General features: G+C 69.7%; 49 protein-coding genes. 21 read left to right on the top strand and 28 right to left on the bottom strand.

The window, feature by feature from the left end; translation table 11 throughout:
* The first annotated feature begins 279 nt into the window (after window positions 1-279).
* From A9977_RS34030 to A9977_RS34000, 7 genes are all read left to right on the top strand, one after another.
* Window positions 280-1374, top strand: coding sequence for an AraC family transcriptional regulator (locus tag A9977_RS34030; RefSeq protein ID WP_183029334.1), 1095 nt, complete (start codon window positions 280-282; stop codon window positions 1372-1374).
* Between the two features lie 52 nt (window positions 1375-1426).
* A complete protein-coding gene (locus A9977_RS34025; protein WP_183029333.1) occupies window positions 1427-2908 on the top strand; it encodes a YdiU family protein in 1482 nt (493 codons plus the stop codon).
* Complete coding sequence (msrB, locus tag A9977_RS34020; RefSeq protein ID WP_183029332.1) at window positions 2905-3333, top strand: peptide-methionine (R)-S-oxide reductase MsrB; 429 nt, start codon at window positions 2905-2907, stop codon at window positions 3331-3333. Before A9977_RS34025 ends, msrB begins: the two co-directional genes overlap by 4 nt.
* Before the next feature lie 16 nt (window positions 3334-3349).
* Entirely contained in the window at window positions 3350-3892 is a 543-nt protein-coding gene (locus tag A9977_RS34015) for a septation protein A (protein ID WP_183029331.1), read from the top strand.
* Window positions 3889-4152 (top strand): BolA family protein, encoded by a 264-nt coding sequence (locus tag A9977_RS34010; RefSeq protein ID WP_183029330.1) that lies wholly within the window; start codon window positions 3889-3891, stop codon window positions 4150-4152. The genes A9977_RS34015 and A9977_RS34010 overlap by 4 nt, the downstream gene beginning before the upstream one ends.
* A 111-nt stretch (window positions 4153-4263) precedes the next feature.
* A complete protein-coding gene (locus A9977_RS34005) occupies window positions 4264-5049 on the top strand; it encodes a peptidylprolyl isomerase (RefSeq protein ID WP_183029329.1) in 786 nt (261 codons plus the stop codon).
* Window positions 5050-5117: 68 nt separating this feature from the next.
* Window positions 5118-5570, top strand: coding sequence for a hypothetical protein (locus A9977_RS34000; protein ID WP_183029328.1), 453 nt, complete (start codon window positions 5118-5120; stop codon window positions 5568-5570).
* A 9-nt stretch (window positions 5571-5579) separates the two neighbouring features.
* On the opposite strand, the gene ygiD is transcribed toward A9977_RS34000, so the two are convergent.
* Entirely contained in the window at window positions 5580-6482 is a 903-nt protein-coding gene (ygiD, locus tag A9977_RS33995) for a 4,5-DOPA dioxygenase extradiol (protein ID WP_183029327.1), read from the bottom strand.
* A 75-nt stretch (window positions 6483-6557) separates the two neighbouring features.
* Window positions 6558-10568 (bottom strand): phosphoribosylformylglycinamidine synthase, encoded by a 4011-nt coding sequence (gene purL / locus A9977_RS33990; RefSeq protein WP_183029326.1) that lies wholly within the window; start codon window positions 10566-10568, stop codon window positions 6558-6560.
* A gap of 176 nt (window positions 10569-10744) precedes the next feature.
* Between purL and map the strand changes: the two genes are divergently transcribed.
* Together map and A9977_RS33980 are read left to right on the top strand one after the other, a co-directional pair.
* On the top strand, window positions 10745-11569 hold the full coding sequence (gene map / locus A9977_RS33985; RefSeq protein WP_183029325.1) for a type I methionyl aminopeptidase: 825 nt from the start codon (window positions 10745-10747) through the stop codon (window positions 11567-11569).
* A 19-nt stretch (window positions 11570-11588) separates the two neighbouring features.
* On the top strand, window positions 11589-14195 hold the full coding sequence (locus A9977_RS33980; RefSeq protein WP_183029324.1) for a [protein-PII] uridylyltransferase: 2607 nt from the start codon (window positions 11589-11591) through the stop codon (window positions 14193-14195).
* Here A9977_RS33980 and A9977_RS33975 read toward each other — a convergent pair.
* The 3 genes from A9977_RS33975 to A9977_RS33965 are packed head-to-tail and all read right to left on the bottom strand — an operon-like array spanning window position 14192 to window position 17343.
* Window positions 14192-15265 (bottom strand): amino acid ABC transporter permease, encoded by a 1074-nt coding sequence (locus A9977_RS33975; protein WP_183029323.1) that lies wholly within the window; start codon window positions 15263-15265, stop codon window positions 14192-14194. The two genes, A9977_RS33980 and A9977_RS33975, sit on opposite strands and share 4 nt — an antisense overlap.
* A complete protein-coding gene (locus A9977_RS33970; protein ID WP_183029322.1) occupies window positions 15262-16266 on the bottom strand; it encodes an amino acid ABC transporter permease in 1005 nt (334 codons plus the stop codon). The genes A9977_RS33975 and A9977_RS33970 overlap by 4 nt, the downstream gene beginning before the upstream one ends.
* Before the next feature lie 42 nt (window positions 16267-16308).
* Complete coding sequence (locus tag A9977_RS33965) at window positions 16309-17343, bottom strand: amino acid ABC transporter substrate-binding protein (RefSeq protein ID WP_183029321.1); 1035 nt, start codon at window positions 17341-17343, stop codon at window positions 16309-16311.
* A gap of 148 nt (window positions 17344-17491) precedes the next feature.
* On the opposite strand from A9977_RS33965, the gene A9977_RS33960 reads away from it, so the two are divergent.
* Window positions 17492-17896, top strand: coding sequence for a DoxX family protein (locus A9977_RS33960; protein ID WP_183029320.1), 405 nt, complete (start codon window positions 17492-17494; stop codon window positions 17894-17896).
* 20 nt (window positions 17897-17916) lie between these two features.
* Here A9977_RS33960 and def read toward each other — a convergent pair whose 3' ends face one another.
* The 5 genes from def to smc form a co-directional block, all read right to left on the bottom strand.
* On the bottom strand, window positions 17917-18456 hold the full coding sequence (def, locus tag A9977_RS33955) for a peptide deformylase (RefSeq protein ID WP_183029319.1): 540 nt from the start codon (window positions 18454-18456) through the stop codon (window positions 17917-17919).
* Between the two features lie 28 nt (window positions 18457-18484).
* Complete coding sequence (locus A9977_RS33950; RefSeq protein ID WP_183029318.1) at window positions 18485-18943, bottom strand: hypothetical protein; 459 nt, start codon at window positions 18941-18943, stop codon at window positions 18485-18487.
* Between the two features lie 121 nt (window positions 18944-19064).
* Complete coding sequence (ligA, locus tag A9977_RS33945) at window positions 19065-21158, bottom strand: NAD-dependent DNA ligase LigA (RefSeq protein ID WP_183029317.1); 2094 nt, start codon at window positions 21156-21158, stop codon at window positions 19065-19067.
* Between the two features lie 116 nt (window positions 21159-21274).
* A complete protein-coding gene (locus A9977_RS33940; protein ID WP_183029316.1) occupies window positions 21275-22372 on the bottom strand; it encodes a cell division protein ZipA C-terminal FtsZ-binding domain-containing protein in 1098 nt (365 codons plus the stop codon).
* 16 nt (window positions 22373-22388) lie between these two features.
* Window positions 22389-25901, bottom strand: a complete 3513-nt coding sequence (gene smc, locus A9977_RS33935) for a chromosome segregation protein SMC (RefSeq protein WP_183029315.1) — start codon at window positions 25899-25901, stop codon at window positions 22389-22391.
* A gap of 104 nt (window positions 25902-26005) precedes the next feature.
* On the opposite strand from smc, the gene A9977_RS33930 reads away from it, so the two are divergent.
* The 4 genes from A9977_RS33930 (at window position 26006) to A9977_RS33915 (ending at window position 29188) form a co-directional block, all read left to right on the top strand.
* Window positions 26006-26782, top strand: coding sequence for a hypothetical protein (locus A9977_RS33930; RefSeq protein ID WP_259652267.1), 777 nt, complete (start codon window positions 26006-26008; stop codon window positions 26780-26782).
* Window positions 26783-26824: 42 nt separating this feature from the next.
* A complete protein-coding gene (locus A9977_RS33925) occupies window positions 26825-27133 on the top strand; it encodes a helix-turn-helix domain-containing protein (RefSeq protein WP_183029314.1) in 309 nt (102 codons plus the stop codon).
* Window positions 27130-28431: a type II toxin-antitoxin system HipA family toxin gene (locus A9977_RS33920; RefSeq protein WP_183029313.1), complete on the top strand. Its 1302-nt coding sequence runs from the start codon at window positions 27130-27132 to the stop codon at window positions 28429-28431. Before A9977_RS33925 ends, A9977_RS33920 begins: the two co-directional genes overlap by 4 nt.
* 64 nt (window positions 28432-28495) lie before the next feature.
* A complete protein-coding gene (locus A9977_RS33915) occupies window positions 28496-29188 on the top strand; it encodes a mobilization protein (RefSeq protein ID WP_183029312.1) in 693 nt (230 codons plus the stop codon).
* Here the strand turns inward: A9977_RS33915 and A9977_RS33910 are convergent.
* Window positions 29158-30042 (bottom strand): LysR family transcriptional regulator, encoded by an 885-nt coding sequence (locus tag A9977_RS33910; protein WP_183029311.1) that lies wholly within the window; start codon window positions 30040-30042, stop codon window positions 29158-29160. The two genes, A9977_RS33915 and A9977_RS33910, sit on opposite strands and share 31 nt — an antisense overlap.
* 97 nt (window positions 30043-30139) lie before the next feature.
* On the opposite strand from A9977_RS33910, the gene bla reads away from it, so the two are divergent.
* Window positions 30140-31012, top strand: a complete 873-nt coding sequence (gene bla / locus A9977_RS33905) for a class A beta-lactamase (protein ID WP_405054727.1) — start codon at window positions 30140-30142, stop codon at window positions 31010-31012.
* 9 nt (window positions 31013-31021) lie between these two features.
* Here the strand turns inward: bla and A9977_RS33900 are convergent, their stop codons facing one another.
* The 8 genes from A9977_RS33900 to A9977_RS33865 form a co-directional block, all read right to left on the bottom strand.
* Complete coding sequence (locus tag A9977_RS33900; protein ID WP_183029309.1) at window positions 31022-31519, bottom strand: disulfide bond formation protein B; 498 nt, start codon at window positions 31517-31519, stop codon at window positions 31022-31024.
* Window positions 31516-32616, bottom strand: a complete 1101-nt coding sequence (locus A9977_RS33895) for a sulfate/molybdate ABC transporter ATP-binding protein (protein ID WP_183029308.1) — start codon at window positions 32614-32616, stop codon at window positions 31516-31518. The genes A9977_RS33900 and A9977_RS33895 overlap by 4 nt, the downstream gene beginning before the upstream one ends.
* Window positions 32617-32634: 18 nt before the next feature.
* Complete coding sequence (gene cysW / locus A9977_RS33890; RefSeq protein ID WP_183029307.1) at window positions 32635-33537, bottom strand: sulfate ABC transporter permease subunit CysW; 903 nt, start codon at window positions 33535-33537, stop codon at window positions 32635-32637.
* Window positions 33538-33644: 107 nt separating this feature from the next.
* Window positions 33645-34526, bottom strand: coding sequence for a sulfate ABC transporter permease subunit CysT (cysT, locus tag A9977_RS33885; protein WP_183029306.1), 882 nt, complete (start codon window positions 34524-34526; stop codon window positions 33645-33647).
* 122 nt (window positions 34527-34648) lie between these two features.
* The gene (locus tag A9977_RS33880; protein ID WP_183029305.1) at window positions 34649-35653 is read right to left on the bottom strand and encodes a sulfate ABC transporter substrate-binding protein; all 1005 of its coding nucleotides are present in this window, start codon (window positions 35651-35653) and stop codon (window positions 34649-34651) included.
* Entirely contained in the window at window positions 35650-36225 is a 576-nt protein-coding gene (locus A9977_RS33875) for an alpha/beta hydrolase (RefSeq protein WP_183029304.1), read from the bottom strand. The genes A9977_RS33880 and A9977_RS33875 overlap by 4 nt, the downstream gene beginning before the upstream one ends.
* Before the next feature lie 59 nt (window positions 36226-36284).
* The gene (locus A9977_RS33870; protein ID WP_183029303.1) at window positions 36285-36926 is read right to left on the bottom strand and encodes a peroxiredoxin; all 642 of its coding nucleotides are present in this window, start codon (window positions 36924-36926) and stop codon (window positions 36285-36287) included.
* A 73-nt stretch (window positions 36927-36999) separates the two neighbouring features.
* Window positions 37000-37974, bottom strand: coding sequence for a LysR family transcriptional regulator (locus A9977_RS33865; protein WP_183029302.1), 975 nt, complete (start codon window positions 37972-37974; stop codon window positions 37000-37002).
* A 133-nt stretch (window positions 37975-38107) separates the two neighbouring features.
* Here A9977_RS33865 and A9977_RS33860 point away from each other — a divergent pair, with 133 nt between their 5' ends.
* Window positions 38108-38755 carry an FMN-dependent NADH-azoreductase gene (locus tag A9977_RS33860; RefSeq protein WP_183029301.1) on the top strand — a complete coding sequence of 216 codons (648 nt, stop codon included), beginning with the start codon at window positions 38108-38110 and terminating at the stop codon, window positions 38753-38755.
* A 31-nt stretch (window positions 38756-38786) separates the two neighbouring features.
* Here the strand turns inward: A9977_RS33860 and A9977_RS33855 are convergent, their stop codons facing one another.
* The 3 genes from A9977_RS33855 to epsC form a co-directional block, all read right to left on the bottom strand.
* The gene (locus A9977_RS33855) at window positions 38787-39341 is read right to left on the bottom strand and encodes an NADPH-dependent FMN reductase (RefSeq protein ID WP_183029300.1); all 555 of its coding nucleotides are present in this window, start codon (window positions 39339-39341) and stop codon (window positions 38787-38789) included.
* Window positions 39342-39378: 37 nt separating this feature from the next.
* A complete protein-coding gene (locus A9977_RS33850; RefSeq protein WP_183029299.1) occupies window positions 39379-39927 on the bottom strand; it encodes a thioredoxin domain-containing protein in 549 nt (182 codons plus the stop codon).
* Window positions 39928-39991: 64 nt separating this feature from the next.
* Entirely contained in the window at window positions 39992-40897 is a 906-nt protein-coding gene (gene epsC / locus A9977_RS33845) for a serine O-acetyltransferase EpsC (RefSeq protein ID WP_183029298.1), read from the bottom strand.
* A 173-nt stretch (window positions 40898-41070) separates the two neighbouring features.
* On the opposite strand from epsC, the gene A9977_RS33840 reads away from it, so the two are divergent.
* The 3 genes from A9977_RS33840 to A9977_RS33830 all read left to right on the top strand — a co-directional run bounded on the left by A9977_RS33840 (window position 41071) and on the right by A9977_RS33830 (window position 45131).
* Window positions 41071-41601: a sigma-70 family RNA polymerase sigma factor gene (locus A9977_RS33840; protein WP_183029297.1), complete on the top strand. Its 531-nt coding sequence runs from the start codon at window positions 41071-41073 to the stop codon at window positions 41599-41601.
* On the top strand, window positions 41571-42587 hold the full coding sequence (locus A9977_RS33835) for a FecR domain-containing protein (RefSeq protein WP_310936245.1): 1017 nt from the start codon (window positions 41571-41573) through the stop codon (window positions 42585-42587). Before A9977_RS33840 ends, A9977_RS33835 begins: the two co-directional genes overlap by 31 nt.
* Window positions 42588-42701: 114 nt before the next feature.
* The gene (locus A9977_RS33830) at window positions 42702-45131 is read left to right on the top strand and encodes a TonB-dependent receptor (protein ID WP_183029296.1); all 2430 of its coding nucleotides are present in this window, start codon (window positions 42702-42704) and stop codon (window positions 45129-45131) included.
* 45 nt (window positions 45132-45176) lie between these two features.
* Here the strand turns inward: A9977_RS33830 and A9977_RS33825 are convergent, their stop codons facing one another.
* On the bottom strand, window positions 45177-46505 hold the full coding sequence (locus A9977_RS33825) for an NAD(P)/FAD-dependent oxidoreductase (RefSeq protein ID WP_183029295.1): 1329 nt from the start codon (window positions 46503-46505) through the stop codon (window positions 45177-45179).
* Between the two features lie 44 nt (window positions 46506-46549).
* Window positions 46550-47797, bottom strand: a complete 1248-nt coding sequence (locus tag A9977_RS33820) for a cation:proton antiporter (protein WP_183029294.1) — start codon at window positions 47795-47797, stop codon at window positions 46550-46552.
* Window positions 47798-47984: 187 nt separating this feature from the next.
* Here A9977_RS33820 and A9977_RS33815 point away from each other — a divergent pair, with 187 nt between their 5' ends.
* Window positions 47985-49448: a S9 family peptidase gene (locus tag A9977_RS33815; RefSeq protein WP_183029293.1), complete on the top strand. Its 1464-nt coding sequence runs from the start codon at window positions 47985-47987 to the stop codon at window positions 49446-49448.
* Window positions 49449-49581: 133 nt separating this feature from the next.
* Window positions 49582-50976 carry an LLM class flavin-dependent oxidoreductase gene (locus A9977_RS33810; protein WP_183029292.1) on the top strand — a complete coding sequence of 465 codons (1395 nt, stop codon included), beginning with the start codon at window positions 49582-49584 and terminating at the stop codon, window positions 50974-50976.
* A 7-nt stretch (window positions 50977-50983) separates the two neighbouring features.
* Here A9977_RS33810 and nikE read toward each other — a convergent pair whose 3' ends face one another.
* Genes nikE through A9977_RS33790 form a run of 4 tightly spaced genes read right to left on the bottom strand, consistent with a single transcriptional unit; the run spans window position 50984 to window position 56140 of the window.
* Window positions 50984-52696, bottom strand: coding sequence for an ABC transporter ATP-binding protein (nikE, locus tag A9977_RS33805; RefSeq protein WP_183029291.1), 1713 nt, complete (start codon window positions 52694-52696; stop codon window positions 50984-50986).
* Entirely contained in the window at window positions 52693-53571 is an 879-nt protein-coding gene (locus A9977_RS33800; protein WP_183029290.1) for an ABC transporter permease, read from the bottom strand. Before A9977_RS33800 ends, nikE begins: the two co-directional genes overlap by 4 nt.
* Entirely contained in the window at window positions 53568-54494 is a 927-nt protein-coding gene (locus A9977_RS33795; protein WP_259652266.1) for an ABC transporter permease, read from the bottom strand. The genes A9977_RS33800 and A9977_RS33795 overlap by 4 nt, the downstream gene beginning before the upstream one ends.
* Window positions 54494-56140 carry an ABC transporter substrate-binding protein gene (locus A9977_RS33790; RefSeq protein ID WP_183029289.1) on the bottom strand — a complete coding sequence of 549 codons (1647 nt, stop codon included), beginning with the start codon at window positions 56138-56140 and terminating at the stop codon, window positions 54494-54496. Before A9977_RS33790 ends, A9977_RS33795 begins: the two co-directional genes overlap by 1 nt.
* Between the last annotated feature and the right edge of the window lie 387 nt (window positions 56141-56527).

The following is a 56527-nucleotide window of genomic DNA, read 5'->3' as shown; positions in this document are numbered from 1 at the left end:
CCGGACTCCCCCTTGCGTCGGGTGGGAGGGAGGCCTGCGACGAGCCGCCAGAACCGCCGCAGGCGGCCAGGACCAGGCAGGCCGTCGCCGCCAGGCTCGAAGCGAGCGCGCGTGCGCCCGCCGTTGTCTTTTTTGTCTCGTTCATTCTTGTTGTATCCACACCGGGTTAATCGGAATTTCTGGATTGGTGTCCGGTGACCCATACTGCGAAGCCATCGAACCCGTGAAAATTCTAGGAACGGTCGCCGTTTTCCCCGCTATCGCAAGCGAGCCAAAGCAATGACTTCAGGAGCCCAAATCTCTCGCCATCCGCGTCGGCCGCCGCGCCGGCCCGGCTGCGCGCAACAGCCGGAACTGCGCACCAGCTCGGCCGCCTGGCTCGAGGGCGTGCTGTCGATGTTCGAAGCCGAGGGGCTGGACGTGCCCTCGCTGCTGCGCGATGCGGGTTTCGAGCCCGACTCGCTGCTGCGCCAGAACGCCCGCATCCCGGTCGACGAGATCACCGTGCTGTGGCAGCTCGCGCTGGCGCGCGCCGGCAAGACCACGCTGGGCCTGCACCGCGACCTCGCCGCCACCCACAGCAAGCTGGGCACGGTCGGCCATGCGATGGCCTGCAGCCCCGACCTGGGCGCGGCGCTGGCGCGGCTGGCCCGCTACATGGCGGTGATCTCCGACGCCACCGCCTTCTCGCTGCAGTCCGACACGCGCGGCTGCTGGCTGGTGATGTCGCACAACGGCGGCAGCCTGCCCATCCCGCGCCAGCGGGTCGAGTACGCGCTGCTGACCACGCTGATGCAGTGCCAGTGGCTCACGCGGCGCGAATTGCAGCCGCTGGCCATGGAATTCGTCTACCCCACACCGCCCAGCGACCGGCTGCACCGCGAGGCCTTCGGCTGCGAGGTCGGCTTCAACGCGGTCGCCAACCGCATGCTGCTGTCGGAATCCGACATGACCATGCCGCTGCCCACCCACCATCCGGCGCTGGGCCAGATGCAGGAAAACCTGCTCGACGACCAGCTGAGCCTGCTGGGCCAGACCACCACCAGCACCCTGGTGTGCGCCGAGATCGCGCGCCGGCTGCAGCAGGGCGAGCCGCGCCGCCAGGACGTGGCCGCCGGCCTGGGGCTGGCCGAGCGCACGCTGCAGCGCCGGCTGCAGGAGGAATCGGTGTCCTACCAGTCGCTGCTCGACCGCACGCGCCGCGAACTCGCGCAGCAGTACCTGGCCGAAGACCGCCACACGCTGACCGACGTGGCCGACCTGCTGGGCTTCGTCGACAGCAGCAACTTCTTCCGAGCCTGCAAGCGCTGGTTCGGCCTGCCGCCCGCCCAGTACCGGGCGCGGATCTGGCACACGCCTTCGCTGAGCCATTGAGCCGCTGACCGGTCGGCGCCTGGGGTTTCACGCTCTGCCGGACAATCCGGGCATGAGCCTGCTTGCCGAAGACCTCGACCTTGCCGACCTGGGATTGCGCTGGAAACCCGGCTTCACCACCCTGGGCCCCGCCTTTTTCACCGCCCTGCGCCCCACCCCGCTGCCCGCGCCCTACTGGGTCGGCCACAGCGATGCGGTGGCGCGCATGCTCGGCCTGCCCGCCGACTGGCGGCAGTCGGACAGCACCCTCGCGGCCCTGACCGGCAGCCTGCCGATCGCCGGCACCCAGCCCTATGCCACGGTCTACAGCGGCCACCAGTTCGGCGTCTGGGCCGGCCAGCTGGGCGACGGCCGCGCGATCGCGATCGGCGAGACCGAGGGCGGCCTGGAGATCCAGCTCAAGGGCGCCGGGCGCACGCCCTACTCGCGCGGCGGCGACGGCCGCGCCGTGCTGCGCTCGAGCATCCGCGAATTCCTCTGCAGCGAAGCCATGCACGGCCTGGGCATCCCGACCACCCGCGCGCTCAGCGTGACCGGCTCCGACCAACCCGTGCGCCGCGAAACGCTGGAGACCGCCGCGGTGGTGGCGCGGGTCGCGCCCAGCTTCATCCGCTTCGGCCATTTCGAGCATTTCGCGGCCGCCGATCGCATCGACGAGCTGCGCGCGCTGGCCGACCACGTGATCGACCGCCACTACCCGGCCTGCCGCCACACCGAGCGTTTCGGCGGCAACGCCTACGCAGCCTTCCTCGAAGCCGTGAGCGAGCGCACCGCCGCGCTGCTGGCCCGTTGGCAGGCGGTGGGCTTCTGCCACGGCGTGATGAACACCGACAACATGAGCATCCTCGGGCTCACCATCGACTACGGCCCGTTCCAGTTCCTCGACGGCTTCGACCCGGCCCACATCTGCAACCACAGCGACACCCAGGGCCGCTACGCCTTCAACCAGCAGCCCAACGTGGCCTACTGGAACCTGTTCTGCCTGGCCCAGGCGCTGCTGCCGCTGATCGGCGACCAGGAACTGGCGATCGCCGCGCTCGCGTCGTACAAGACGGTCTTTCCGCGCGAATTCGACGCCCGCATGGGCGCCAAGCTGGGTCTTTCCGATGCCGGCGAGGCCGACCGGCCGCTGGTCGACGGCGTGCTGCGCGTGCTGGCGGCCGAGCGGACCGACTGGACGATCTTCTGGCGCCGGCTGTCCGAGGCCGTGGCCACGGGCGACCTGCAGCCGGTGCGCGACCTGTTCATCGACCCCGCGGGCATCGACGCCTGGCTGGCCACCTTCACGCCACGGCATGGCGGCCTGCCCTCGGCCGCGGCCGGCGCGGCGATGCGCGCGGTCAACCCGAAGTTCGTGCTGCGGAACCACCTGGGCCAGCAGGCGATCGAAGCGGCCGCATCCAAGGACTTCTCGGGCGTCGCCACCTTGCTGAAACTGCTCGAAACCCCATTTGAAGAACACGCCGGCCACGACGCCCATGCCGGTTTCCCGCCCGACTGGGCCTCCACGATCGAAATCAGCTGCTCCTCATGACCTCCTCTTCCACCCCCAAGATCCAGAAGACCGATGCCGAATGGAAGGCGCTGCTGGCCGAGAAGGGCGCCGAGCGCGCCGCCTTCGAGGTCACGCGCCATGCCGCGACCGAGCGCCCCTTCACCGGCAAGTACGAAGCCCACTGGGAGGACGGCACCTACCACTGCGTGTGCTGCGGCGCCAAGCTGTTCGAGGCCGCGACCAAGTTCGACGCCGGCTGCGGCTGGCCCAGCTTCTCGGAAGAAGCCGTGCCCGGCGCCATCACCAACATCGTCGATCGCTCGCACGGCATGGTGCGCACCGAGAACGTCTGCACCCAGTGCGGCGCCCACCTCGGCCACGTGTTCCCGGACGGCCCCACGCCGACCGGGTTACGCTACTGCATGAATTCGGCGTCGCTGGATTTCGAACCCCGCAAGGACTGACGCCTCCCCGCCCCGCATGAAACTGATCCTCGACTTCTTCCCCATCCTGCTGTTCTTCGGCGCCTACAAGCTGGCCGACATCTATGTCGCGACCGCGGTGCTGATGGGCGCCACCGTGCTGCAGATGCTCATCACCTACGCCATCGAACGCAAGCTGCAGACCATGCAGAAGGCCACGCTGGTGCTGATCCTGCTGTTCGGCACGCTCACGTTGGTGCTGCACGACGACCGCTTCATCAAGTGGAAGCCGACCGTGCTGTACGGCGCGATGGCGATCGCGCTGGCCGTGGCGCTGTGGGGCTTCCGCAAGAACGTCCTGCAGGCCATGCTGGGCGCGCAGCTGCAGCTGCCGCACCGCATCTGGACCCACCTCAACGTCGCGTGGATCGCCTACTGCCTGTTCATGGCCGTCATCAACGGCTACGTCGCGCTCTACTTCAGCACCGAGGCCTGGGTCAACTTCAAGCTCTGGGGCTATGCCTTCCCGGTGGTGTTCCTGATCGCGCAGGGCCTCTACATCGCGCCCCACCTGAAGTCCGAAGACACGCCCGCCGCATGACGCTCTACACCGCCGCCCAACTGGACGCGGTGCTGCGCGAAAAGCTGCAGCCCACGACGCTCGAAGTGATCGATGAAAGCGCCGCGCACGCGGGCCATGCAGGCGCCGGCGCCGAGGGCTACGGCACCCATTTCAGGGTCCGCATCGCCAGCCCCGAATTCGCCGGAAAGCCCCGCGTGGCGCGGCATCGGCTTGTGTATGATGCGCTGCACTTTTTCATCGCCGAAGGCGTTCACGCCATCGCCATCGAAACGCTCTGAGCCGCACGATTTCCTTCTTCGCGGACCGCCCTCTCCTACGGCGGCACGAGACACCCCCTTTCACCACTGCGCTCTGCGCGATCTCACCCTGCGAGTCCTAAGGACCATCCCATGAAACAACCTACCCTGAAGACCCTGGCAGCAGCCCTCGTGCTGAGCGCAGCTTCCGTTGGCGCGTTTGCGCAAAACGTGGCGATCGTCAACGGCAAAGCCGTGCCCAAGGCCCGCATGGAAGTGCTCGCCCAGCAGCTGGCCGCCGCCGGCCGCCCGGTGACGCCGGAAATGGAACCGCAGCTGCGCGAGGAAGTCATCGCGCGTGAAGTGTTCATGCAGGAAGCCCAGAAGCAGAGCCTGGACGCCAGCGACGACTACCGCGCCCAGCTCGAACTCGCCCGCCAGGCCATCCTGATCCGTGCGCTGTTCGACAACTACCGCAAGACCCATCCGGTGACCGACGCCGACGTGCAGGCCGAGTACGACAAGTTCGTGGCGGCCAACGGCGGCAAGGAATACAAGGCGCGCCACATCCTGGTGGAAACCGAGGACGAAGCCAAGAAGATCATCGCCGACCTGAAGAAGGGCGCGAAGTTCGAGGACATCGCCAAGAAGCAGAGCAAGGACCCGGGATCGGGTGCCAACGGCGGCGACCTCGACTGGGCCAACCCCGCGAGCTTCGTGCCCGAGTTCTCGGAAGCCATGATCAAGCTGGGCAAGGGCGAGACCACGCCGGCCCCGATCAAGTCGCAGTTCGGCTACCACATCATCCGCGTCGACGACATCCGCCAGGCCGAGCTGCCCAAGATCGACGAAGTCAAGCCGCAGATCACGCAGCAGCTGCAGCAGCAACGCCTGCAGAAGTACCAGGAAGAACTGCGCGCCAAAGCCAAGATCGAGTGATCGACGGCTGAGCTCGTGTAAAAGGCGGCCTCGTGCCGCCTTTTCTTTTTTTCGATCCGCGGGGCCCCATGAGAACTTCCATTTTCCGCCTGGCCGGCGTGGCGCTTTGGGCGCTGCTGAACGCTTCCGCCGGCGCCCAGCCCGCACCGGAGCGCTGGCAAGCGCTCGAAGGCATGCAGTTCGGCAACGAGGTGCGCGGCATCTATGTCGATCGCCGCGGGCTGGTGGAAGTCCAGAACCACAACACCGACGACGACCGCGCCTACCCGGCCGTGCTGGTGCTGGTCGACATGGAGAAGGAACGCGACGCCGGCCTGCTGGGCAGCTACCGCTCGCTGGCCTACCTGGTGGCCATCGACTGCCGCGGCCGCCGCGCCCAGAACGTGCAGAGCCGGCTCTATGCGCAGAACGGCGGCGTCGAGCGCACCGCGATCATGGGCACGCTGTCGATGTGGTCCTGGGACCCGAAACAGGCCACCGATCCCCGCATGGCCCGCCCGCTGCTGCAGCGCTATTGCTGAGCGCCGCGCTCAGCCCCAGACGACCGAACGCATCGAGATGGAGGCCGACTGGAAGTCGGCGTTGAAGAAGCGCGGTGCTTCCTTGCCGGCATCGACGGCACCGGCCGCATAGAGCAGCGGCAGGTAGTGCTCGTGCGTCGGATGCGCCTGCTGCGCCACGGCGCCCAGCGACTGGAAGCGCGGCAGCGCGGCGAGCTCGCCCTTCTCCAGCTGGTCGGCCACGATGCGGTCGAAGGCATGGGCCCAGTCGTACGCCTGGTCCGGTGCCGTGCCGCGGCGCGTCACGCGCAGGTTGTGCACCAGGTTGCCGCTGCCCACGATCAGCACGCCGCGCTCGCGCAAGGCCTTGAGCTGCCGGCCCAGCATCGCGTGCTCGGCCGGCGGGCGGCCGTAGTCCATGCTCAGTTGCACCACCGGGATCTGCGCCTGCGGGAACATCGGCTTGAGCACCGACCAGGTGCCGTGGTCGAAGCCCCATTCCTCGCGATCCAGCCCCAGCGCCGCGCCGCTCAGCGGCTGGCGCACGGCCTGCGCGATCTCCGCGGCGGCGGCCGGCGCACCGGGCGCCGGGAACTGCTGGTCGAACAGCTCCTGCGGGAAGCCGCCGAAGTCGTGGAGGGTCTTGGGCTTCGCCATCGCGGTGAGGAACCAGCCGCCCTGCGTGAGCCAGTGGGCCGAGACGCAGAGGATCAGTTGCGGCGTCGGGTACTTGCGGCCGAACTCGGCCCCCAGCGCCTGCCAGCTGCGCCGGTAGGCGTTGTCGCCGATCGCGTTCATCGGGCTGCCATGGCCGAGGAACAGCACCGGCATGCGCGGCGATTTCTTCAGCGCCCGCAGGGGCTCGGCCGCCAGCGCGTCGGCCAGCGGAAGGACGGCGCCCAGGGCACCCACGAAGTCACGGCGATTCAGCATCGCGCGATCATCGGAGGGGCCGTGGGAGGACGCTGTGCGCCAGCGCACACGAATCGACGGAAGCCTGGCGCGGGGTCAGCCCACCCACTTGCGCGCATTGCGCCAGATCTGCATCCACGGGCTGAGCCCGCTCTTGTCTTCCGAGGTCCAGCTCATCTGGATGTTGCGGAACACGCGCTCCGGATGCGGCATGACCGCGGTGAAGCGGCCGTCCGCCGTCGTGACCGAGGTCAGGCCGCCCGCGCTGCCGTTCGGGTTGAACGGGTACTGCTCGGTGGGCTGGCCGTGGTTGTCGACGTAGCGCATGGCCGCGATGGCCTTCGTGGCGTCGCCGCGGTGCTTGAAGTTGGCATAGCCCTCGCCGTGCGCCACCGCGATCGGCAGGCGGCTGCCGGCCAGGCCACCGAAGAAGATGCTGGGCGATTCCAGCACCTCGACCATCGCCAGGCGGGCCTCGAAACGCTCGCTCTGGTTGGTGGTGAAGCGCGGCCAGGCTTCGGCGCCGGGGATGATGTCGGCCAGTTCGGCAAACATCTGGCAACCGTTGCAAACGCCCAGGCCGAAGGTGTCGGCGCGGCCGAAGAAGGCCTGGAACTGGTCGGACAGGCGCGGGTTGAAGGTGATGCTGCGTGCCCAGCCGATGCCCGCGCCCAGCGTGTCGCCGTAGCTGAAGCCGCCGCAGGCGACCACGCCCTTGAAGTCGGCGAGGTCGGCGCGGCCGGTCTGCAGGTCGGTCATGTGGACGTCGAAGGATTCGAAGCCGGCCTCGTTGAAGGCATAGGCCATCTCCACATGCGAGTTGACGCCCTGCTCGCGCAGGATCGCGACCTTCGGGCGCGACTGCAGGATGGCCGGCGCGGCCGGCTGTGCGTTCGGCAGGAACACGTGCAGGCCCGGGTTCGAGGGCTCGCCGGCTGCGGCATGCTCGGCGTCGGCGCAGGCCGGGTTGTCGCGCTCGCGCGCGATCTTCCAGCTGACCGAGTCCCAGACCTGGTGCAGGTCGTGCAGGGTGGCGCTGAACACCGATTTGGCATCGCGCCAGACTTCGATCTTGCCCTTGCCCACGTCCAGCGCCGAGGCCTCGGGACGGGTCTTGCCGACGAAGTGGCTGTGGGTGCTCAGGCCGTGGGCGCGCAGCAGCTGCATCACCGCGTTGCGCTCTTCGGTGCGCACCTGCAGCACCATGCCCAGCTCCTCGCTGAACAGCGCCTTGAGCGTGAGCTCCTCGCGCCACGCGCTGACCTGCTGGGCCCAGTTCTTGGCATCGCCGGTTTCCATGCGGCTGTCGGAGATGCCGTCGCCTTCGGTGACCAGCATGTCGACGTTGAGCGCCACGCCGACCTGGCCCGCGAAGGCCATCTCGCAGGCGGCGGCGAACAAGCCGCCGTCGCTGCGGTCGTGCAGCGCGAGGATCCTGCCCTCGGCGCGCAGTGCGTTCACCGCCTTGACCAGGTTCACCAGGTCTTCGGGATGGTCGAGGTCGGGCACGGTGTCGCCGCTCTGGCCCAGGGTCTGCGCCAGGATGCTGCCGGCCATGCGATGCTGGCCGCGGCCCAGGTCGATCAGCACCAGCGTGGTGTCGGCCTCGTCGCGGTTCAATTGCGGCGTGAGCGTGCCCCGCACGTCGGCCAGCGTGGCGAAGGCGGTCACGATCAGGCTCACCGGCGAGCTGACCTTCTTCTTCTCGGCGCCGTCCGACCACTGGGTGCGCATCGACAGCGAATCCTTGCCCACCGGGATCGAGATGCCCAGCGCCGGGCACAGCTCGAGGCCGACCGCCTTCACGGTCTCGTAGAGCGCGGCGTCCTCGCCGGCTTCGCCGCAGGCAGCCATCCAGTTGGCCGAGAGCTTGACGCGCGAGAGTTCGATCGGCGCGGCCAGCAGGTTGGTGATGGCCTCGGCCACCGCCATGCGGCCCGAGGCCGGCGCGTCGAGCGCGGCCAGCGGCGTGCGCTCGCCCATGCTCATGGCCTCGCCCGCGAAGCCGCTGTAGTCGGCCAGCGTGACCGCGCAATCGGCCACCGGCACCTGCCAGGGGCCGACCATCTGGTCGCGGTGGCTCAGGCCGCCCACGGTGCGGTCGCCGATGGTGATCAGGAAGCGCTTGGAGGCCACGGTCGGGTGCGAGAGCACGTCGATGGCCGCCTTCTGCAGCGACACGCCGGTCAGGTCGAGCGGCTTGAACTTGCGCGCGACGGTCTTCACGTCGCGCAGCATCTTGGGCGGCTTGCCCAGCAGCACGTCCATCGGCATGTCGACCGGTTGCGCATCCGCGCCTTCATCGGCCACCAGCAGTTGGCGCTCTTCGGTCGCCACGCCCACCACCGAGAAGGGGCAGCGCTCGCGCTCGCAGAAGGCCTTGAACTGTTCGAGCGACTCGGGCGCGATGGCCAGCACGTAGCGCTCCTGGCTCTCGTTGCACCAGATTTCCTTGGGCGCCATGCCCGACTCCTCGAGCGGCACCGCGCGCAAGTCGAAGCGCGCGCCACGGCCGGCGTCGTTGGTGAGCTCGGGGAAGGCATTGCTCAGGCCGCCCGCGCCCACGTCGTGGATCGCCAGGATCGGGTTGGCCGCGCCCTGCTGCCAGCAGTGGTTGATGACCTCCTGCGCACGGCGTTCGATCTCGGGGTTGCCGCGCTGCACCGAGTCGAAGTCGAGCTCGGCCGCGTTGGCGCCGGTGGCCATCGAGCTGGCGGCGCTGCCGCCCATGCCGATGCGCATGCCGGGGCCGCCCAGCTGGATCAGCAGCGAGCCTGCGGGGAACAGGATCTTCTTCGTCTGCGTGGCGTCGATGCTGCCCAGGCCGCCCGCGATCATGATGGGCTTGTGGTAGCCGCGCTGCACGGTGTCGGCATCGCTCTCGATGGCCTGCTCGTACTCGCGGAAGTAGCCCAGCAGGTTGGGCCGGCCGAATTCGTTGTTGAAGGCGGCGCCGCCCAGCGGGCCCTCGGTCATGATCTGCAGCGGGCTCGCGATGTGCGCGGGCTTGCCGTAGTGGCCCGCTTCGGGCCAGAGCTTGGAGACGGTGAAACCGGTCAGGCCGGCCTTGGGCTTGGAGCCGCGGCCGGTCGCGCCCTCGTCGCGGATCTCGCCGCCGGCGCCGGTCGAGGCACCGGGGAAGGGCGAGATGGCGGTCGGGTGGTTGTGGGTCTCGACCTTCATCAGCACGTGGCTCAACGCGCTTTCCTTGTCGTAGCGCGCGCCGTTCGCGTCGGCACGGGCCACGAAGCGCTCGATCTGCTGGCCTTCCATGATCGACGCGTTGTCGGCATAGGCCACCACGGTGTGCTGCGGGTTCTGCTTCTCGGTGTGGCGGATCATGCCGAACAGGCTGATCGGCTGCGGCTGGCCGTCGATCACGAAGTCGGCGTTGAAGATCTTGTGGCGGCAGTGCTCGCTGTTGGCCTGCGCGAACATCATCAGTTCGACGTCGCTGGGGTTGCGGCCCAGCTTGGTGAAGGCCGCGACCAGGTAGTCGATCTCGTCCTCGGCCAGCGCCAGGCCGAAGGTGGTGTTGGCCGAGACCAATGCCGAGCGGCCGCCGCCCAGCACGTCGACCTGCACCATCGGCTGTGCATCGAGCTCTGCAAACAGCGCCGCGGCGCCGTCGAGCGCGGGCAGCACCGATTCGGTCATGCGGTCGTGCAGCAGGCCAGCCACGGCCAGCAGCTTCTCGCCTTCGAGCACCGGCGCCTTGCCGATCAGCGGCGACTTCAGGCCCAGGTGGTACTGCACCACGCGCTCGACGCGGCGCAGCGCCAGGCCGCAGTTGTGGGCGATGTCGGTGGCCTTGGAGGCCCAGGGCGACACGGTGCCCAGGCGGGGCGTGACCACCAGCTCGGTGGCGTTCTTCAGCGCCGCGAAGGGTTCGCCGTAGCTCAACAGGGCCGCGAAGCGCTCGCGCGCGGCGGTGTCGGGGGCGGCGTCGGTCACGACCAGGTGGACGAAGCGGGCCGCGATGGCCTCGATCTTCGGCTCGATGGCCTGCAGCCGGGGCAGCAGCTGGCGCGCGCGGAAGTCACTGAGCGCGCTGCCGCCCTCGAACACGGTCACGGCGGGTGGGGCGGTGTGGGATGGCTGCGTCACGGTCGGAAGGGCTGGCGGGGGCCGGCTGGGCTGGTTGTGATGGAAGAAAAAGAAGAAAACGCGCTGGAGGGCCGCTGACTGGGGCCCTCCGTGGAAACCCGGGATTTTAGGGCACCGGCGAGAGGGCATCCGCCCAAGCGCCCGCCTGCCACGATGGCGGATGGGATAATTGGTTGATGAGCATTACCTATCACGACGCGGCAGGCATTGCGGCCATGCGCGCAGTCGGCCGCCTGACCTCGGAGGTGCTGGACTACCTCACCCCGTTCATCAAGCCCGGCATCACCACGAACGACATCGACCGGCTCGCCTCGGAGTACATGGTCAAGCAGGGCACCACCTCGGCCACGGTGGGCTACCTGGGCGCCAGTTCGGTGCCCTTCCCCAAGTCGCTGTGCACCTCGGTCAACCATGTGGTGTGCCACGGCATCCCGAACGACAAGCCTTTGAAGAAGGGCGACATCATGAACATCGATGTCACTGTCATCAAGGACGGCTGGTTCGGCGACAACAGCCGGATGTTCGTGGTCGGCGAGGCTTCGATCGCGGCCAAGCGGCTGTGTTCGGTGACCTACGAGGCGATGTGGCACGGCATCCTGCAGGTGCGCCCCGGCGCGCACCTGGGCGACGTGGGCCACGCGATCCAGAAATACGCCGAAGCCCAGGGCTACTCGGTGGTGCGCGAGTTCTGCGGCCACGGCGTGGGCCAGAAGTTCCACGAGGAGCCGCAGGTGCTGCACTACGGGCGCCCGGGCACCATGGAAGAGCTCAAGCCCGGCATGATCTTCACCATCGAGCCGATGATCAACGCCGGCAAGCGCGACATCAAGGAAGACGCCAAGGGCGGCCAGTACGACGGCTGGACCATCGTCACGCGCGACCATTCGCTGTCGGCCCAGTGGGAGCACAGCGTGCTGGTCACCGAAACCGGCTACGAGGTGCTGACGCTGTCGGCGGGCAGCCCGCCGCTGCCGTCCTTCGTCACCGCGACGGCCACCTGATCCACGGGGAGACGCGCACGTGATCGAAGTCGCCAACACGGTCGACGTGGCGTCCTTGCGCGAGGCCCATCGCGCGCAGAAGCTCGCGCTGTTCGACACGCTGCGCCACGGCCACGCGCCCACGCGCAGCGTCCACGCCACGCTGCGCCAGTTCTCGGCCCTTGCCGACGAGGCCCTGACCACGCTCTGGAACGACGCCGGCTTCGGCAACGCGCTGGCGCTGGTCGCGGTCGGCGGCTTCGGCCGCGGCGAGCTGTTCCCCTACTCCGACGTCGACGTGCTGCTGCTGCTGCCGGAAGTGCACGCCTCGAACATCGAGCCCGCGCGGCTCGAGGCCTTCATCGGCCGCTGCTGGGACGCGGGACTGGAGATCGGCTCCAGCGTGCGCACGCTGGAGGAATGCCTGGACGAGGCGGCCAAGGACGTCACGGTCCAGACCTCGCTGCTCGAATCGCGCCTGATCATAGGCGACAAGAAGCTCTACGCGGCCTTCCGCAAGCGCTTCTGCGCCGCCATCGACCCGCAGGCCTTCTTCGCCGCCAAGTCGCAGGAGATGCGGCACCGCCACCAGAAGTTCGACGACACGCCCTACGCCCTCGAACCCAACTGCAAGGAATCGCCGGGCGGCCTGCGCGACCTGCAGACCATCCTCTGGATGACCAAGGCCGCGGGCTTCGGCAAGCGCTGGGAAGACCTGGCGAAGAACGGCCTGGCCACCGCCTTCGAGGTGCAGCAGATCAAGCGCAACGAGGCGCTGCTGAGCCTGATCCGCGCGCGCCTGCACGTCACGGCCAACCGGCGCGAGGACCGGCTGGTGTTCGACCTGCAGACGGCCGTGGCCGCCACCTTCGGCTACGAGGGCCTGTCGCAACGCAAGGCCAGCGAGGCGCTGATGCGGCGCTACTACTGGGCCGCCAAGGCGGTCACGCAGCTGAGCCAGATCCTGCTGCTCAACATCGGCGAGCGGCTCAAGCCCCAGGCCGAGGAGCCGACCCCGATCAACGAGCGCTTCTTCGAGAAGGCCGGGATGATCGAGGTGGCGAGCGACGACCTGTACCTCAGGCATCCGCACGCGGTGCTCGAGACCTTCCTGCTCTACCAGAAGACCATCGGCGTGAAGGGCCTGTCGGCCCGCACGCTGCGTGCGCTCTACAACGCGCGCTCGGTGATGGACGCCAAGTTCCGCAACGACCCGGCGAACCAGGCCACCTTCATGCGGATCCTGCAGCAGCCGCGCGGCATCACGCACGCCTTCCGGCTGATGAACCAGACCTCGGTGCTGGGCCGCTACCTGCGCCCCTTCCGCGACATCGTGGGCCAGATGCAGCACGATCTGTTCCACGTCTACACGGTCGACCAGCACATCCTGATGGTGCTGCGCAACGTGCGGCGCTTCTTCATCGCCGAGCACGCGCACGAGTACCCCTTCTGCTCGCAGCTCGCGGCCGGCTGGGACAAGCCCTGGATGCTCTACGTGGCGGCGCTGTTCCACGACATCGCCAAGGGCCGCGGCGGCGACCACTCGACGCTGGGCGCGCGCGACGTGCAGCGCTTCTGCCGGCTGCATGCGGTGAGCCGAGAAGACAGCAAGCTGATCGAGTTCCTGGTCACCGAGCACCTGACCATGAGCACGGTGGCGCAGAAGCAGGACCTGAGCGACCCCGAGGTGATCGCTGCCTTCGCCAAGCGCGTGGGCAGCGAGCGCTACCTGACCGCGCTGTACCTGCTGACCATCGCCGACATCCGCGGCACCTCGCCGCGCGTCTGGAACGCCTGGAAGGGCAAGCTGCTCGAGGACCTCTACCGCGCCACCTCGCGCGCGCTGGGCGGCCACCTGCCCGACCCCGACGCCGAGATCGAGGCCCGCAAGCGCGAGGCGCTGGTGCAGCTGGCGCTGCACGCCATGCCCTTCGAGGTGCACAAGGGCTTGTGGGAGACGCTGGACGTGGGCTACTTCATGCGCCACGACGCCTCGGAGATCGCCTGGCACACCAAACAGCTGTCGCGCCACGTGCCGCACAAGGGCGTGCCGGTCGACCCGAAGGCGCCGCCGATCGTGCGCGCCCGGCTGTCGCCGGTGGGCGAAGGCCTGCAGGTGGTGGTCTACACGCCCGACCAGCGCGACCTGTTCGCGCGCATCTGCGGCTACTTCGATCAATCGTCATTCAGCATTCTCGACGCCAAGATCCACACCGCCACCAACGGCTACGCGCTCGACACCTTCCAGATCGTCACCGCGTATGCGCCCGAGCACTACCGCGACCTGATCAGCATGGTCGAGACCGGCCTGACCAAGACGCTGGCCGAGGCCGGCCCGCTGCCGGCGCCGAGCATGGGCCGGGTGTCGCGCCGCGTGCGCAGCTTCCCGATCCAGCCGCGCATCAGCCTGATCCCCGACGACAAGGCCCAGCGCTGGCTGCTGAGCATCTCGGCCAGCGACCGCGCGGGCTTGCTCTACTCGGTGGCGCGGGTGCTGGCGCGGCACCAGTTGAACCTGCAGCTGGCCAAGGTCACGACCCTGGGCGAACGGGTGGAAGACACCTTCCTGCTCAGCGGGCCCGAGCTGCAGGGGCAGCGTGCGCAACTCGCGATCGAGACCGAGCTGGTCGAGGCCCTGTCGGCTTAGGCCCGGTTGCCCGCGCCCAGCCGCCGCTCCAGCCAGGCGCTGTAGCGCGACAGGCCGAAGCACATCACCCAATACACCAGCGCCAGGAACAGGTAGCCCTCGAGGTAGAAGGGCCGCCAGGTCGGGTCGCCGCCCAGCGCCAGGCCCAACGCGCCGGTGAGTTCGAACAGGCCGACCACGGTGACCAGCGAGGTGTCCTTGAGCGTGCCCACCACGTTGTTGGTGAGGGCCGGCACCACCAGCCGCAACGCCTGCGGCAGCACGATGTCGCGCTGCACCGGCCAGCGGCCGAAGCCCAGCGCCACCGCGGCATCGGTCTGGCCGCGCGGCACGGCCTGCAGGCCGCCGCGGATGATCTCGGCCAGGTAGGCCGCGACGAACAGCGACAGGCCCGCGAGCACGCGCACCAGCACATCGGGCTGCCAGCCCGCGGGCCACAGCAGCGGCAGCAGGAAGGAAGCCATGAACAGCACCGAGATCAGCGGCACGCCGCGCACCAGCTCGATGTAGGTGGCGCACAGCGCGCGCGCCGCCGGCCATTGCGAGCGGCGCCCGAGCGCGAGCAGCAGCGCCAGCGGGAAGGCCATCGCCAGCCCGACCACCGCCAGCCCGATGGTCAGCGGCAGGCCGCCCCAACGGTTGGTCGGCACGTAGGCCAGGCCGGCCACGCCGCCGCGCATCAGCAGAACGAACAGCGCCAGCGCCACCACCCACAGCGGCAGCAGCCACCAGCGCCAGCTGCGCGGCCAGGCGCTCAGCAGCGTGACCGCCGACAGCACGACGACGGCCACGGCCGGCCGCCACTGCGCCTCGTAGGGGTAGCGGCCGAACAGCATCGGCCGCCACTTCTCGGCCACCACGCCCCAGCAGGCGCCATGGCGCACCGCGCGGCAGGCCTCGGCGTCGGCCCGGAACACCGCATGCAGCACGGCCCAGTCGAAGGCGTGCATGGCGGCCCAGCCGATGGCGAGCAGCAGCAGCACCGAGGCCAGCGCGCGCCAGGGCGAGCCGAACAGCTCGGCGGTCCAGCGCCTCGAGGCGCTGGCCAATGGCGGCGGCGCCGTGCTCATTGCCAGCCCCGCAAGGCGACGCGCGCGTTGTAGAAGTTCATCGCGGCCGAGATGGTCAGCGACAGCAGCAGGTAGACCAGCATCACGACCGCGATGCACTCGAAGGCGCGGCCGGTGGCGTTGAGCGAGGTGTTGGCGACCGACACCAGCTCCGGGTAGCCGACCGCCACCGCCAGCGAGGAGTTCTTGGTCAGGCTCAGCAGCTGGTTGGTCAGCGAAGGAACGATCACGCGCAGCGCCTGCGGCAGCACCACGATGCGCAGCTGCTGGCCGGACGACAGGCCCAGCGCCTGCGCCGCGAGCTTCTGGCCCGACGACACCGAGGCGATCCCCGCGCGCACGATCTCGGCCACGAAGGCCGCGGTGTAGAGCGCCAGCGCGCCCACCACCGCCAGGTACTCGGGGCTCAGCGCGGCGCCGCCCGTGACGTTGAAGCCGCCCTGCTCGGGCCAGTCGAGCCCGCTGGGCCAGAACGCGCCCGGCTCGCGCAGCGGCCAGGGCAGCGCGAGCCCGCCCTTGCTGAGCCAGACGCCCGGCAGCAATTCGATCGCTTCCATCGAGTCCGGCAGCAGTTGGGTCAGCGCGAAGTACAGCATCAGCATCTGCACCAGCAGCGGCACGTTGCGCACGGTGTCGACGTAGACCCCGCACAGCCCGCGCAGCAGCGCGTGCGGCGCCAGCCGGCCGATGCCCAGCAGCGTGCCGAAGGCCACGGCGATCAGCGCGGCCGGCACCGCGGCGCGCACGGTGTTGATCAGGCCCGCGAGGAAGGCGCGCCAGAAGGGCTGGCCCGAGTCGAAATCCAGCCAGCCTTCGGAGATCTCGAAGCCCGCCGACTGCAGCAGGAAGTCGAAGCCCGAGCGCACGCCGCGCGCGCGCAGGGTCTCGAGCGCATGGTGCACGAGCCAGAAGGCGCCGCCCGCCACCGCGGCAATCAGCAGGACCTGCAAGGCGCGCCCGCGCCAGACGGCGCGGCGCGATGCCGGCACAAAGTCGCTCATCTGGTCACTGCCCGATCCATGGGCTCAGGCGGCCCCACGCGATCACCGGACCGGCAGCGCGTAAAGGAGCCCGCCCTTGTTCCAAAGGTTGTTCGCGCCGCGCGGCAGCCCGAGCACCGACTTGGGTCCGACGTTGCGCTCGAAGACCTCGCCGTAGTTGCCCACGGCCTTGATGGCGCGGTAGGACCAGTCCTTGTCCAGGCCCAGCAGCTTGCCCAGGTCGTCGCCACTGCCCACCAGCCGCTGTTGGGCCGGGTCCTTGCTGCTGCTCTTGAGCGTGTCGATGTTGGCCTGCGTGATGCCGACCTCCTCGGCCTCGATCAGCGCGTTGGGCACCCATTTCACGATCGCGAACCACTCGTCGTCGCCGCGGCGCACCAGCGGCGCCAGCGGCTCCTTGGAGATCAGCTCGGGCAGGATGATGTAGTCGTCAGGGTTCGGCGCTTCCTTGTTGCGCAGGCCGGCCAGCGCCGAGGTGTCGGTGGTGAAGGCCTGGCAGCGGCCCGCAAAGAAGGCCTTGAACGAGGCTTCGAAGCTCTCGAACACGACCGTCTTGACCGGGATGCCCTGGGCCTTCGACCAGTCGGCCACGTTCTTCTCGTTGGTGGTGCCCGACTGGGTGCAGATGGTCGCGCCCTTCAGTTGCTTGGCGCTCGTGACCTTGATCTTCTTGGGCACCAGGAAGCCCTGGCCGTCGTAATAGTTGATGGTGGTGAAGTGGAAGCCCAGCGAGGCGTCGCGCGTGAGGTTCCAGGTGGTGTTGCGCGCCAGGATGTCGACTTCGCCGGCCTGCAGCGCGGAGAAGCGCTGCTGCGAGTTCAGCGGCACGAACTCGACCTTCTTCGCATCGCCGAGCACGGCCGCCGCGACGGCGCGGCAGGTGTCGACGTCCAGGCCCGACCAGTTGCCCTGGGTATCGGGGGCCGAGAAGCCGGCCACGCCGTTGGTGACGCCGCACTTGACGCTGCCCCGCTGCTTGACGGTGTCGAGTACCTTGCCGGCGAAGGCGGGCGCGGCGCTGGCCAGGGCCAGGGTGGCGGCCAGGGTGGCCAGGACGGGGCGGAACGTTCGGTTCATGGGCATGGATTCCTCAAAAGACGGCCCGCGCAGTTTACGGGGCCGCCCGCCTGTCTGCAGGCATCGGGCCGGCGAAGGCACACGGATGGGCGCGATCGGTCGAACATGGACCACAATGCGGCCCTCTTGGCTTGAAAGGATTTTCGACATGACCCGTTCCGACGACACCGGAAAACTCATCCTGCGCCTGGCGCTGGGCATCCTGATCCTGCTGCATGGCATCGCCAAGCTCAGCTCGGGCGTCAGCGGCGTGGGCGGCATGCTCGCGTCGCACGGCCTGCCGTCCGCGCTGGCCTACCTGGTCTATGTCGGAGAGATCGTGGCGCCGGCGCTGGTGATCATCGGCTTCTACACCCGGCCGGCGGCCTGGATCATTGCCATCAACATGGTGGTCGCGATCTATCTGGTGCACATGAACGACCTGCTGGCGATCGGCAAGAACGGCGGCTGGGCGCTCGAGCTGCAGGGCATGTTCCTGTTCGGCGCGATCGCGGTGGCCTTCCTGGGCGCCGGCCGCCTGAGCGTGGGTGGCGTCAGCGGCAAATACAACTGAGCGGGACCCGCAGGCCTCGTTCAGTCGTCGTCCGACGCGTCGAGGCCCGGGAACAGCACCTCGGTGAAACCGAAGCGCGTGAAGTCGCGCACCCGCATCGGGTAGAGCTTGCCCAGCAGGTGGTCGACTTCGTGCTGCACCACGCGCGCGTGGAAGCCGCTCACGCTGCGGTCGATCGGGTCGCCATAGAGGTCGAAGCCGGTGTAGCGGATGTTCGCGAAGCGCGGCACCACGCCGCGCAGTCCCGGCACCGACAGGCAGCCTTCCCAGCCCTCTTCCTCTTCATCGCCCAGCGGCGTGATCACCGGGTTGAGCAGCACGGTGCGAGGCACGATGGGCGCATCGGGATAGCGGGGATTGGGCTCGCCCGAACCGAAGATCACGATCTGCTGGTCGACGCCGATCTGCGGCGCGGCCAGGCCGGCCCCGTTGACCGCATGCATGGTCTCGAACATGTCGCGCACCAGCAGGTGCAGTTCGTCGGTATCGAAGGCCTGCACCGGCTGCGCAATGCGCAGCAGGCGCGGATCGCCCATTTTCAGGATGTCTCGAACGGTCACGATCGCTGGCTGCGCCTTTTCTAGAACTTCAATTGACGTACTGGCCGTTGGGCTGGACCGGCGACGGCGAACCCGGAACGACCGGAGGGTAGCCCGAGGATGGCGCCGGACGGTTCGGACGCGTCACCGGCGGCCGCGGATCGGGACGGTTCGGCCGGTCCACGTTCTGTGGTGGCCGGTTCGGCGGGCGGTTGTAGCCTGGGCGACCGTCGCGGTCACGATAGTCGCCTCGGTAGTCACCACGGTAGTCGGGCCGACGATAGTAGCCGCCATTCACATAAACCGGCGGCTGCTGGATGATGACCGGTGCCGCGCCGGGGTAGTAGCCGCCCTCATAGGCGTTGTAGCCGCCGCCGTAGCCATAGCCACCGCTGCTGTAGCCGCCGCCGTCGTAATAGGTTCCCGCGGGATAGGCCGCGCATCCGGCCAGCACCACCACGGCCCCAAGACCCAGGCCCATGGCCAACCGACGCAAGTTCATCTTCATAGCGATCTCCTTCTTTCAACGCCATTCGGCGCCAGAAATACATTCCGCTGACGTCCCTCAGGCAAACACAGGTAACACCGCGTAAGGCCGCCACGCAAAAACCGTCGAAGCCGTGCAAGCTTCACGAAAGAGGAGCCTCCTGCGCCAGCAGTTCCAGCATCCCCCCTTCATCGATCACCGCCACCCCCAACAAGTTCGCCTTGTCGAGCTTGCTGCCGGCTTCGGCGCCGGCCACTAGGTAGTCGGTCTTCTTGCTGACCGAACCGGCGACCTTGGCACCGGCCGCCTCCAGTTTGTCCTTCGCCTCGTCCCGCGACAGCGTAGGCAATGTACCGGTGATCACGAAGGTCTTGCCCGCGAGCGGCTTGAGCGCGCGCGGCGCGGGCTCGCCCTCTTCCCAGTGCACCCCGCTGGCACGCAGCTGCTCGACCACTTCGCGGTTGTGCGGCTGGTCGAAGAAGGTGCGCAGGCTGGTTGCGACCACCGGCCCCACGTCGGCCACCTCGAGCAGCCGTTCCTCGCTCGCGTCCATGATCGCGTCGAGCTTGCCGAAGTGGCGCGCCAGTTCCTTGGCCGTGCTCTCGCCGATGTGGCGGATGCCCAGGCCGAACAGGAAGCGCGGCAGCGTGGTCTTCTTCGAGGCCTCGAGCGCCGCGATCAGGTTGCTGGCCGACTTGTCGGCCATGCGCTCGAGCCCGGCGAGCGTGACGAAGCCCAGCTTGTAGAGATCGGGCAGGGTGCGGATCAGCTGCGCGTCGACCAGTTGCTCGACCAGCTTGTCGCCCAGGCCCTCGATGTCGAGCGCGCGGCGCGCGGCGAAATGCAGGATCGCCTCCTTGCGTTGGGCGGCGCAGAACAGGCCGCCGGTGCAGCGGTAGTCGACCTCCTCTTCTTCGCGCACCGCATCGGAACCGCAGACCGGGCAATGGCGGGGCATGGTGAACAGCGCGCCGCGCTGCTCCGCCGGCTTGGCGGCGCTCTCGGGCGTGACGCCTACCACCTCGGGGATCACGTCGCCGGCGCGCCGCACGATCACGGTGTCGCCCACGCGCACGTCCTTGCGGCGCGCCTCGTCCTCGTTGTGCAGCGTCGCGTTGGTCACGGTCACGCCGCCGACGAACACCGGCGCCAGCTTGGCCACCGGCGTGAGCTTGCCGGTGCGGCCCACCTGCACCTCGATCGCCAGCACCTCGGTCAGCTGCTCCTGCGCCGGGTACTTGTGGGCCACGGCCCAGCGCGGCTCGCGCGAGACGAAGCCCAGCTGCCGCTGCAGCGCGATGCTGTCGACCTTGTAGACCACGCCGTCGATGTCGTAGGGCAAGGCGTCGCGCGTGCGGCCGGTGAGTTCATGGAAGGTCACCAGCGCCTCGGCGCCGCTCGCGCGCGCGGTCTGCATCGCGACCGGGAAGCCCCAGGCACGGAACTGCTCCAGCCAGTCGAACTGCGTCGGGCAGTCGGGCCCGCCCTGCTCGGGCGTCGACACCTCGCCCAGGCCGTAGGCGAAGAAGCTCAGCGGCCGCTCGCGCGCGATCGCCGGATCGAGCTGGCGCACCGCGCCCGCCGCCGCGTTGCGCGGGTTGACGAAGACCTTCTCGTTCTTCTGCCCGGCCGCGATGCGCTCGCGCTGGCGTTCGTTGAGCGTCTCGAAGTCGTCGCGCCGCATGTAGACCTCGCCGCGCACCTCGACCACCGGCGGCGGCGCATCGCCGTGCAGGCGCAGCGGGATCTGCGCGATGGTGCGGATGTTCTGCGTGACCTCCTCGCCGATCTCGCCGTCGCCGCGCGTGGCGGCCTGCACCAACACGCCGTGCTCGTAGCGCAGGTTCATCGCCAGGCCGTCGAACTTGAGTTCGCAGACATAGGCCACCAGCGGCGCGTCCTCGGCCAGGCCGAGTTCCTTGCGCACCCGCGCATCGAAGGCGCTCGCGCCGCCGGCCGTGATGTCGGTCTCGGTGCGGATCGACAGCATCGGCACCCGATGGCGCACCTTGACGAAACCGTCGAGCACCTGGCCGCCCACGCGCTGGGTGGGCGAATCGGCGGTGCGCAGTTCGGGATGCTCGGCCTCGAGGGCCTGCAGGCGCTGGAACAGCTTGTCGTACTCGGCGTCCGGCAGCGTCGGCGCATCGAGCACGTAGTAGAGATGGGCGTGGTGGCGAAGCGTTTCGCTCAACGCGGCGGCTTCGCGCGCGGCATTTTCGTCAGGGGCAGTCATGGCAACAGGAGGGCGCGGTCAATCGGGAACGGGCACACCGCGCGCCGGCGTGGGCCGACCGCGGCAGTCACGGGAGGCGAAGCGACAGGACATGTGCGCGACGCCGGGAAAATCGTCTAGCTGAACAGCCGCCGCGCCAGCGCGGAGCCCGCGCCCAGCTCGCGCGAGTCGAGCATGTCGTAGAGCTCCTCGAGGTCGGCGCCGATCACGTCCATGGTCTCGTCGCGCAGCAGCTGGCCGTCGCCGTCGGTCACGACGCCGTCCATCTCGCGCGCCAGCGTGGCGGCCGACTCGCGCATGCGCACGAAGGGGCGCTCGGCACGGTCGACCTGCGGCACGTCGAGGCTCAGCGTGAGTTCGCGGATCGCCGACTGCGCCGGGTCGTCGGCCAGCGCGGCCTGGGTGTCGAAGGACAGGCCGATGATCGGCGGCAGCCCGGCCTCGCCGGCCGGCAGCACCATGCGGCCCGGGATCAGCCCGGCCACGAAGCCCAGCCGCGCGGCGTTCTGCTGCACGTAGCCGGGGCTCCAGGCCGCATGGCGCGCGCGCAGCACGAAGCCCAGCTGCGCATCGTGCGCGCTGGCGAACTGGTCGAGCTCGCGGGCGCGTGCGACCTCGTCGAGCATCTCGGGAAATTCGGGCGCGCCGTTGAGCGTGTCGGCGAAGGCCTGGGCCTTGACCACGAACTCCGAGTACTCGATCTCGTTGAGCGCGCCGGTGCGGTTGGCCAGCTGCACGCCGACCTGGAAGGCGCCGTAGCGCTGGCCCGCCACCGGCGGCTCCCATTCGCCGTTGTGCTCGTTGAGCCCTTCGATCGCGACCGGCTTGCTGCCCGCGCGGCGCGTGGCCGGCATGGCAGCGATGGCCGCGTCGCCCGAGACCAGGCCGTCGAGCGAGACCGGCGCAATCACGTCGATCAGCGGGTCGAGCCCGCCGCGGCGGTCGGCCGTGGGGATCGGCAGCGCCGTGGGCGCGGGCAGGTCGGGGTCGAACAAGGGCTCGTGGCGCTCGTTGCCCGGGACGGGGTGCGGGTCGACGTGCAGCGTGGGTCCGTCGTCGACGCGCTCGCCGGAAGACGCGGGGTCGAGCCCGGTGGGCGGCGGCGCGTCGGGCTGGCGCGGTGCATTGCGGCGCGAGGACCAGGTGTTGAAGGCCACCAGGCCGGCGAGAACGAGTCCGCCCAGGATGGCGAGGGCGACGGTGAGGCTGCTCATGTGGTGCGGGACCCGATCAGGCTTCGATCATGGATGCGGCGGACTCCATGTCCACCGCCACGATGCGCGACACGCCCTGCTCCTGCATGGTCACGCCGATCAGCTGTTCGGCCATCTCCATCGCGATCTTGTTGTGGCTGATGAAAAGGAACTGCGTGCTCTTGCTCATGGCGGACACCAGTTTGGCATAGCGCTCGGTGTTGGCGTCGTCCAGCGGCGCATCCACTTCGTCCAAAAGGCAGAAAGGCGCCGGGTTCAGCTGGAAGATCGCGAACACCAGCGCGATGGCGGTGAGCGCCTTCTCGCCGCCCGACAGCAGGTGGATGGTCTGGTTCTTCTTGCCGGGCGGCTGCGCCAGCACCTGCACGCCGGCGTCGAGGATCTCGTCGCCGGTCATCACCAGGCGCGCATTGCCGCCGCCGAACAGCTCGGGGAACATGCGGCTGAAGTGCTCGTTGACGATCTTGAAGGTGCCGCCCAGCAGCTCGCGGGTCTCGCCGTCGATCTTGCGGATCGCGTCTTCCAGCGTGCCGATGGCCTCGTTCAGGTCGGCCGACTGGGCGTCGAGGAAGGTCTTGCGTTCGCTGGCCATGGCCAGTTCGTCGAGTGCCGCCAGGTTGACCGCGCCCAGCGCCGCCACCTCGCGGTGCAGCCGGTCGATCTCGCCCTGCAGGCCGGTCAGGCGCACCTTGTCGGTCTCGATCGACAGCGCGATCGCCTCCAGGTCGGCCTGGGCGTCGGCCAGCAAGGTGGCGTACTGCTCGAAGCCCAGGCGCGCGGCCTGTTCCTTGAGCTGGAATTCGGTGATGCGCTGGCGCAGCGGATCGAGCTCGCGCTCGAGCTGCAGCCGGCGCTCGTCGCTGGCGCGCAGCTTGAGCGTGAGGTCGTCGTACTGGCTGCGCGAGGCGCCCAGCGCGGTCTCGCGCTCGAGCTTGAGCGACAGCGCATCCTGCAGGCCGGCCTGCGCGGCCGCGTCCGACAGCCGGCCGAGTTCGGCCTGGGCGCGTTCCTGCTCGTCGGCCAGCGCCACGGTCTGCTGCGCGGCGGTCTCGATCGCGCGGCTCAGTTCGCCGCGGCGGGCGTCGACGCTGCGCTGCGTGAAGGTGGCTTCCTGCGCCTGGCGTTCCAGGCTGCGGTGCTGGTCGCGGCTGGCGGCCAGCGCGCGGCCAGCCTCGATCACGCGCTCGTCGAGCTGGGCATGGCGTTCCTGGCTGTCGGCCAGCTGCATGTCCAGCTCCTCGAAGCGGCCTTCGGCGGCCACGCGGCGTTCCTGCAGATCTTCCAGCTGCGCATCGACCTCGCCCAGGTCGGCCGCGAGCTGTTCGCTGCGCGCGCGGGTCTGTTCGGCCAGCTGCGTGAGGCGCAGCGTTTCGACCTGCAGCTCGTGCGCGCGCGACTGGGTCTCGCCGGCTTCGCGGCGTGCCGTGACCAGGCGCTGCGCGGCATCGGCATACGCCGCCTCGGCGCGCACCAGCGCGGTCCGCGCCTCTTCGCTGAGCAGCGTCTGGGCGCGCAGCTGGCGGTCGAGGTTCTCGATCTCCTGCTGGCGGCCCAGCAGGCCGGCCTGCTCGGAATCCTGCGCGTAGAAGCTCGCGCTGTGCGCCGTGACCGCATGGCCGCTCTGCACGAAGATCACTTCGCCCGGCTGGAGCTGGCCGCGCTGGGCCAGGGCCTCCTCGAAGCTGGCCGCGGTGTAGCAGCCGTGCAGCCAGTCGACCAGCAGCGCCTGCAGGCCGGCGTCGTTGACGCGCAGCAGGTCCGACAGGCGCGGCAGCGTCCCGCCACCGGGCGGCAGGCCGGCCGCGGGCGGGCTGTAGAAGGACAGCTTGGCGGGCGGCGCGTCGCCACCGAAGGCACGCACCATGTCCAGCCGCGAGACTTCCAGCGCGCCCAGGCGCTCGCGCAGCGCGGACTCGAGCGCGTTCTCCCAGCCCTGCTCGATGTGGATCCGGCTCCACAGGCCCTGCAGCCCGTCGAGGCCGTGCTTGGCCAGCCAGGGCGCGAGCTTGCCGTCGGTCTTGACCTTCTCCTGCAGCGCCTTGAGCGCCTCGAGCCGGGCCGACAGGTCGGCATGGCGCGTGACCTCGGTGTTGACGGCCTGCTGGCGCGTGCGGCGGTCGTCGTCGAGCTGCGGCACGGCTTCCTGCAGGTCCTGCAGGCGCGCATCGGCCTCGGCCGCGGCCTCCTGGGCGGCCGCGAACTGGAACTGCAGCTCCTGCAGCTTCTCCTCGTCGGGCGCGGCCAGCGCCTGCTTGTCGGTGCGCAGGCGTTCGCTGCGCAGCGTGAGCTGGCGGCTCTGTTCCTCGATGTTGCGCTGGTCGGCGGCCAGCACCTGGATCTGCTGCTGCACCTGCACCACCGCCGCGCGCTGCGCATTGGCCTCGTTCTGGGCGCGCTGCTGCGCGTCTTCCAGCTCGGGCATGCGCGCGTCGTGTTCCTCGAGCTGCGCGGCCAGCAGTTCGGCCTGCTCCTCGGCATCGACGCCCTGCCCGGCCAGGGTCTCGATCTCGACCTCGGCCTGCTCGCGCCGGCCGCTCCACTGGCCGATCTGCTCGCGCAGCTGGATCAGCCGCTGCTCGACGCGCTGGCGGCCCTCGACCACGAAGCGGATCTCGCCCTCGAGCCGGCCGACTTCAGCGCTGGCTTCGTAGAGCTTGCCCTGCGCCTGGTTGACGTGGTCGCCGGCCGCGTAGTGCGCCTGGCGCACGGTCTCGAGCTCGGACTCGATGCGCCGCAGGTCGGCGGTGCGCGACTCCAGGTCGTTGAGCGCGCGGTCGGCATCGGCCTTGATCTTGGCCTGGTCGGCCTCGCTCTCGGTGCGCTTGAGGAACCACAGCTGGTGCTGCTTGCGCGTGGCGTCGGCCGTGAGCGCGTTGTAGCGCGCCGCCACCTCGGCCTGCTTCTCGAGCCGCTCGAGGTTGGTGTTGAGCTCGCGCAGGATGTCCTCGACGCGCGTCAGGTTCTCGCGCGTATCGCCCAGCCGGTTCTCGGTCTCGCGGCGGCGTTCCTTGTACTTGGACACGCCGGCAGCCTCTTCCAGGAACAGGCGCAGTTCCTCGGGCTTGGACTCGATGATCCGGCTGATCGTGCCCTGGCCAATGATGGCGTAGGCGCGCGGGCCCAGGCCGGTGCCGAGGAACACGTCCTGCACGTCGCGCCGGCGCACCGGCTGGTTGTTGATGTAGTAGCTGCTGGTGCCATCGCGCGTGAGCACGCGCCGCACCGCGATCTCGGCGAACTGGGCCCACTGGCCGCCCGCGCGGTGGTCGGCGTTGTCGAACACCAGCTCCACGCTCGAACGGCTGGCCTGCTTGCGGGTGGTCGTGCCGTTGAAGATCACGTCCTGCATCGACTCGCCGCGCAGCTCCGAGGCGCGTGACTCGCCCAGCACCCAGCGCACCGCATCCATGATGTTCGATTTGCCGCAACCGTTCGGGCCGACCACGCCGACCAATTGGCCCGGCAGCAGGAAGTTGGTGGGCTCGGCGAAGGACTTGAAGCCGGAAAGCTTGATGGAATTGAGACGCACGAGGGGTCGTTCCAACCTGGCCCGAAAGCCAAGGTGTTGATTTGTAAGGAAAATTGCACAGCCGGCCGGCTGCCGCCCGAGGCCGCGATGATAACGTGCACACCATGCGCGATTCCCTCTTTCCCCGAGCCCGCGAACACCGCACTTTCACGCCTCGCCGCACGCGGATCCTCATCGCGGCCGCGCTGGCGTTCGGGCTGGCCGGCTGCGCCGCCACCCGCGACACCGAACGGGCCCAGAACTACGACAGCCGGGAGTGGTGGCAATCGGGCGCCAACCGGATCGCGAACCTGGCGTTGCGCGACAACCTGCAGTCGATCCGACGGGTGCAGCTCTCGCTCTACCGCCGCAATCCGCGCGAATGGCGCAAGTGGGCCACCAGCCCCGAGGACGCGACCGAGCGCACCTGGAACGCGGTCATGCAGGGCACGCCGCTGGCGGCGCTGCGCGGCACCCACGGCATCGACGCGGTGCGGCTGGCCTTCGACGCCGGCCCGCCGCCCTATGCCGGCGACCGCGTCGCCGCCCTGGTCTACGGCTGGGCCACCATGCTCAAGCAGGCCAACGGCGACACCTGGGAGCAGACGATGATCGACGGCGTGAATGCCGAGAACAGCTACCGCGCCGCGCGCAACATGGAAATCTCGCTGTGGCTGATCGGCTCCAGGACCGGCCCCGACGGCCAGCCGCTGCTGCTGGCCACCGAGGTCAGCGAGCGCGGCCGCAACCTGCTGGTGGACCGCGAGCTGTCGAAGATCGTGGCGCGGCTGGACCTGCTGGCGGCGCAGGCCGACGAGAAGTACCGCCGCGCGGCCCTCGATTTCGCCCAGGGCTGGCTCATGGGCAGCCTCGGCCCCTTCCTGTCGATGGCCAAGCAATAGGAAACATATTTCCTTTTTTCAGGAAAAAGGTATTATGTTGCCGTGGACAAAAAGACGCTCATCGAACAACTGGCGACCCGGCGCGAGGCGCTCGGGCTCACGCTCGACCAGGTCGCGCAGCGCTCGGGCCTGACCGAGCGCTCGGTGCGCAACGCGCTGGGCCCGCAGGCCAATCCCCAGCTCTCGTCGCTGCTGGCGCTGGCCGATGCGCTCGAGCTGGAACTCCACCTCACGCCGCGCGGCTTCGGCGCCCCCGCCGGCGCGGCCGACGATCCGGCCTACCGGCCGGTGGCCACGCGCGTGGGCGCCGCGGTGGCCCCGCAGGGCAAGCCCCCCGCCTCCGCCTCATGAACGTCAAGATCCTCGAGATCGCGCTCGGCGGCCGGCCCTTCGGCCAGCTGTTCCAGTACGCCGACCTGTGCCGCTTCGTGGCCGACCCGGCGCTGGTCGCGGCGCCGCCGGCCGAGGTGCTGTCGCTGTCGATGGTGGCGGCCGATGCCTCGGCGCAGTCGGCGCTCTGGAGCGACGTCAAGAACCCGCTGTTCAACGCCCAGGGCGGCAAGCTGCCGCCCTACTTCCAGAACCTGCTGCCCGAAGGCGTGCTGCGCACCCACATCGCGCAGTTGCGCGGCTGCCGCGAGGACGACCATTTCGAGCTGCTCGCGGCCTGCGGCGGCGACCTGCCGGGCGCGGTCAGCGCGCGCCCGACCACGGTCGACCGCGCGACGCTGCAGCGCCTGATCACCCAGGACCAGGATGCGCTGGAGATGTCGGTGGTCGAGCTGCCGCTGCCGCAGGGCATCTCGGTCTCGGGCGTGCAGCCCAAGCTGGGGCTGCGGCGCCAGGGCGGGCGCTACGTGGCGCGCACCCGCGCGGGCAAGAGCACCCGCGTGATCGCCAAGCTGCCGGTGGCGGGCCGGCCGCACATGCCTCAGCTGGAGATGCTCTCGCTCGAGATGGCGCGCGCCGCCGGGGTCGATGTCTGCCATGCCGAACTCGCGCCGCTGGCCGCGATCCACGCCGAGCACAGCTACGCGCTGCCCGACGAACCCGACTTCCTGGCCGTCACCCGCTTCGACCGCGACGGCGCGAAGCGCATCCATTTCGAGGACTTCGCCCAGGTGCTGGCGATCGACCCGGAGCACAAGTACGGCGCCAGCTACCTCGACATGGCGCGGGCGATGCAGGCCTTCCCCTCGCTGGGCGAGGCGGCGGTGCTCGAGCTGCTGCGCCGGCTGGTGGTGAACGACCTGCTGGGCAACCCCGATGCGCACCTGAAGAACTTCGGTGTGCTCTACCCCGACGGTCGCACGCCGCGCTTCGCGCCGGCCTACGACATCGTGGCCTATGCCGCGATGCAGGGCGTCGACGGCCACGGGCTGCCGCTGATGCCGGCCGCGGCGGGCGCGCGCACCCCGGCGGCGCGCAGCGCGCTGTTCACGCCGGCCCGCGTGCGGGCCTTCTGCTTCGCGGCCGGCCTGCACGAACCGCGGGTGCGCCGCGCCATCACCGACACGGTGCGCGCCGCGCGCGCCGCCTGGCCGGCGATGATCGAGGCCGCCACGCTGCCCGCGCCCTGGAAGGCTCGGCTCGCGGCCCGGCTGCGCGATCACGCGCTGCTCCAGGGGCTGGCGCGACGTGGCACCTAAAATGCTTCACCGGTTCCGGACCTTCCTCTCCCCTTCTTCCCAACCCCTGACCAGGCACACCCTCATGAGCTCCCTCAATTTCATCGGCGGCGAAAAAGGCGGGGTCGGCAAGTCGGTCACCGCACGGGTGCTGGCGCAGTACTTCATCGACCACAGCCGGCCCTTCACCGGCTTCGACACCGACCGCTCGCACAGCTCCTTCACCCGCTTCTACGAGGGCTTCGCTTCGCCGGTGGTGGTCGACAGCTTCGAGGGGCTGGACAAGGTGGTGAACGGCTTCGAGGGCAACCCGACGCAGAGCGTGATCGTCGACCTCGCGGCACAGACGCTGGCGCCGCTGGCGCGCTGGATCAAGGAGTCGGACCTGTTCGACCTGTTCGCCGAGATGGGCGTGGCGGTCAACTTCTGGCACGTGCTGGACGACGGCCGCGACTCCACCGACCTGCTGGGCACGCTGATCGACACCTTCGGCGACCGCCCCAACTACATCGTGGTGCAGAACTACGGCCGCGGCAGCGACTTCGGCATGCTGCTGGCTTCGCAGTCGCTGGCCAAGGCCAGCGCGAACGGCGCGCGCGTGATCGCGCTGCCGCGCCTGCACGAGGCCAGCATGCGCAAGATCGACGCGCAGAACAGCAGCTTCTGGAAGGCCGTCAACGACCGCGAAGGCCCGCATGCACTGGGCCTGCTGGAACGCCAGCGCGTGAAGACCTGGCTGGCCACGGCCTACGGCGCCTTCGACACGCTGCCGCTGTAGTTCGCGGCCGGCAGCAGCCAGTCGCGGAAGGCCTTCATCGCCTCGCTCTCGGGCCTGGACTTGAGCCGCGTGAGCCAGTAGCGGCCGTTCTGCGTCTCGGTGGCGAAGGGCCGCACCAGCCGCCCCTGGCGCAGCTCGCGGCCGAACATCGCGACCGGCAGCAACGCCACGCCCGCGCCCTGCGCCACGGCTTCGGCCATGGTCAGCGAGGAATCGAAGACCGCGCCGCGCACCACCGGGCAGTCGACACCCGCCGCCGCGAACCAGGCCGGCCATTCGTCGCTGCGGTAGGAGCGCAGCAAGGTCGTGCGGTGCAGGTCCGCCGGCCGCTGCAGGGCGGGCGCCAGCAGCGGCGCGCACACCGGCGACAGCGGTGAGGGCATCAGGGGCTCGGCCTCGGTGCCGTGCCAGGCGCCATCGCCGAAGCGCACCGCATAGTCCAGCCCCTCGCCCGCGATGTCGACCCGGTTGTTGTGAGTGAACAGGCGCAGGTCGACGAAGGGATGCAGCTGCTGGAAATCCTGCAGCCGCGGCATCAGCCAGCCGACCGCGAAAGTGCCGACCACGCCCACCGTCAGCGGCTCGCGCGCCTGCCCTTCGCCGAACTGGGCCAGCACGCTCTCGATGCGGCCGAAGGACTGCGCCAGCACCGGCAGCAGCGCCGCGCCCTCGTCGGTCAGCGCCAGGCCGCGCGGCAGGCGCCGGAACAGGGTCGCGCCGACGCGCTCCTCGAGCTTCTTCACATGCTGGCTCACCGCGGTCTGCGTGACGTGCAGCTCAAGCGCCGCGCGGGTGAAGCTGAGGTGGCGCGCCGACACCTCGAAGGCGCGCAGGGCATTGAGCGGAAGTTGCATGGCCCAGATTTTCTTATGGCTGGCCCTCTTTCTTAGCATTGGATTCGGCGCCTGCCCTTCGATATCGTCCGACGCTCGATCCACAACGCACAAGAGCATCATGCAGAGACGTCATTTTTCATTGGCCATGGGCAGCGCACTGGCCGCGCTCGCGATGGGCGCCGAGGCCGACACCCCGGCGGCCGACAGCCGCATCGCGCGGGCCCTCCGGCGCATCGAGGCCGAGAGCGGCGGCCGGCTGGGCGTGTGCATCCTCGACACCGCCGACGGCCGGCGCGTCGGCCACCGCGCCGACGAGTGCTTCCCGATGTGCAGCACCTTCAAGTGGTTGGCGGCGGCGCTGGTGCTGCAGCGCGTCGATGCGGGCCGGGAGACGCTCGAGCGCACGCTGCCCATCGAACGCGCGGCCATCCTGCCGCACTCGCCGCTGACCGAACCCCGCGTGGGCCAGCGCATGCCCCTGGCGGCGCTGTGCGAGGCCGCCATCGTCCAGAGCGACAACGCCGCGGCCAACCTGCTGCTGGACAGCTTTGGCGGGCCGGCCGCGCTGACCGCCTGGCTGCGTGCGCTGGGCGACACGCTCACGCGGCTGGACCGCACCGAGCCCACACTCAACGAGGCCCTGGCCGGCGATCCGCGCGACACGACCACGCCGGGTGCGATGCTCGGCCTGCTGCACACGCTGCTGCTCGGCGACGTCCTGAAGCCGCCCTCGCGCGAGCGCCTGCGCGACTGGCTGGTGGCCAACCAGACCGGCGGGCTGCGCCTGCGCGCGGGGCTGCCGGCCGGCTGGACCGTGGGGGACAAGACGGGGGCCGGCGCCTTCGGCACCAACAACGACGTGGCGATCGTCTGGCCGCCGGGGCGACCGCCCCTGCTGGTGACGGCCTACCTCACGCAGACCAAGCTGAGCTTCAGCCAGAGCAACGGGACGCTGGCGGCCGTGGGCGGCCTGCTGCCCACGCTGTGAACGCGATCCTCAGCGGGCGCGCCTGAACAGCAGCACGACCAGCAGCAGCGCGAAGACGACGAAACAGACGAAGGACCAGTTGGCGATCGACAGGCCGAGGAAGGTCCAGTCGACCTTGGAGCAGTCGCCACTGCCGCGGAAGATCATCGGGATGGCGCGCTGCAGCGGGAAGGTCTCGATCATCCCGTAGATGTCGCGGCCGCAGGACACCGTTTCGGGCGGATACCACTGCAGCCAGCTCTGCTGCGCCGCGGTGTAGGCGCCGCCCGCGGCGCTGACCAGCGCCAGCGCGGCGCCCGTCTTCTGCAGCACCGGCTGGCCGGTCAGCGCAGCCAGGCCGGTGAACACCGCCACCAGCACCAGCGCATAGCGCTGCACGATGCACATCGGACAGGGCTCGAGCCCGACCACGTGCTGCAGGTACATGCCGAAAGCCAGCATGGCCACGCAGGCCAGACAGATCAGCGCCAGGGCGCGGCGCGGTGCCGCGAAATACCAAGAGATCAAGGGGATACCCAGTCTTCCACGAATACCTTGGCCTTGCGTGGCGTGGCGACGACCGTGTCGCCTTCGCCTAGACCCAGGTCCCGGAACTGTTGCGCAGGGAGTTGCGCTTCGATGATGGTTCCGGACGCAGGATTATGCTGATCCGTTTCGACCGGCCGGAGTTCCAGCCGCGCGATCGGTCCGACCACGATCGCACGCTCGATCTTCGCGACCAGGCCGCCGCTGGACGCGCCCGTGACATAGCGTTCGACCGTCAGGTCGTGCGGCCGAACATAGGCCAGCGCCTTGCTGTCCTGCACGCCGCTGTGCTCGGGCGACTGCAGGCGGATGCCTTCGAGCTGCACCTCGCCCTCGTGGGCGCGGCCGTGGAACAGGTTCACGTCGCCCAGGAAGCCGTAGACGAAGGGGCTGGCCGGATGGTCCCAGACCTCCTGCGGCGAGCCGACCTGTTCGATCCGGCCCTTGTTGATCACCACCACGCGGTCGGCCACCTCGAGCGCCTCTTCCTGGTCGTGGGTGACGAAGATCGAGGTGACGTGCAGCTCGTCGTGCAGCCGGCGCAGCCAGCGGCGCAGCTCCTTGCGCACCTTGGCGTCGAGCGCGCCGAAGGGCTCGTCGAGCAGCAGCACCTTGGGCTCCACCGCCAGCGCCCGCGCCAGCGCGATGCGCTGCCGCTGGCCGCCGGACAGCTGCGAGGGGTAGCGGTCGGCCAGCCAGTCGAGCTGCACCAGCTTCAGCAGGTCGGTCACCTTCTGCTTGATCTGCGCGTCCGACGGGCGCTCCTTGCGCGGCTTCACGCGCAGGCCGAAGGCCACGTTCTCGAACACGGTCATGTGGCGGAACAGCGCGTAATGCTGGAACACGAAGCCGACCTGGCGCTCGCGCACATGCACGTCGGTGGTGTCCTCGCCCGAGAACAGGATGCTGCCCTGGTCGGCCGTTTCCAGGCCCGCGATGATGCGCAGCAGCGTGGTCTTGCCGCAGCCCGAGGGGCCCAGCAGCGCGACCAGTTCGCCCGAGGCGATGTCGAGGTTGACGTCGTTCAGCGCGCGGAAGTCGCCGAACTGCTTGCTGACGTTGCGGATTTCGATGCTCATGATCTGGTTCTTTCTCTGTCAGGCCGCGCTGGTTTCCGGCGGACGCTCAGGGGGCAGTTCGGCAATGGCCTTCATCTCGCGCTCGTGGCGCCACTCGATCACCGACTTGATGACCAGCGTGACCACCGCCAGGATGGCCAGCAGCGAGGCCACGGCGAAGGCCGCGACCGACTGGTACTCGTTGTAGAGCACCTCGACGTGCAGCGGCATGGTGTTGGTCTGGCCGCGGATGTGGCCCGAGACCACCGACACCGCGCCGAACTCGCCCATGGCGCGCGCATTGCACAGGATCACGCCGTACAGCAGGCCCCACTTGATGTTGGGCAGGGTCACGCGCCAGAAGGTCTGCCAGCCGGTCGCGCCCAGCACGATCGCGGCCTGCTCCTCGTCGGTGCCCTGCGCCTGCATCAGCGGGATCAGTTCGCGCGCGATGAAGGGGAAGGTCACGAACACGGTCGCCAGCACGATGCCGGGCACCGCGAAGATGATCTTGATGTCGTGCGCGGCCAGCCAGGGGCCGAACCAGCCCTGGGCGCCGAACACCAGCACGTAGATCAGGCCCGCGACCACCGGCGACACCGCGAACGGCAGGTCGACCAGCGTGGTCAGCACGGCCTTGCCGCGGAACTCGAACTTGGCGATGGCCCAGGCCGCCGCCACGCCGAACACCAGGTTCAACGGCACCGCGATGGCGGCGGTGATCAGCGTGAGGCGGATCGCGCTCCAGGCGTCGGGTTCCTTGAGCGCCTCGAGGTAGGCGCCGAAGCCCTTGCGCAGGGCCTCGGTCGCCACCGCGGCCAGCGGCAGGATCAGGAACAGGAACATGAACAGCAGCGCGATGCCGATCAGCGTCCAGCGGACCCAGGGCGCCTCGGTGGTGCCGGCATTGGCGCGGCGGATGACTTTTTGGGGAGCGCTCATTTATTTTTCCATGGCTCGTGATACCAGGGACATCGTGGAACCGGCTTTGCCGGGCCACGGATGTCGCCCCCTTGAGGGGGAGGCGCCGAAGGCGCATCGGGGGTGGTTCATGATTCCGATCGGCGGCGTTGCCAGCCCTGGAGACCGTTGATCACCAGCAGCAGCAGGAAGGAGATGACCAGCATCACCAAGGCCACCGCGGTCGCGCCGGCGTAATCGTACTGCTCGAGCTTGCCGATGATGATCAGCGGCGTGATCTCCGAGATCATGGGCATGTTGCCCGCGATGAAGATCACCGAGCCGTACTCGCCGATCGCGCGCGCGAAGGCCATCGCGAAGCCGGTCAGCAGCGCCGGCAGGATCGAGGGGAAGATCACGCGGGTGAAGGTCTGCAGCCGCGTGGCGCCCAGCGAGGTGGCGGCCTCCTCCAGTTCCTTCTCGGTGTCCTCGAGCACCGGCTGCACGGTGCGCACCACGAAGGGCAGGCCGACGAAGATCAGCGCGACCACCACGCCCGCCGGCGTGAAGGCCAGCTTGATGCCGTGCGGCTCGAGGTACTGGCCGACCCAGCCGTTGCCGGCCAGCAGCGCGGTCAGTGAGATGCCGGCCACCGCGGTCGGCAGCGCGAAGGGCAGGTCGACCAGCGCATCGATGATCTTCTTGCCCGGAAACTTGTAGCGCACCAGCACCCAGGCCAGCAGCAGGCCGAACACCAGGTTGACCAGCGCCGCGATCAGCGAGGTGCCGAAGGTCAGCCGGTACGAGGCCATCACGCGCGGCGCAGTCACGGCCACCCAGAACTGGTCCCAGGTCAGCGTGAAGGTCTTGAAGACCAGCGCCGACAGCGGGATCAGCACGATCAGGCAGAGGTACAGCAGCGCGTAGCCGAGCGTCAGGTTGAAGCCCGGCAGCACGCGGTTGTTGCGTCGCCCTGGACGCGAAAGCGGCGCTGTCGCGGACGACAGCGCCGAAGAAGTCACACCACTCATGTTGAGCCCATGGTCTTATTCGTGGAACACCGCTGAACCGGCTTCGCCGGACCGCGGGTGTTGCCCCCCGGCAGGGGGGAGGAAGAAGGCGACGCGCCGTGCGCCGCCACCTGCGGGGCGGGTCACTTGCCGGGGGTGTAGATCTTGTCGAACTGGCCGCCGTCGTTGAAGTGCACCTTCTGCGCTTCGGCCAGGCCGCCGAACAGTTCCTGCACCGTGAACAGCTGCACCGGCTTGAAGGTGCTGGCGTACTTCTTGAGCACGGCCGGCGAACGCGGGCGCAGCGCATGCTTGGCGGCGATTTCCTGGCCCTCTTCCGAGTACAGGAAATCGAGGTAGGCCTTGGCCACGTCGGCCGTGCCCTTCTTGGCCACGGTGCGCTCGACCACGGCCACCGGGTTCTCGGCCAGCACGCTGATCGAGGGGTAGACGGCGTCGACCTTGCCGGCGCCGAACTCGCGGTCGATCGACAGCACTTCGGATTCGAAGGTGATCAGCACGTCGCCGATGTTGCGTTGCAGGAAGATGGTGGTGGCGTCGCGGCCGCCCTTGCCCAGCACCGGCACGTTCTTGAACAGCTTGCCCACGAACTCGGCCGCCTGCGCGTCGCTGCCGCCCTTCTTCTTCACGTAGCCCCAGGCCGCGAGGTAGGCGTAGCGGCCGTTGCCGCCGGTCTTGGGGTTGACCACCACGACCTGCACGCCGGGCTTGGTCAGGTCGTCCCAGTCCTTGATGCCCTTGGGGTTGCCGTTGCGCACCAGGAACAGCATGGTCGAGGTGGTGGGCGATGCGTTGTCGGGGAAGCGCTTGGACCAGTCCTTGGCCACCACGCCCAGGCCGGCCAGGTAGTCGATGTCGGTGGTGGTGTTCATGGTCACGACGTCGGCGTCGAGGCCGTCGCCCACCGCGCGCGCCTGGGCGCTCGAGCCGCCGTGCGCCTGGTCTACCTTCACGTCCTTGCCGGTGGCCTTCTTGTAGCTCGCGATGAAGGCCGGGTTGATGTCCTTGTAGAACTCGCGCGCCACGTCGTACGAGGCGTTGAGCAGGGTCGTGGTCTGCGCCAGCGCGGCGGAACCGGCCGCGGCGAAGGCGACGGCGACGAGGAGGGTCTTGATTCTGGTGGTCATGAAGTTGCCAAAGGTTCTGAAGAGGGTCGGCCCGCCAGCATCTGGCTGGGCGCTTCGGTCAGCGACTGGAGCAGTGCCAGGCCGAGCGGCCAGTCCCCGTGCCCCGAGTCGACGTTGATGTGGCCCGCATTCTGCATGCGAACGAATTCGCTGCCCCAGGCCCGCGCATAGGCGCCGGCCAGGCGCACCGGGCAGAAGGGGTCGTTGCTGCTGGCCACCACGATGCTGCGGTAGGGCAGCGCGGCGTAGGGCACGGGCGCGAAGTCGGCCAGCGCCGCCCGGCGCTCGGGGTCGGCCGGGGCCACCAGCAGGGCGCCCGCGATGCGCTCGACCACCGGCGGCGGCAGGTGCGCGACCGCGATGCAGCCCAGGCTATGGGCGGCCACGACCACCGGTGCGTCCTGCGCGAGGATCAGGTCGCCGATCGCCCGGATCCAGGATTCGCGCCGGGGCGACACCCAGTCGTCCTGCACCACGCGCGCGGCGTCGGCCAGGCCGTCGGCCCACAGGCTCTGCCAGTGGCCGGGACCCGAATCGCGCCAGCCCGGAACGATGACGACGCGATGCGTCACCGCACCCGCCCGGCAGCCGGCGCGTGCGCGCCGGTGATCAACGCCAGCTTCATCGCGTCTTATTTGTTCGGCTGGGGCGTGACGCGCAGGTACGGACGCACGGCCTTGAAGCCCTTGGGGAAGCGCTGGGCCAGTTCGGCCGGGTCCTGCAGGCTGGGGATGATCACCACGTCGTCGCCGTCCTTCCAGTTGGCGGGCGTCGCGACCTTGTGGCTGTCGGTGAGCTGCAGCGAATCGATCACGCGCAGGATCTCGTCGAAGTTGCGGCCGGTGCTGGCCGGGTAGGTCAGCGTGGTGCGCACCACGTGCTTGGGGTCGATGATGAACACGCTGCGCACCGTGGCGGTGGTCGAGGCGTTCGGGTGGATCATGTCGTACAGGTCGGCCACCTTGCGATCGGCATCGGCCAGGATCGGGAAGTTGACCGTGGTGTTCTGCGTCTCGTTGATGTCGGCGATCCAGCCCTGGTGCTTGTCGACCGGGTCCACGCTCACGGCGATCGGCTTCACGCCGCGCTTGGCGAACTCGCCCGACAGCGCGGCCGTCTTGCCCAACTCGGTGGTGCAGACCGGCGTGAAGTCGGCCGGGTGCGAGAACAGCACCACCCAGGAATCGCCAGCCCACTGGTGGAACTGGATCGGACCTTCGCTGGAGTCCTGCAGGAAATCGGGGGCGGTGTCGCCGAGTCGAAGGGTGGCCATGGTCGTCGCTCCTCAGTGGAATGGGGTTGGAGCACCGATTGTGGAAAGGCCGGCTCGGATAACAAACGAATATCTAATTGTTTGAATATGTCTTTTTGGCACTAAGGGCCAGCCGAAGCGCGGCCTCTTCCTCGCTCGCGCAGCCCACCGGTTCGTGCCCGTCCAGGTGCTCGGCCAGGAAATCGAGCAGGTGGCGCACCGCCGGCACCAGCGCCCGGCGCGGCGCGTACATCGCGTGCACCACGCCGGCCTGCGGCGCCCAGCCGGGCAGCACCTCGACCAGTTCGCCGCTGGCCAGCTCGCGCCGGCACATGTAGTCGGGCAGCATGCCGGCGCCCACGCCCTGCATGATCGCGATCTTGAGCGTCAGCAGGTCGTCGGCCACGTAGCGCGGGTGGTGCACCGCCTGGTAGGTGCGGCCGTCGGGGCCGGCCAGCGCCAGGGTGGCGCGGCCGTCGCCGGAGGACATGGCTACCGTGTCGATGCGCGCCAGGTCTTCCGGCCCCTGCAGCGGCCCTTGGTGCGGCAGCCGCTCGGCGCTCATCACCAGCATGCCGCGGCTCTCGCCGAAGCTGCGCGCCGCCAGCGTGGCGCTGTCTTCTATCGACGGACGCACGCGCAGCGCCAGGTCGACCCCCTCCTCCACCGGGTCGACCGGCCGGTTGAGCACGCGCATCTCGATGCGGACGCCGGGGAAGCGGCGCATGAACACGGGCAGCAGGGGCCCCACGCTGCTCTGCGCCAGCGTCACCGGGCAGGTGATGCGCACCGTGCCGCGCGGCTCGGTCTGCACCTGCGACACGGCCTCGGACGCGGCCTGGGCCGCGTCGCGCATCTCCACGCAGTAGCGCAGGTAGAGCTCGCCCGCGGGCGTGAGCGACAGCCGCCGCGTGCTGCGCTGGAGCAGTTGCACGCCCAGCGAGGCCTCGAGGTCGGCCACGCGCCGCGAGAGCCGCGACTTGGGCACGCCCAGCGCCTTGCTGGCCGAAGTGAAACCGCCCCGCTCCGCCACTTCGGCGAAGAAAACCATGTCGTTGAGGTCTTGCATCGGCCTATTGTCCCAAATTAAGAACGATGTGGCTCAAATTTACCGACTTATCAGTCACTGGTATCAAAAATAGAATTCTCTCCATGCCGGCCTTCCGTGCCGACCCTTCTGAATCGAAAGTGAGCGATTGATCATGAAACTTCTGCAAGTGGACGCCAGCGTTCTGGGCACCAACTCCGTCTCCCGCCAACTCACGGCCGACATCGTCGCCGAATGGCGCCGTGCACACCCCGACACCACGGTCGACTACCTCGACCTGGCCGTCGACACCCCCAACCATTTCGACGCCAACGCCCTGGGCATCAAGGTCGGCGTGCAGGCCGAACCGACCGAAGCGCAGAAGCGCGAGAACGCGGTCTCGGAAAAGCTGGTGAGCCAGTTCCTGGCCGCCGACGTGATCGTCGTGGGCGCGCCGCTCTACAACTTCAGCATCCCGACCCAGCTCAAGGCCTGGATCGACCGCCTGGCTCAGGCCGGCCGCACCTTCAAGTACACCGAGAAGGGCCCGGTCGGCCTGGCCGGCGGCAAGACCGTGATCGTGGCCTCGTCGCGCGGCGGCATCTACTCCACCAGCGAAGGTGGCCAGGCCGCCGAGCACCAGGAAAGCTACCTCAAGGTGGTGTTCGGCTTCTTCGGCATCACCGACGTGCGCATCGTGCGCGCCGAAGGCCTGGCGATGGGCGACGCGCCCAAGGCCGCGGCCATCGAATCGGCCCGCGCCGACATCCGCACCGCCACGGCCGAAGCGGCCAACCAGGCCGTCAGCCAGCTGGCTGCCTGAACCCGACGGGCCCTGGCGCCCGTGTCGAGGTTCAGCTTCCGTTGTGTGTTTTCACCCAGGCCACGTACTTGTCGACCCAGCTCTGCAGGAACTGCTTGCTGGCCTCCGACACGTGGCCCTTGTCGTCGAACAGCCCTTCCTTGTTCTGGATGAAGGCCTCGGGCTGGCCCAGCGTCGGCACGTCGAGGTAGGCCAGCACGTTGCGCAGGTGCTGCTGCGCCAGCGCGGTGCCGATGGCGCCCACCGACACCCCGATCACGCCGGCCGGCTTGCCGCCCCAGGCGTTCTGGCCATAGGGCCGCGAGGCATGGTCGATCGCGTTCTTCAGCACGCCCGGCACCGAGCGGTTGTATTCAGGCGTCACGAACAGCAGGCCCTGGGCCGCCGCGATCTCGGTCTTCAACCGCTTCACGGCCGGCGCCTGGTTGCCGTCTTCGTCCTGGTTGTAGAGCGGCAGGTCGCCGATCTCCAGGTGCTCGAAGGTGAAGTCCGAGGGCGCGAGGTGGGCCAGCGCCAGCGCCAGCTTGCGGTTGAAGGAATCCTTGCGCAGGCTGCCGATGACGACCGCGATCTTGTACTGACTCATGCAATCTCTCCAGAAATGGAAGTGGACGAAAAGAGGCTCAGGCGGGGTCGAGCACGCGCTCGATGGCCCGCTGCAGGTGCAGCAGCCCGAAGGACACGTCGACGAACTCGCCGTTGAGGTAGAACGTCGGCGTGGCGCGCACCCGCAACTGGGTCGCGACCTGCATCTGCTCCTGCACCCGCTGCAGGTAGACGTGGTCGCGCAGTTCGTTCTCGAAGCGCGCCATGTCCAGGCCGGCCTGCTGCGCATGCTCGCGCAGGTGCGCCTCGCCCAGCCGGTGCGCATGGGTGAACAGCAGGTCGTGGAAGGGCCAGAACTTGCCCTGCGCGCCCGCGGCTTCGGCCGCCTCGGCCGCCAGCTCGGCATGCGGGTGCACCTCGCGCAGCGGAAAGTGCCGGAACACGAAACGCACCTTGGGCCCGAAGTGGTCCAGCATGATCTTCACGGCCGGGTAGGCCTGGGCACAGGACGGGCACTCGAAATCGCCGTACTCGACCAGCGTGGCGCGCGCGCCGGGCGGTCCCAGCACATGGTCCGTCGACGCGTCGGGTTCGAGCAGGCGCTGGGGGTTCACTGCGGCATTCATGGCGTTCTCCAGGGAGAGGCGGAACGCACAGTATGACGCCGACAGATGTCTCAGGACGTAGGCGTCAGGTGCAAGGTTTCTTCTGCAGGCTGGCCTGCGTGACGCTGGCGCCCGCGGGCACGTCGTCGGTGATCCAGACGTTGCCGCCGATGGTCGCACCCTTGCCCAGCGTGACGCGCCCCAGGATGGTCGCGCCGGCATAGATCACCACGTCGTCCTCCACCACCGGATGGCGCGGCAGGCCCTTCTGCAGATGGCCTTCGGCATCGGTCGGGAAGCGCTTGGCGCCCAGCGTCACCGCCTGGTAGAGCCGCACGCGCTCGCCGATCACCGCCGTCTCGCCGATCACCACGCCGGTGCCGTGGTCCATGAAGAAGCCGGCGCCGATGGTCGCGCCCGGGTGGATGTCGATGCCGGTCTGCCCATGGGCCAGCTCGGCCACGATGCGCGCCAGCAGCGGCAGGCCCAGGCCGTAGAGCCGGTGCGCGAGGCGGTAGTGGATCATCGCCAGCACGCCCGGATAGCACAGCAGCACCTCGTCGACGCTGCGCGCCGCCGGGTCGCCCTGGTAGGCAGCGAGCACGTCGCTGTCGAGCAGGCGGCGGATCTGCGGCAGCGAGGCGCCGAAGGCCTTGACGGCCGCGCTGGCCTGCGCATCGAGCGCCGCCTCGTCGAGCGACTGCTGGCGGCCCACATAGCGCAGCTCGAGCCGGGCCTGCGTGACCAGGCCCATCAGCGCCGCGTCGAGCGTGTGGCCGACGTAGAAATCCTCGCTCTCGTGGCGCAGGTCGGGCGGACCCAACCGCATCGGGAACAGCGCGCCCTTGAGCGCCTCGACGATCTCGGTCAGGGCCTCGCGCGAGGGGAATTCACGGCCCACGGGTTCGCGTGAGCGCTTTTGCGAGTCGCGCCACTCATGGCGTGCGTCGCGCAGGGCGCGGACGATGTCGTCGACGTCGAAGGATTGCATGGTCGGTTGCCGCTTCACGCGGCGAGAAAAACAAACGGAAGGCATCGGTTGTAGCGCAAAAGCCGGACACCGACCGCGACCGCGGTCATTCCGCGCCCGGACAGATGGGAACGATTCTCATTGAATAACTACAATCGCCGCCAATGTCCGCCTCTCGCCCTGCATCCGATTCCATGCACCTCGTGCAACAGCTGTTCTCGGACCACCATGCGTGGCTGACCGGCCGACTGCAGGCCCGCCTGGGCAATGTCGCCGACGCCCAGGACCTGGCTTCCGAGACCTTCGTGCGGATGGTCGGCCAGCGGGACCTCGACGCGGTCCAGGAGCCGCGCGCCTTTCTCACCACCATCGCGAAACGCCTGCTGTTCTCGTTCTGGCGCCGACGCGAGCTGGAGCGCGCCTACCTGGACACGCTGGCCCTGCGCCCCGAGGAGACGGCCCCCTCGCCCGAGGAGCGCGCCGTACTGATCGAGACGCTCGAGCACATCGCGCAGGCCCTCGACGGCCTCGCGCTCAAGGCGCACCAGGCCTTCCTGCTGAGCCAGCTCGACGGCCTGGGCTACCACGCGATCGCGGCCGAACTCGGCATCTCGCACAGCACGGTGCGCCGCCACATGGCCGATGCCTTCGGGCGCATCGCCATGGCCATGGCACGCCAGCAGGCGGGCCTCGCGTGCACGGCACGCGTCACGGCCAGCGTGTGAACGTGGCGCTCGAACTCGACGCCGCCACCCAGGCGGCGGTGCGCTGGATGGTCGCGCTGCATTCGGGCGACACCACGGCCGCCGAACGGCGCGACTTCGATGCCTGGCTGCTCGCCAGCCCCCATCACCGGCAGGCCTGGCAGCAATTGAGCGGCGCGCTCGTCGGCACGCTGGCACCGGCGCGCGGGGCCGCGGCCGATGCGCCGGGCGCCCTGCTGGGCGAGGTGCTCGCCCGGCAGGATGCCCGCACCCGTCAACGCCGCCGGCTGCTGCGCGGTGCGCTCGGGCTGGGCGGCCTCGCGGCCGGTGCGGCGCTGGTCGCCGAGCGCCAGCTGCCCCTTGCGCAGCTGACGGCCGACCTGCGCACCGGCACGGGCGAGCGGCGCGAGCTCGCACTGCCCGACGGCAGCCGGCTCACGCTCGATGCGCGCTCCGCGGTCGACCTGGACTTCCGCGCCGGCCACCGCACCGTGACCCTGCGCCAGGGCGCGTTGATCGCGCAGGCTGCGTCGGTACGCCCCGGTGAGGACGCGCCCTTCATCGTGCGCACGGTGCATGGCACGCTGCGCGCGCTGGGCACCGGCTTCGTCGTCCGGCTCGACGCCGCACACAGCCAGGTCGGCATGCTGGAGCACAGCGTCGAGATCCGGACCGCGCAAGGCCGGCGCGAGACGCTGGCCGAGGGCCGCAGCGCGCGCTTCGACGCCCGGGGCATCACGTTCACCGACGAAGCCCCGGCGGCCAGTGCCGCCTGGCGGCGGGGCATGCTCGAAGCGCACGACCAGACGCTGGGCGAGGTGGTGGACACCTTGCGCGCCTACCGCAGCGGCTTCGTGCGCATCACGCCCGAAGCCGCCGCACTGCGCGTGTACGGCACCTATGCACTCGACGACACCGACCGCGCCCTGACCGCGCTCGGCGAGACGCTGCCGGTGCGGATCCGCATCTTCCAGCGCGGCTGGCTGGTGCTCATCGAACGCAGCTGACGCGCTGCGACGCGGCCGGCGCCCTCCGGCGACGCGCAAGAAATTGAACACTTTTTCAAACTCGAACGACAAGCCTCGGGACCCCTTCGACATCCGCTCTTTCCCGAGGACTTCATGCCCGCCCTTTTCCCTTCGCGCCCGGCCCTGCTGGCGCTGGCCGCCGCCGCCCTGATCGGCAACCTGCAAGCACAGGCCCAGACCCCGGCGCCCGCCCCCGTGGCCCACGCCTATGACCTGCCCGCCCAGCCGCTGGGCAGTGCGCTGGCGCGCATCGCCGGCACCAGCGGCCAGCAGATCAGCATCGATGCGGCGCTGGTACGCGGCCTGACGGCGCCCGCCGTGCGCGGCAGCCTCACGACGCAGCAGGCCGCGCGCGCCGCGCTCGCGGGCAGCGGACTCGAACTCACGCGCACCGACAGCGGCAACTGGTCGGTGCGGCGGGCCACCACGGCGGCGGCCAGCGCAGCCGCGCCCGCCGAAAACCGGACCCTCGACGAAGTGCTGGTCACCGCCGAGGGCGAGCGCGACGCGGTCTCCGAAGGCACGGGCTCCTATGCCGCGCGCGCGCTGACCCTCGGCAAGCAAGTGCAAAGCGTGCGCGACATTCCGCAGTCGGTCTCGGTGCTCACACGCCAGCAGCTGGACGATCGCAACATCGGCAGCCTCAACGACGCGATGCGCACGGTCACCGGCATCTCGGTCGAGACCTCGAGCACGGGCGGCAACCATGGCAACTTCTACGCGCGCGGCCATGCCATCGACACCGTGCAGATCGACGGCGTCTCCACGCCGGCCAGCACCGGCAACGACCTGTCGACCGGCTTCGGCCTGGCCATCTACGACCGTGTCGAGGTGCTGCGCGGGCCGGCCGGCCTGTTCCAGGGCGGCGGCGATCCGGGCGGCAGCATCAACCTCGTGCGCAAACGCGCCCAGAAGGATTTCGCGCTGAACTATGAACTCGGCGCAGGCTCGTGGGACCGCTACGAGGCACAGGTCGACGTGACCGGCGCGCTGGACGCGACCGGTCGTGTGCGCGGCCGGCTGGTCGGCGCCTACCAGGACCAGCGCTCCTTCGTCGACAACGTCGGCTCGCGCAAGCCGCTGCTCTACGGTACGGTCGCCGTCGACCTCACGCCCGACACCACGCTCACCGGCGGCATCACCCGTCAACAGTACAAGGGGCGTCCGGCCTTCGGCCTGCCGGCCTATGTCGACGGACGCTTTCTCGACGTGCCACGTTCGACCAACCTCGACCCGAGCTGGAACCACATCACGGAGGACGTGAAGGAGTACTTCGGCGAGATCGACCACCGCCTGGCCAACGGCGGGCGCGCCAAGCTGAGCCTGGTGTACCGCGAGCAGGACGAGCCGACGCGCAAGTTCGGCTGGTCCGACTGCGCGGTCGATCCGGCGACGGGCGACAGCTGCCTGGTCAGCTGGATGTACCGCAGCCACTGGAAGACCCATGGCGCCGATGCCTTCGTGAGCACGCCCTTCACGGCCCTCGGCCGCACGCACGAGCTCACCTTCGGCGCGGACTACCGCAGCATCCGCAAGGTCTTCCAGTACGGCGGCGGCGACGGGGCCTACATCAATGCCTACCAGCCCGACAACGAAGTGCCCGAGCCGGGCTACAGCTTCGCCAACGGCAACGACAGCCGGACCGTGCAGTACGGCACCTACGCCCGCGCCAACCTCAAGGCCGGCGACCGGCTCTCGGTGGTGCTCGGCGGCCGCCTGAGCTGGTGGGAGAACAAGGCGCAGAACCGCAACGCCTACTTCAACCAGTTCAGCGACACGCGCGCCAGCATCGACCGCAAGTTCACGCCCTTCGCGGCGCTGGTCTATGCGCTGACGGACAGCACCTCGGCCTATGCCAGCTATTCCAGCATCTTCTCGCCGCAGACCGCGACCGACATTGCGGGCCAGGTGCTGCGCCCCCGCACCGGCAGGCAGGCCGAGATCGGCCTCAAGGCCGAGCTGTTCGACAAGCAGGCCAATGCGCACGTGGCCCTGTTCCGCATGGAAGACGTCAACCGCGCCATGACGGACCCCGACAACCTGCTGTTCTCGATCGCCGGCGGCAAGATGCGCAGCGAGGGGCTCGAGACGGAGATCACCGGGCGCCTGGCACGCGGCTGGGACCTGAGCGCGGGCTATGCCTACACCCGCACGAAGACGCTGGAAGGCACCGACGAGCAGAAGCAGCAGCTCTACACCTACATCGCGCCGCGCCACACGCTCAACGTCTGGACCAGGTACCGCTTCGATGCCGACTCCGCGCTGCACGGCTTCAGCATCGGCGGCGGCCTGCGCAGCGTGAGCAGCACCTACCGCCTGGCGGGCGACGTGAAGTTCGAACAGAAGCCCTACGGCGTGGCGTCGGTGCAGGTCGGCTACCGCTTCAACCCCCAGCTGGAAGCCACCTTGACCATCGACAACCTGTTCGACAAGGTCTACTACCAGCGCGTCTGGGCCGCCTACGGCTCCAACTTCTACGGTGAACCGCGCAGCGTGATGCTGTCGCTGCGTGGAAGGTTCTGAGGCACCGCACGGGTGGGCGCGCACGCCCACCCGTGCCCGCTCATGTCATTCCGAGGTCTGGATCGTCTCGCCCTTGAGCGCGCCGTAGTCGCGGATGTTGCCGGCGCGCCGCTTCCAGCCGGCGATGGTGCGGCGCGGATGGATCAGCGACACGAAGTAGTAGATCAGCTTGAACATCCGCAGCGACTGGCGGTAGGCCGGCCCCTGGTTGTGGATGTCGGCCGCCAGCAGCGACATCAGGCCCTGCTTGGCGTTGAAGGCGTTGTTGGGGTGCATGAACATGTCGCGGATCGTCGGGTTCGTGACCCGGTAGATGAACCACGAGTAGTCGCGCGGGCCGACGCGCATGCGCTTTTCCAGCGCACGGCGCGCGGCCGGCAGCTCGGCCGGCCGGTCGAGCGCGGTGGCCACCAGCTCGGCACCGTCGAAGGCGCTCTGCATCGCGAGGAACACGCCCGAGGAGAACATCGGGTCGATGAAGGTGAAGGCGTCGCCCACCATCAGGTAGCGCTCGCCGGTGGCGTGGGTGCTGGCGTAGCTGAAGTTGCCGGTGGCGTGCACCGCATCGTCGACCAGGGTCGCGTCCTTCAAGCGGTCGGCGAGCTCGGGGCACAGCGCGATGGTGTCGTGGAAGTAATCCTTGAGCGGCTTGTCGCGCGCCTTCAGGTAGTAGGCCCAGCACACCGCGCCCACGCTGGTCGTGCCGTCGGCCAGCGGGATGAACCAGAACCAGCCGTGCTCGAACCAGCAGATGCTGATGTTGCCCTCGCGCTTGCCCTCGAGCCGGCGCGCGCCGCGGAAGTGGCCGAACAGCGCGGTGCTGTTGTGCTCGGTGTTCTTCTTCTTGGACTGCAGCTTGGTGGCCAGCAGCGTGTCGCGCCCGCTCGCGTCGACCACGAACTTCGCGCGCCAGCTGCGGCGCGCGCCGTCGTCGAGCACGGCCTGCACCGTGGCGCCGCCGTCGTCGAAATCGACCTGGCGCACCTGCGCGCCCTCGAGCGTCAGCGCGCCCTCCTTCGTCGCGTTGCGGAACAGCAGTTCGTCGAGTTCCGAGCGCCGCACCTGCCAGGCCGAATCGAGCTTCGGATTCCAGCCCTCGGAGAAATCCACATAGCTGCGGTAAGGCAGGTCGGGCGGCACGAACTCGATGCCGAACTTGGGCATGCCGATCTTCTCGACCTGGTCGCGCACGCCCAGCTTCTCGAACAGCTCGACGTTGCCGGGCAACAGCGATTCGCCGATGTGGAAGCGCGGATGGTGCGCCTTCTCGAGCATCACGACGCGCCGGCCCTGGCGCGCGAGCAACGTGGCGATGGTCGAGCCGGCGGGTCCGCCGCCGATCACCAGCACGTCGCATTCCTGGCTTGCTTCCATGGGGTCCGCTCTCCTTTGATTCGATGCGTGCATTGTGACGCCGCCTAGCGGCCCGCCACCCCGCGGACCGGCGCGCCGCGCCGCCGCTCGATCAGCGTCAGCAGCGGCCCGGTGGCCGCGGTCGTCGCCAGCGCCATCACCAGCAGCATGGTGAACAGTTCGGGGCCGATCAGGCCCGCGTCGAGGCCGACCTTGATCACGATCAGCTCCATCAGCCCGCGCGAGTTCATCAGCGCGCCGGTCGACAGGCTCTCGCGCCAGTCGTAGCCGCAGACGCGCGCGCCGGCCGCGCCGCCGACGACCTTGCCCACGGTCGCCACCAGCAGGATCAGGCCCAGCGCGCCGAGGCCGGCATTGGCGAAGGCGCCCGGGTGCGTGCCCAGCCCGGCCAGCGCGAAGAAGATGGGCATCAGCACGATGACCGACAGCGGCTCGAGGCGCTCGACCAACGCATGCAGCAAGCGGTTGTCGCGCGGCAGGCTGATGCCGAACAGGAAGGCGCCGAACACCGCGTGCAGGTGCAGCCACTCGGTGACCATGGCGCAGGCAAACAGCCCGATCATCAGGCCGGCCAGCAGCATCGGCGTGGGCGTGCCGTCGGGCGCGTAGCGGCGCAGCGCCCAGGCCAGCAGGGGCCGCACCGCCAGGAACACCACCGCCACCAGCGCGGCCAGCCCGCAGGCGATGCGCACGAAGGCCGACCAGCCGCCGCCCGCGCTGGCCAGCGCCACGACCAGCGCCAGCAGCACCCAGGCGAATGCATCCACCACGCCGGCCGCCGAGAGCGCGAGCTGGCCGACCCGGGTGTGGGTCATGCCGCGGTCCTTGAGGATCCGCGCCAGAACGGGAAAGGCGGTGATCGACAGCGCCACGCCGATGAACAGCGCGAAGGGCCAGAAGGCCACGCCCGCGGGCGCCAGCGCGTGGTGCAGCATCGGCGCGATCGCCAGGCCCAGCACCATCGGCAGCGCCATGCTCGACAGCCCGACCCAGCCGGCCGCGCGCAGCTGCGCGCCCATGCCCGCGGGCGCGCGCAGTTCAGCGCCGACGATGAACATGAACAGCACCACGCCCACCATCGCCAGCGAGGACAGCGCGGGCAGCGAAGCGGCCGGGAACAGCTGGGCGTGCCACTGCGGGAACAGCGCGCCGAACACGATCGGCCCGAGCAGGATGCCGGCGGCCATCTCGCCGATGACCATCGGCTGGCCGAAGGCGCGCAGCAGCAGGCCGCAGGCGCGGGCCACCGCCAGGATCACGGTCAGTTGGAGGAGCAGGAGGGTCAGCGACATGACATGAACCGAAGCGATGGAAGGACGGCATGTTAGGCCCTGCGACAGCCGCCGCGGGCGCCGGGCCGCGGCGGCCCGGGCTGTCGCGCAGGCGATAGCACTCCCCGGGAAAGCCCGGGGGGTGCGCCCGACCCCTCGCCCTAGGCTGTGCCGTCGCAGCCCCACCCTCACGTCCGGAGACCCCACGATGAAGATCCAACGCGCCCGCCGCCCGCTCCGCTTGCTCGCACTGATCGCCCCTCTGGCCCTGGCCGCCTGCGGCGGCGGCGGCGATTCCGCGTCCGCCCCCGAGGAAACCCGCGCGCAGGACAGCCGCAACAGCTTCGCGCCGGTCGACCCGACGGCCAAGACCTTCGCCGCCATGACGGCTGCGGGCGACACGGTCGACCCGGCCACCACCAGCCGCTGGGCCGGGGTGCTGGGCGGCGCGGCCTACCGCGTCGAGGTGCCGGCCAACTGGAACGGCAAGCTGGTGATGTACGCCCATGGCTACGCGGGCGAAGGCAATGCGCTCGCCGTGACCAACCCGTCGATCCGCCGCTACCTGATCGCCAACGGCTATGCCTGGGCCGCCTCGAGCTACAGCAAGAACTACTACGACGTGCGGGTGGGCGTGGAGGACACCAACGCCCTGGCGCTGGCCTTCAACCAGATCGCGGCCGCCAATGGCCGCACGCTGGCCAGCCCGACGCGCACCTACATCACCGGCCATTCGATGGGCGGCCACATCACGGCGGCCGCCATCGAGGACGAGGCCCTCGCCACCGCGAGGAACAAGGTGCGCTACAACGGTGCCGTGCCCATGTGCGGCGTGCTGGGCGACACCGAGCTGTTCGACTACTTCGCCGGCGCGCAGGTCACGGCCCAGGCGATCGCGGGCGTGGCGAAGAACCCGTTCCGCAACTGGGGCGACGTGCAGGCGCAGGTCACGACGGCGCTGTTCACCCAGTTCCCGACGGCACCGGTCGGCACCACCGCGCTGGGCAACCGCTACAAGTCGGTGCTGAAGAACCTCACCGGCGGCGAGCGCCCGCTGTTCGACCTCAGCCTGGCCTACGGCGGCTCCTTCTCCGCGGTATGGGGCGTGTTCGGCCGCGACGGCACGGTCAACGGCATCCTCAACAAGGACCTCGTCGACACCCGCCGCTTCACCTACACCATCGACAACGACACCGCCGGTTCGGCCGCGCTCAATGCCGCCGCGCTCCAGGTCACGGGCCAGCCCGATGCCAACCGGCTGCGCCGCGACGGCCTGCGCTGGATCCCGGTCGCCAACGGCGAGTTCAGGATCCCCGTGGTGACGCTGCACACGCTGGGCGATCTCTACGTGCCCTTCAGCATGGAGCAGATCTACAAGAAGCGCGTCGCGGCCAAGGGCAACGACGGCTGGCTGGTGCAGCGCGCGATCCGCGGCCTCACCCATTGCGACTTCACCGTGGCCGAGCAGGTCGAGGCCTTCGACGCCATGGTCAAGTGGGAACGCGACGGCGTGAAGCCCGCCGGCGACGACGTGCTGACGGCCACCACCGTGGCGCAGCCGACCTACGGCTGCACCTTCACCCGCAACACCGTCGGCGGCGACGACGCGGCCAGTACCGGCCAGCTGCGGGGCCTGATCGCGCAGAGCGGGCAGAGCTGCCCGGTGCGATAGGGCGCAGGGCCCCCGTCGTGCGGGGGCGGCCGTTTCGATATCTGCCGCACGGATATCGAAACGCACAAATCTTCCTTCGGACGCAGGCGACGGACTCCTAGAGTGGGTCGGTTCCACCTCTCCCGAAGCACCGATGAGCCGCTCCCCCACCCCGCCCCGCCAACTCCATCTCAACGTCAACATCCTGCACTCGGGCTTCGTGCCCTCGGCCTGGCGCCTGCCCGAGAGCGACCCGCACGCCTTCACCGACGTGCAGCACTACATCCGCGTGGCGCGGATCGCGGAGGCCGGCAAGCTCGACGCGGTGTTCCTGGCCGACAACGCGGCCATCGTCGACCAGATCCACTTCCGTCCGATCACCGCGCTCGAACCCACGGTGCTGCTGGCCAGCATCGCCGCGGCCACCACCCACATCGGCGTGATCGGCACCGCCTCGACCAGCTACAACGAACCCTTCAACATCGCGCGCCGCTTCGCCACGCTCGACCATGTGAGCGGCGGGCGCGCGGGCTGGAACGTGGTGACCACGGCCGACGTGCCCTCGGCCCGCAACTTCGGCCTCGATGCCGCGCCCGACCATGCGCAACGCTACGGCCGCGCCAGCGAGTTCACCGACGTCGTCAAGGCGCTGTGGCACAGCTGGGCCGACGACGCCTTCGTCGGCGACAAGGCCAGCGGCCGCTTCATCGACCCCGCCAAGGTGCGGCCCATCGCGCACCGCGGCGAACATTTCGGGGTGGCCGGTGCGTCCACGCTGCCGCGCACGCCGCAGGGCCACCCGGTGCTGGTCCAGGCCGGCGGTTCGGCCGACGGCCGCGAGCTGGCCTCGCGCCATGCCGAGGCGGTGTTCTCGGCCTCGCAGTCCTTCGAGGAATCGCTGGCCTACAGCCAGGCGCTGAACCGCCGCGCGGCCGAGCTGGGCCGCGGCCCGCATGCCGTCAAGGTGCTGGCCGGCCTGACCACCATCATCGGCGCCACCGAGGCCCAGGCCCGCGCGCGCCGCGATGCGCTGGTCGACCTGATTCCCTGGGACTACAGCCTGGCCCGGCTGGCCGGCATCCTGGGCGTGACGCCCGATCGGCTGGCGCTGGACAAGACCCTGCCCGAGGACCTGGCGCTGCCCGCCGGCGGCAACGGCAACCACACCTTCTTCCAGGCCACGCTGGCGGCCGCGCGCAGCGGCGGCCTCACGGTCCGCCAGCTGGTGCGCGAGCTCGCGGGCGGCGGCGGCCACCGCGTGATCGTCGGCACGCCCGAGCAGATCGCCGACGACATCGAACACTGGTTCAAGGGCGGCGCGGCCGACGGCTTCAACCTGATGCCCGACCAGCTGCCCGACGGGCTGCAGGACTTCGTCGACGGCGTGGTGCCGATCCTGCAGAAGCGCGGCCTGTTCCGCACCGAGTACAGCGGCCGCACGCTGCGCGAGCACCTGGGCATCGCCCTTCCTGGGTATCCGGGCCACCCGGGCCATGTGCCGCCGGCCGACCTGCACCGCGCGGAGCCCGCGCTGGCACAGGTCGACTGACCGCCGCTCAGGCCGCTGCCACCAGCGGCCTGGGCACCGCCGAGAGCAGCGCGCGCGTGTAGGCGTGCTGCGGCCGCAGGAACACCTCGTCCACCGGCCCGTGCTCGACGATGCGGCCCTCATTGAGCACCAGCACGCGGTCGGCGATGTGGTGCACCAGGTTGATGTCGTGCGAGATGAACAGCAGCGCCGTGCCCAGGCGCGACTGCAGCTCGCCGATCAGGTCGACCACCTGCGCCTGGATCGAGATGTCCAGCGCCGACAAGGGCTCGTCGCACACGATCAGCGCGGGTTCGGCCGCCAGGGCACGCGCGATCGCGACGCGTTGCCGCTGGCCGCCCGACAAGGTGCGCGGCGAACGGTCGATCACCGCGGCACCGAGCCCGACCTGTTCGAGCAGCGCGGCGATGCGGCGCGACGCCGCCGCGCCCGACAGCCCGCCCAGGTTCTCCGCGATCACGTCGCGCACCGTGTAGCGCGGGTCGAAGCTGCTCAGCGGGTCCTGCGGGATGTACTGCAGCCTGGGCCGCAGCGCGCGACGCGCGCCTTCGGACTGCCCCGACCACGCTCGGCCCAGCAGCCGCACCCGGCCCGCGTCCGGTTCGAGCAACCCCAGCACGATCTTCGCGCAGGTCGACTTGCCCGAGCCCGATTCGCCGACCAGCCCGAGCACCTCGCCCGCGCCGATGGAAAAGGAGACCTCGCTCAGCGCCACGAAGTCGGGCGCGGACGCGGTCCGGCCGCCGCGCGCGAAGCGCTTGCCGATGCCCTCGACCTCGATCACCACATCGCCGCCTGTCACCGCGCGCGGCGGCAGCGGGTCGCGCACGAGCTGCGTGCGGCCCTCGGTGGCCGACGACGCGAAGCGCGCCGACGCGAGCCGGCTCCCCTTGGACGAGGCCGAGGGCACGGCCGCGATCAACTGGCGCGTGTACGGGTGCCGCGGCCTCGACAGCACCTCGGCGGTCGGGCCCGACTCCACCACGCGGCCGGCGCGCATCACGAGCACGCGGTCGGCGATCTCGGCCACCACCGACAGGTCGTGGCTGATCAGCAGCAGGCCCACGCCGTCGTCGCGCACGCGGCGCGACAGCACCTCGATCACCTGCTTCTGGATGCTGGCGTCGAGCGCCGTCGTGGGCTCGTCCGCGATGATCAGGCGCGGCTGGCCGGCGATGGCGGCGGCGATCAGCGCGCGCTGGCGCAGGCCGCCCGACAGCTGGTGGGCGTACTGCCGCATGCGCACTTCCGGATCGGGGATGCCCACGCGCGCCAGCGTGTCGAGCGTGCGCTGCACGACGGCGCCGCGCCCGCGCAGCAGCCGGTGGTGCGTGAGCACCTCGCCGACCTCCTGGCCGATGGACCGCAAGGGGTCCAGCGACACCAGCGCGTCCTGCATCACCAGCCCGGCGAAGGTGCCGCGCTGGCGCCGCCAGGCGGCCTGGTCGAAGCGCTGCGCGTCGGCGCCTTCGAGCAAAAAGCGCCGTGCCGACACCTGCGCGCCCGGGCCGGCCAGGTCGAGCAGGCTGCGCGCGGTCACGCTCTTGCCCGAGCCCGACTCGCCGACCAGCGCCACGCACTCGCCCGGCCGGATCAACAGGTCGACCGACTCGACCACCGCGCGCCGGCCTTCGGGGCCGTCGAAGTGGATGCTCAGGCCTTCGATGTCGACCAGCGGCGCCGGCAGCGAATCGATGCGTCGTTCAAGAACGGCGCTCATGCCGACCGCCCTTCGAAGCGGCGCTGCAGATGGTGCCCCAGCACGGTGAACGCGATCACAGTCAGCGTGATCGCGGCGCCGGGGAAGACGCCCGGCCACCAGGCCACGCGCAGCACGTCGCGGCTCTCGGCCAGCATCACGCCCCATTCAGGCGTGGGCGGCTGCGGGCCCAGGCCGAGGAAGCTCAGGCCCGAGGTCGCGAGGATGGTCGAGCCGACGTAGATGGTCGCGGTCACCGGCACCGCCACCAGCACGTTCGGCAGCACATGGCGCAGGAAGACCTGGGCGCGGCTCTTGCCGTAGATGTAGGCATGCGTCACGTAGTCCGCGTTGCGCACCACCTGCGTCTGGGCTCGCACCACGCGGCCGAACTTCGGGATGCCGGCGATGCCCACCGCCATCGCGATGTTCGCCATGCCCTGGCCCAGGAAGATCACCACCAGCATCGCCAGCAGCACGCCGGGGAAGGACGAGATCACGTCGAGCAAGCGCGAGATGCCCTCGTCGAGCAGCCGGTTGCGCTGGCCTGCGGCCATGCCCAGCAACACGCCAAAGAACACCGAGATGGCGGTGCTGCCCAGGCCGATGGCCAGCGAATAGCGCGCGCCGTACAGCGTGCGCGCCAGCACGTCGCGGCCCAGCCGGTCGGTGCCGAAGGGATGTTCGACGCCCGGCGGCTGCAGCACCGCGAGGAAGTCGCCTTCCAGCGGATCGTGCGGCGTGAGCCAGCCCGGCGCGACCGCCGCGACCAGCAGCACGAGCACGAACAGCGCCGACAGCAACGCCCCGACGGGCAGGCGCCGTTGCCGGCGCGGCGCGGCCTCGGCGGTGCCGCCCGGGGCCGGCCCGGCGATCGCCTGTGAAGAAGCATTCATGGCGTTTTCAACCTCGGATCGATCAGCACGTAGAGCAGGTCCAGCAGCGTCGATGCCGCCACATGGATGAAGGCCGCGAGCAGCACCACGGCCAGCACCACCGGCACGTCGTGGCTCAGCACCGCGTTGAGCGTGACGGTGCCCAGGCCCGGCCGGCCGAACACCTTCTCGGTGATCACCGCCCCGCCCAGCAGGCCGCCGATGAGCCAGCCGCCCAGGGTCATCACCGGCAGCGCCGCATGGCGCAGCACATGGCGCACGCGCACCCGCCATTCGGTCAGCCCGCGGGCGCGCACCGTGACCACGAAGGGCTGGTCGAGCGTCTTCTCCATCGCCTCGCGCAGCACCTGCGTCAGCAGGCCGGCCGTGGGCAGCGCCAGCGTGATGGCCGGCAGCACCAGCGAGGCCCAGCCCTGGTCGCCGGAGACCGGCAGCCACTGCAGCGTGAACGAGAAGGCCATCAGCAGCAGGATGCCGAGCCAGAACACGGGGGTCGAGGCGAACACCAGCTCGACGAAGGACGCGACCGCGCGCGCGATGCGCCCCTGCCCGGAGGTGAGCGTCGCCACCACCACCGCGATCAACAGCGCCAGGATGCCGGCGCTCACCGCGAGATGGACCGTGGGCCAGAGCTGCGAGGCCACCACATCGGCGACCGGCGTGCGCAACTCGTAGGAGGTGCCGAAATCGCCTGACGCGATGCGCCGCAGGAAATCGATGTACTGCGCCGGCAGGCTGCGGTCGAGCCCCCACTCGGCGGCAATCGCCTCGCGCAGGCCCGGGTAGTCCAGGTCGCCGGCCAGGATGTCCGCGATGTTGCCCGGCAGCGCATGCAGCGCGAAGAAGGCCGCCGTGGTGCTGCCCCAGGCCACCACCACGCTCGCGCCGAGGCGCGAGGCAGCGCGGCGCCACAGCGACGACATCACTTCGCGTCCAGCCAGACGTCGTGGAAGTTGGACGGCGAATCGAGCTGCGTTTCGAAGGACAGGCCGCGCACGGCGGCCTTGGCCGCCAGCTGGTAGTTGGCCGAGAACAGCGGCACGATGATGCCCTGGTCGACCGCGCGGCGCTGCGCGTCCTCGACCAGCTTCTTCTTGCCTTCGGCGCTGGTGGAAGCCAGGGCGTCGTTGATCAGGCGGAACAGCTCCTTGTCGCCCTGGTCGGCCACGGCGTGGATGAAGCCGCTCTCGCCGATGTTGCCCTGCAGCTCCTGCGCGGCGTCGGCCGGCAGGTAGGTGTTGGGGTAGATGGTCCAGTTGCCCTTCTGCAGTTGCTGCGCCCATTCGCCGCCGGTGATGAAGCGCAGCTTCAGGTCGAAGCCCAGGTTCTTGCGCAGCTGCGCCTGCAGCCCCTGGATCAGCACCTCGCGGTTGTCGCGGATGAAGGGCTGCGGGTAGCCGACCTCGATCGACAGGCGCTGGCCGTCCTTGGTGCGGTAGCCCTCGGCATCGCGCGTAGTCCAGCCGGCTTCGTCGAGCAGGCGGTTCGCGCCCTTCACGTCGTTGCCCCAGCTGTTCTCGAGCGCCTTGTTGTAGAAGTGGTTGTCGGGCCCGATGTTGGACCAGGCGCGGCGGTAGGTGCCGCGATAGACGCTGTTGACCAGCGCCCCGATGTCGGCGCCGTCACGCAGCGCGCGGCGCACGCGCACGTCGGTCGCGGGTGGGATGGTGTAGTTCACATTGAGCGTGAACGAGGTCTGCGCACCGGCGGGCCCGACCAGGAACTGGAAACCCGGCCGGCCCTTGAACAGGCCCACGTCGGTCGGCTGCACGCCTTCGATCACGTCCACCTGGCCCGAGGACAGCGCACCCGCGCGCACCGCGTATTCGGGCAAGAAACGCACCGTGAGCCGGTCCAGGTAGGCCGCGCCGGGGTGTGCGGCATAGCCCGGTGCCCAGGCGTAGTCCTTGTTCTTCACGAACGAAGCCGACTGCCCGCGCGTGTAGTTCTCGAACACAAAGGGGCCGGTGCCGGCCAGCGCCGGGCCGCCCGCGCACAGGCCGTCGCCCGACTGCAGCGCCTTGGGCGAGATCAGGCCCAGGCGCACGCTGGCGATGGATTCGAGCAGGCCCGAGTCCGGGCGCGCGAGCTGCAGCCGCACCTCGGTCGGCGACACCACCTGCACGGCGGTGACCGCCTTCAGCAGCTCGCCAGCCGCGTTGGTGTTCTTGGTGTCGCGCACGAAGTCGAAGTTGAACTTCACGGCCTCGGCATCGAGCTTGCTGCCGTCGTGGAACAGCACGTTGGGCCGCAGCTTGAAGCTGTAGGTCTTGCCGTCCGCCGACACCGACCATTCCTGCGCCAGCCAGGGCAGGAACCTGCCGCCCGTGCCCTTGGCCACCAGCGAGTCGATGTAGTTGCGGATGACGATGTAGGAGTTCTGCTGCGTCGAGCGGTGGGGGTTGAAGCAGATCGGATCGGTTGTCACGCCGAAGGTGAGCTGGCCGCCGGAGCGCGGTGTCTCCGCCGCCGTCGCAGTGCCGAGGAAGAGCGCGCAGGCTGCGGCGAGGCCGAACGAAAAGCGAAGGCTGCGGCCGGGCGCACGGCCGGAGGCGAGGGGGAGAGACATCCTGGAGTCCTGGGTGAATGGCGCAGGGCACGGCATCGTGGGATGCGGGCCGCCGCGGCTGGGAGAAGAAAGAAAAAGAGGTCGCGCGAAGGGCGAGGCCTGCGGATTCTTCGTGCTGCCGCGCGCCGCGGGAACGAAGACTTCGGCAGATGCTTAGTTGCCCAGCGAGGAAGCGGCGGCCCCCCGGCGCGCAGTCCCCGCGCCGGCATGCCGTGCCCTGCGCCATTCACCCAGGACTCCAGGATGTCTCTCCCCCTCGCCTCCGGCCGTGCGCCCGGCCGCAGCCTTCGCTTTTCGTTCGGCCTCGCCGCAGCCTGCGCGCTCTTCCTCGGCACTGCGACGGCGGCGGAGACACCGCGCTCCGGCGGCCAGCTCACCTTCGGCGTG

Origin of the sequence: Variovorax sp. UMC13 (genome assembly GCF_014170375.1) — a bacterium.
GTDB lineage: Bacteria > Pseudomonadota > Gammaproteobacteria > Burkholderiales > Burkholderiaceae_C > Variovorax.
The sequence above is the reverse complement of the archived record's forward strand: the minus strand, read 5'-3'. Positions and strand labels throughout refer to the sequence as shown.

Coding starts and splice junctions, on each gene's coding strand:
- map (WP_183029325.1), top strand. CDS start 10,745: ATGAGCATTACCTATCACGACGCGGCAGGCATTGCGGCCATGCGCGCA.
- A9977_RS33860 (WP_183029301.1), top strand. CDS start 38,108: ATGAAACTTCTGCAAGTGGACGCCAGCGTTCTGGGCACCAACTCCGTC.
- A9977_RS33920 (WP_183029313.1), top strand. CDS start 27,130: ATGAACGTCAAGATCCTCGAGATCGCGCTCGGCGGCCGGCCCTTCGGC.
- ygiD (WP_183029327.1), bottom strand. CDS start 6,482: ATGCTGAATCGCCGTGACTTCGTGGGTGCCCTGGGCGCCGTCCTTCCG.
- A9977_RS33960 (WP_183029320.1), top strand. CDS start 17,492: ATGACCCGTTCCGACGACACCGGAAAACTCATCCTGCGCCTGGCGCTG.
- A9977_RS33930 (WP_259652267.1), top strand. CDS start 26,006: ATGCGCGATTCCCTCTTTCCCCGAGCCCGCGAACACCGCACTTTCACG.
- A9977_RS33830 (WP_183029296.1), top strand. CDS start 42,702: ATGCCCGCCCTTTTCCCTTCGCGCCCGGCCCTGCTGGCGCTGGCCGCC.
- A9977_RS34015 (WP_183029331.1), top strand. CDS start 3,350: ATGAAACTGATCCTCGACTTCTTCCCCATCCTGCTGTTCTTCGGCGCC.
- A9977_RS33950 (WP_183029318.1), bottom strand. CDS start 18,943: ATGAAGATGAACTTGCGTCGGTTGGCCATGGGCCTGGGTCTTGGGGCC.
- A9977_RS33965 (WP_183029321.1), bottom strand. CDS start 17,343: ATGAACCGAACGTTCCGCCCCGTCCTGGCCACCCTGGCCGCCACCCTG.
- A9977_RS34025 (WP_183029333.1), top strand. CDS start 1,427: ATGAGCCTGCTTGCCGAAGACCTCGACCTTGCCGACCTGGGATTGCGC.
- A9977_RS33970 (WP_183029322.1), bottom strand. CDS start 16,266: ATGAGCGACTTTGTGCCGGCATCGCGCCGCGCCGTCTGGCGCGGGCGC.
- A9977_RS33910 (WP_183029311.1), bottom strand. CDS start 30,042: ATGCAACTTCCGCTCAATGCCCTGCGCGCCTTCGAGGTGTCGGCGCGC.
- nikE (WP_183029291.1), bottom strand. CDS start 52,696: ATGAGCGCCGTTCTTGAACGACGCATCGATTCGCTGCCGGCGCCGCTG.
- A9977_RS33915 (WP_183029312.1), top strand. CDS start 28,496: ATGAGCTCCCTCAATTTCATCGGCGGCGAAAAAGGCGGGGTCGGCAAG.
- A9977_RS34005 (WP_183029329.1), top strand. CDS start 4,264: ATGAAACAACCTACCCTGAAGACCCTGGCAGCAGCCCTCGTGCTGAGC.
- A9977_RS33795 (WP_259652266.1), bottom strand. CDS start 54,494: ATGTCGTCGCTGTGGCGCCGCGCTGCCTCGCGCCTCGGCGCGAGCGTG.
- cysT (WP_183029306.1), bottom strand. CDS start 34,526: ATGAGTGGTGTGACTTCTTCGGCGCTGTCGTCCGCGACAGCGCCGCTT.
- msrB (WP_183029332.1), top strand. CDS start 2,905: ATGACCTCCTCTTCCACCCCCAAGATCCAGAAGACCGATGCCGAATGG.
- A9977_RS33895 (WP_183029308.1), bottom strand. CDS start 32,616: ATGAGCATCGAAATCCGCAACGTCAGCAAGCAGTTCGGCGACTTCCGC.
- A9977_RS33840 (WP_183029297.1), top strand. CDS start 41,071: ATGCACCTCGTGCAACAGCTGTTCTCGGACCACCATGCGTGGCTGACC.
- A9977_RS34000 (WP_183029328.1), top strand. CDS start 5,118: ATGAGAACTTCCATTTTCCGCCTGGCCGGCGTGGCGCTTTGGGCGCTG.
- A9977_RS33810 (WP_183029292.1), top strand. CDS start 49,582: ATGAGCCGCTCCCCCACCCCGCCCCGCCAACTCCATCTCAACGTCAAC.
- A9977_RS33855 (WP_183029300.1), bottom strand. CDS start 39,341: ATGAGTCAGTACAAGATCGCGGTCGTCATCGGCAGCCTGCGCAAGGAT.
- A9977_RS33870 (WP_183029303.1), bottom strand. CDS start 36,926: ATGGCCACCCTTCGACTCGGCGACACCGCCCCCGATTTCCTGCAGGAC.
- A9977_RS33940 (WP_183029316.1), bottom strand. CDS start 22,372: ATGAGCAGCCTCACCGTCGCCCTCGCCATCCTGGGCGGACTCGTTCTC.
- A9977_RS33865 (WP_183029302.1), bottom strand. CDS start 37,974: ATGCAAGACCTCAACGACATGGTTTTCTTCGCCGAAGTGGCGGAGCGG.
- A9977_RS33825 (WP_183029295.1), bottom strand. CDS start 46,505: ATGGAAGCAAGCCAGGAATGCGACGTGCTGGTGATCGGCGGCGGACCC.
- A9977_RS33880 (WP_183029305.1), bottom strand. CDS start 35,653: ATGACCACCAGAATCAAGACCCTCCTCGTCGCCGTCGCCTTCGCCGCG.
- A9977_RS33820 (WP_183029294.1), bottom strand. CDS start 47,797: ATGTCGCTGACCCTCCTGCTCCTCCAACTGACCGTGATCCTGGCGGTG.
- cysW (WP_183029307.1), bottom strand. CDS start 33,537: ATGAGCGCTCCCCAAAAAGTCATCCGCCGCGCCAATGCCGGCACCACC.
- A9977_RS34030 (WP_183029334.1), top strand. CDS start 280: ATGACTTCAGGAGCCCAAATCTCTCGCCATCCGCGTCGGCCGCCGCGC.
- epsC (WP_183029298.1), bottom strand. CDS start 40,897: ATGCAATCCTTCGACGTCGACGACATCGTCCGCGCCCTGCGCGACGCA.
- A9977_RS33975 (WP_183029323.1), bottom strand. CDS start 15,265: ATGAGCACGGCGCCGCCGCCATTGGCCAGCGCCTCGAGGCGCTGGACC.
- A9977_RS33800 (WP_183029290.1), bottom strand. CDS start 53,571: ATGAATGCTTCTTCACAGGCGATCGCCGGGCCGGCCCCGGGCGGCACC.
- A9977_RS34010 (WP_183029330.1), top strand. CDS start 3,889: ATGACGCTCTACACCGCCGCCCAACTGGACGCGGTGCTGCGCGAAAAG.
- A9977_RS33850 (WP_183029299.1), bottom strand. CDS start 39,927: ATGAATGCCGCAGTGAACCCCCAGCGCCTGCTCGAACCCGACGCGTCG.
- A9977_RS33790 (WP_183029289.1), bottom strand. CDS start 56,140: ATGTCTCTCCCCCTCGCCTCCGGCCGTGCGCCCGGCCGCAGCCTTCGC.
- A9977_RS33815 (WP_183029293.1), top strand. CDS start 47,985: ATGAAGATCCAACGCGCCCGCCGCCCGCTCCGCTTGCTCGCACTGATC.
- ligA (WP_183029317.1), bottom strand. CDS start 21,158: ATGACTGCCCCTGACGAAAATGCCGCGCGCGAAGCCGCCGCGTTGAGC.